This is a genomic window from Massilia sp. LjRoot122 (genome assembly GCF_964252725.1).
GTDB lineage: Bacteria > Pseudomonadota > Gammaproteobacteria > Burkholderiales > Burkholderiaceae_D > Telluria.
Genome location: NZ_CAXUPB020000001.1, coordinates 1,981,735 through 2,037,714, shown reverse-complemented (window position 1 = coordinate 2,037,714; position 55,980 = coordinate 1,981,735). Strand labels below are relative to the sequence as shown.

Here is a 55,980-nt window from a genome sequence, read left to right as displayed (position 1 = left end):
CCCCTGCGCCAACCGTGTCGACCACCTGCACGGGCACCGAGGGCAGCTCTGCGCTCGCCCCGTGCGCGCTGGCCGCCAGCACACCGTCGGCGCCGCGCGTGACCACCACCAGCTGCACACCGGCGTCGAGCGCATGACGCATGAACGCCTGCGGCGACCAGTGCGGATACAGGTGATGCAGGTCCTCGTCGCTGATCTTCAGGAGATCGGTACGCGGCAGCATCCATTCGAGCGCGTCACGCCACACGTCGATGCGCGCTTCGACTGCCAGCCGGATGTTGGGGTCGTAGGCGATCAGGCTGCGGCCCTGCTGGCGCTGTACCAGGGCGCGCAGCGTCCCGGCCACCGGCTCGGCAACCATGCAGTAGGAGCCCACGTGGATCAGGCTGGCGTCGTCGGGGACCAGGGCCAGGTCCGCCGGCAGCACGCTGCGTTCGGCCGTGGCCGAACCATAGAAGCTGTAGGCCGGTATGCCGCCGCCATCGACGCTGACCATGACCAGCGCGGTCTGCGCATCCGGCCGCGGCGCCGCGCCGACATCGACGCCTTCGGCAGTCAGCGCGGCAGCCAGCCGCTCGCCGAACAGGTCGCGCGCCAGGCCGCCGAAGAACAGCGGCGGCGCGCCCAGCCGGGCCAGCCCGACCGCGAGATTGAAAGGCGAACCGCCGATACGTGCCGACAGGTCGATCCCGCCCGCATGGGACGCGCCGGGAAAGACGTCGAACAGGGCTTCACCGCAGACGACGATCATGCTACCTCCTTGATACCGCCGGGCTCCGCGCTGTCGACGCGCAGGCCCTGTTCATCGAATACGTGGATCTGGCCGGCCGCCGGGCGCACGGCCCAGGCGCTGTCTTCGCGCGGAGGATCGCCGCGCAGCGCCACCACCAGCGGGGTTGCCAGGCCCGCTACGTTCAGGTGCACGTAGGATTCCGCGCCCAGGCGCTCGATCAGCGCGACCGTGCCGCGCAAGGGACCGTCCGGGTCGGGCGCCAGATGCTCGGGCCGCAGGCCGACCGTGACCCGGCTGCCGGAAGGGATGCCGCCGAACCACGGCAGGCGCGCCTGCTCGCCCAGCTGCAGCGCGCCTTCGGCCACGCTGGCCGGCAGCAGGTTCATCTTCGGGCTGCCGATGAAACCCGCCACGAACACATTGGCCGGACGCTCGTACAGCGTCATCGGACTGCCGATCTGCATCACGCCGTTGGGACTCAAGACCACGATGCGGTCGGCCAGGGTCATGGCTTCGACCTGGTCGTGGGTGACGTACACCATGGTCGCACCCAGCTGCTTGTGCAGGCGGGCGATCTCGACCCGCATGTCGGCGCGCAGGGCCGCGTCCAGGTTCGACAGGGGTTCGTCGAACAGGAAGGCACGCGGCTTGCGCACGATGGCGCGGCCGATCGCCACGCGCTGCCGCTGTCCGCCCGAGAGCTGGGGCGGGCGGCGCTCCAGCAGATGCTCGAGCTGCAGCATCTTCGCGACCGCGCGCACCGCCGTGTGGATCTCGGCCTTCGGCACCTTGGCCAGGCGCAGGCCGAAGGCGATGTTTTCGAACACGCTCATGTGCGCATACAGCGCATAGTTCTGGAACACCATCGACAAGCCGCGCCTGGCGGGCGGCGTCTCGTTGATCCGTTCGCCGTCGATGCGGATCTCGCCGCCGCTGATCTCCTCCAGCCCGGCGATCATGCGCAGCAGGGTCGACTTGCCGCAGCCTGACGGGCCGACCAGCACGACGAACTCGCCATCTTCGATGCTGAAGCTGATGCCCTTGAGGATATGGGCGCTTTCCTTTCCCGGATACGACTTGGCGACATCCGCGAGCACGATCGATGCCATGCTTTTCTCCTATTTCACCAGCCGCGCGACCGGCACGTTGATGCTGTCCAGGTTGAGGTGGCCGCCCTTCCGGGTGGCGCGATCGACGGCCTTCAGGTACAGCGTTTCTCCCTTGTACGCCGCCGCATCCCAGAATACGCGCTGGTACTGTTCGAAATCCAGCCCGGTGGCCTTCATCAGTTCCCGATTATCCGCCGCACGCACCAGCGCCAGGTACAGGCGCTCGCTGTCGCGGCCACCGGAGATCAGGAAGTTGATCTGGCCGTCGCCGCCCAGCACGAAGCGGCTCGACTCCATCACGCCGACGGCGCCGTCGCCGTCCGGCACCCCGGCGCCGGCGTAGTGGCAGGCGTCCGCCGGACGATGATTGCCGTAGTAGCCCACAGCGCCGTCGACCAGGGTCTTGCGGCTGATGCCCGCAGCCGAGAATGCCGTCCCTTCTTTCACGGTCCAGCCGGACAGGTCGCAGGCGGCGAAGTCGCCGTTGGCCAGGCCGGTCCTGAAGGCGGATGCCGGGTCGAAGCGGATGCCCGCCGGCGCCGCCGGCACCGGCGGCTTGCCGTCCTTGGCATTCAGCGGCCAGACCTTGAGCGAGAGCACGCGGTCTTCCGGCGCGGCGAGCAGGTCCAGGCCGAGCGAGTCCAGGCGTGCCGGGAACACGCGGCTAGTCAGGCTCTTGCGGTCGTTGACATAGGCTTCGACCATCGAGCGGTCCAGGTAGACGCGCAGGCGCAGCGGTTCACCGTTCAGGGCAAAGTCGCCGCCCTGCACCCCGTGCGAGCGCATGTCCGGATCCAGCGTGGTGCGGCTGCGGTCGATCTCGAAGCGGGCGCGCGCGGTGTCCACATACAGCGCGGTCTGCTCGCTGCCGTCGGGCGACTTGCGCAGCACCAGGCCGCGTTTGGCCGCCACGCCGGCCGCAGGCAGCAGTTCCAGCTCGACTTCGATCACGTCGCCGCCGGCCCTGGCCAGTGCGGCGCGGGCCTGGTCCACGCTGACGTTCTCCAGCGAGAGGGTGGGCGCCTGGCGCAGCGCCTTCAGTTCGTCGATGGGCTTGAGGCGCAGGTCGCCATCCGGGCCGATCTTCATCTCGACCGGCAGGCCGGCGTTGTGCGCCCAGCCGGCATCCCAGTCGATCTGCGCGGTGCGCTCGCCCTGGGCGATCGACATCACGATGCTACGGCCGGTCTTCGGGTCGACGAAACCGGACGGACCGGAAAAATGACCTTCGCCCAGGTCGAATACGCGTGGCGCTTCCGAGTCGGGTGTGAAACGCGCGCGGTCCGGATCGAACACGCCGGTCCAGTAGTAGCTCTGCGCACCGATATCGTTGAGGAAGACGTGGCGTTCGCGCCCATCGACACCCTTCCCGATCGGCAGCAATACCGGCAGTTCGAAGGTCTTCTCGAAGCCCGGGTACTTTTTCGCATCGATGGTGAACAGCGGGCCACGGTAGGTCCAGTTGATCAGGTCCCTGGACTCGTGGATCATCGCCATGCCGCTGCCGCCCGGGATGCGCGAACCGACCAGCTGGAACCAGCGCTTGCCTGCCTCGTCGCGGAACACGAAAGGATCGCGGAAGTCGCCCGTGTAGCCCGGACCGCTCTGCTGCAGCGTGACCGGCCTCGGATATTTTTCCCATTCGAGCAGGTAGGGATCCTGCAGGTTTTTCGGCGTGGCCAGCGCGCTGCGTTCACGGATGCGCTCACTGTCGTTCCCGGCAGTGAAGAACAGCACCGGGGTGCCGTCTTCCTTGAAGGCCGCACTGCCCGACCAGATCCCGTCCGGCGCCAGGCTATCGTCTTCCGGCGCGATGGCAATCGGCTGCTCGCGCCAGTGCACCATGTCCGGGCTGGTCCAGTGGCCCCAGTGGATCTGGTGCCAGAAGGGTCCGAACGGATTCTTCTGGAAGAACAGGTGGTACTGGCCCTGATAATAGAACGGCGCATGCGGCTCGTTCATCCAGCCCGAATCGGGCATCGCGTGGTACTGCGGCCGATGGCGGTCGCCGTCGAAGGTCGCGAGCGGCACCTTCACGTCGTCCGGATGCAGCGCGGGCGCCTTGCCGCCGCGCGCCCCCAGGTCGTCCGCGATCACTTTTGCCAGCAGCGCGGCATCGGCCGCGCCGGTGCCGATCCGCACCTCGTCCATCAGGCCCAGGTAGGTATTGAACCGGAACACGCCTGCCACCGACAGCGGCTGCGTATGCCGTCCGACCGTCAAGCCCGTTGCGGGCACGGTGAAGTCGCCCTGCGCGGGCGCGGCCCGGCTGGCAACCTGCACGCCGTTCAGGAACAGGCGCGCCATGCGGCTGACCGGATCGTAGGTGGCGGCGACGTGGGCCCACTGGTCGCGCGCCAGCTTGCGGTCGCGCACGCGCAGGTCGGTCACACTGGAACCGAAGCCGAGCTTGACGCCCCAGCTGCCGTGGCGGTGGATACCGAACGAAAAGCCCTGCTTGCTGGTCTCGTCGAACTGGCTGAGGACTGCGGAATAATGGTCGCCGTCACCCCATTCGAAGGCATGGGGCGCAACCCAGGCCGACAGGGTCAGGCCGCCGCGCACCTGGGCCGCGCTCAGGCCGGGTGCGGCGATATCGGTCGAATAGCCGTCGAACAGCAGGCAGCCGCCCTTGATGCACTTGGCCGGTGCGCGCCAGAGCGGATCGGAATCGGGCTTGAAGCGGGCGCGCTTGAACACGAACTGCACGCTGTCAGCGCGGCCGCTGAGACGCTCGCGCGCCGCGCCGCCAGCCGCATCGTCCAGCGCCCAATGCGCCAGGCCGTCCGGCACGGCCGGCATCGCCCTGGCCGCAACGGGCGCAGGCGCCGCGCCACCGGGCGCCGCGGTGGCGCCGCCGCATGCCGCCATCGCAAGCGTCGCCGCCATCGCAAGCGTCGCCACCAGCGCCACGCTCCCCTGCGCCACGAGCCGTGTGCGCAGTCCCCTGTCGTTCTTCATACCTGTCTCCTGTTGTTATTGTCCACCGTTGTCATTCCGGTGTCAAAAATCCGGCCAGCGAATAGCGTCCCTGCGCCAGGGTCAGCGGAATCGGATCGGTGATGCGGCCCACGAAAGCGCCATCGGGGCCGGTATCCTCGAATGCCATCAGGCAGTCCCCTCCGGTGACCGGATCGTGCAGGATCTTGCCGGCGTAACGGCGGCAGGGCACCGCGCCGTCGAGGAATTGCTCGGCCGGGCGCCATGGTCCGAGCGGATGGTCGGCCACCAGATAGGAAGTGCCTGACACGCCGCCGTCGTAGGCCTCGAGCATCGCCGCCGACCAGTGCTCGCGGATATTGCAGAACGTACAAAACCACTGGCCCTCACGCGCGAATACCTGCGGAACTTCCAGCTGGCCGTAGTGGCCGCCCTCGTACACGGGCGCGGTCGCCTCCCAGTGCACGAGGTCGGGCGACACCGCGTGGCCGATCACGCCGCGCGCGTATTTGTCGCCGTCCTTGCGGCGGGCGGTGAAGAACATGTGGTACATGCCGTCGATCTTCTCGGGCAGCACGTAGGGGTCGCGCAGGGCGCGGTCGTGCCAGCGGCCTTCCGCATGCTCTTCATAGAAGCGCTCGTCCAGGTCCAGCGCGAGGCCGGCGCCCAGGCCGCAGTCGACCCGGGTCCACGGGCCGTGGATCGCGGGCGCGGTGGCGTGGCCGATACGCTGGCGCATGCCGTTCTCGGCGCGGCACGTACCGGTATAGAACAGGTGGTAGCAGCCTTCGGCCTTGATCACCGAGCCGGTCCAGGTGGTGTAGTCGTCCCAGGCCGGCGCAGCGGATGGCTGGAACACGGTGCCCTTCACCTGCCAGTTGCGCAGGTCGTTCGACACCGCATGGCCCACCGAGACGTTCCAGTGGCGCAGGTCCGGGTTTCCGATGGCGCGGTCGGCCTGCAGGTAGAACAGGTGCTGGATCCCGTCTTCGGCATAGTGCCAGAAGTCCCAGATGAATTTGTCGTCGATTTTGAGGGTCATTGTCGTTTGGAGAAAGGTTAGCCTTTGATGCCCGTTCCCGCGACCGAGGCCACGAACTGCCGCTGGAAGGCCAGGAATACCGCCAGCACCGGGAAAGTGATGACCGTCGCATAGGCCATGATCTGGCCCCATGAGTTGCTGCGGCCGAAGAACTGCTGGATGCCCGGCTGGACCGGCCGGAAGCTCTCCGACTGGATCACCATGATCGGCCACAGGTACTGGTTCCACGCGCCGATGAACAGGATGATGGCGGCGGTAGCGATCACCGGGCCACTGTTGGGCATGATGACGCGCAGGTAGATGGTCCACGGCCCTGCCCCGTCCATCTTGGCCGCTTCGTCCAGCTCCTGCGGGATATCGCGGAAGAACTGATAGAACAGGAAAGTGCAGAAGGCGTTGGCGACGAAGGGAATGATCTGCACGTGCAGGCTGTTGAACCAGCCGGTGCGCAGGGCGAGCATGCCCTCTTCGAAGGACAGCCAGGGCAGCTGGGCCACCAGCGACAGCAGCGGGATCGAGATCACTTCGAAGGGCACGATCACCAGCGCCACCACGATGCCCAGTACCACGTGGCGTCCGCCCCAGCGCATGCGTGCCAGGGCATAGGCCAGCATGCTGTTGAGGATCACGCCGGCCACCACGGTGCACACGGCGACGATGGTGGAATTGAGCAGGAAGCCCGGCAGGTCGCTCTTTTCGAAAATCGCACGGTAGTTGTCCAGCGACCAGCCGGGACCGGGCACATAGCTCGACCAGTGCGCCAGATTATCGAACACCGCCGTGTCGCCCTTGAAGGACGCCGCGAACATGAAGGCGAGCGGCATGGCGAAGATCACGCCCAGCGCCGTCATCATGGCCAGCAGCAGGGTCTTCCTGATCATGGTCTGCGTGGGCTGGTTCATGTCTTGCCTCCGTTTCCGCCCAGGCGGCGCTGCAGCAGCGACACGCCGAGCACGATCGTGAAGAACACCAGCGTGATGGTGGAGCCGTAGCCGATGTCCTGTTCCTCGAAGCCCTTGCGCACCGCGTGGTAGACCACGGTCGAGGTCGAGTCGAGCGGCCCGCCCAGCGTCATCACGTCGACCTGGGTGAAGAGGCCGAACGCCAGCAAGGTGGTCGAGACCAGCACGAAGATGATGGTGTTGCGCAGGCCCGGCAGGGTCACGTGCACGAAGCGCTGCCAGGCATTCGCGCCCATCAGCGTGGCCGCCTCGTACTGTTCGTGGGGAATCGACTGCAGGCCGGCCAGGAACACCAGCATCTGGAAGCCTGCGCCCTGCCAGGCCGACATCAGCGCGATCGATGGCAAGGCCAGGCTGGGGCTGCCCAGCCAGTCAGGGCTCAGCTCGGGGTTGCCCAGCAGGACGCGCAGGATGGCGTTGATCAGGCCCCGGTCGGTGTTGAGCAGGAAGGACCAGACGATCGAGGCCACCACCATCGAGGTCACCACCGGCGCGAAGTAGACGGTGCGGAAGAAGATCCGGCCGCGCAGCTTCTGGTTGACCAGGATCGCCAGCCCCAGGGCGGCACCGCACTGCAGCGGCAGCACCAGGATGGCGAACAGGAAGGTGTTGATCAGCGAGCGGTAGAACAAGGGATCGCGCGCGGCCAGCACGTAGCGGGTGTCGCCCAGCTCGAGCTGGAAGGCCGGGCGGTAGCCCGCCAGTTCGGGACGCGCCTGCCGCGTCTCGCGCCAGGTCGGATAGCTGCCGGTTTCCTTCTCCACGCTGAGCGTCTGCACCGACAGCAGGCGCACGTAGTTGTCCAGGCCGATGAAACGGGTCGGCTCGGGCGACACCAGCCGGTGGTTGGTGAAGGTGGCGGTTGCCGCCAGCAGCAAGGGCAGCAGGATGAAGCTGGCGAACAGCAGCATGGCAGGCGCCGCGAACGACGCCACGTCCCATGCCCTGTCCTGCCCCAGTCGGGCTGTCGTGCGCAGTGTCATGGCTGTGCTCCGGCGGTGAGTTTGGACGAGAACCCGTAGCCGTTGTTGCGGGCGATATTATGTTCGATCGCTTCGACCGCTTCGTCGAGCGCTTCGGCCGGGTCCCTCCCTGCGCGCAGGTCGGACATGGTCTTTTCGAACACCGCCGAGATGGCCGGATAGGCCGGCGTGGCGGGACGCGGCACCGCGTAGCGCTGGGCGAATTCGAAGAAGATGCGGCGCGCACCGCCCTCGCGATAATGTTCGGTGCGCGCGGCCGCGGCGGCGCTGACCGGCACGTGGCCGGCGGCGCGCGACATCTCGGCCATTTCCTCGATCGAGATCATGTGGCTCAGGAAGGCCGCCGCGCCCTCGGGCTGGCGGCAGTCGCGCGAGATGGCCCACTGCCAGGAAGCGGCGCCGATGCGCGGCCCCTTGCCGAAGTCGGGCGGCGGCATCACCACCAGGTCGCGGCCGAAGATGCGGTCGTAGTCGTCGGCCTTCCACGAGCCGGTATAGTGGAACAGCGCGCGGCCCTGCTCGAAGGCGCGGTCGTCCGCCGGATTGCGTTCGGCCAGCCGCTCGCTGAACAGCTGTGCATAGTAGCGCGCCACGCCTTGCGCTTGGGGGCTGTTGAGGATGCCGTCAACGCGCAGGTAGCTGCCACGGTCGATCAGGTCGGCGCCGGCGCTCTGCAGCCAGGGCGAGAATGCATAGCTCAGCCACTCGGCGCGCGAGCGGCCGTTCATATCGAGCGGAAACCGGTAGGCTCCGCCCTGCTTGACCTTGACCAGGATGTCGTGGAATTCCTGCGCACTGTAAGGCTGTCCGATGGTGGCGATGCGCACGCCCAGCCGGGCCAGATCCGAACGGCGCGAGAACAGCGCCAGCACCACGTCGAACTGGCCCACGCTGTACAGCTTGCCGCGGTAGGTGCCGCGCCCGCCCGGCAGCAGGCGCTCCACCGCCGCGGCCGGCAGCAGATCGTCCAGCGCGCGTACATGGCCGGCCCAGGCAAAATTGGGGACGGTCGGCTGGTCGATCGCGATCACGCAGGGCAGCTGGCGCACCAGCGAGGCCGCCGTGATGGCGCCGGTGTAGGTAGCTTGCGGCATGCTCTGCATGACCACCTTCCACTTCGACTGGCTCGCATTGAAGCGGGCCACCGCGGCGCGCCCGGCCGCCATTTCGGCGTCGCCGGTGTCGTGGCGCCACATGCGGATTTCAATCGGCGCGGCGGCGCAAGTCAAGGCCGGCAGCAGCAGCGCGATGGCGGCGAGACAGGGTTTCATGCGCCTTGTCCTTTCGGCGGCCTGGTCACGGTGCCACGCTCGACCGGGCGGCATGGGAGCAGCATGGTGCCGGCGGAGGCGTCACCCGCGAACGCATGGCGTGCGGCCTGCTCGCCCATCTCCCGATACGGCAGCGCGACGGTGGTCAGGCCTGGATCGAGCGCTTCCGAGATCAGGCGGAAATCGTCGAAGCCGACCACCGACACATCGTCGGGCACGCGCAGGCCGCGGCGCTGCAGGATGAAGATGGTGCGCATGGCCATCTTGTCGTTACCGCACAGGATGGCGGTGGGCCGGTCGCCGGTGGCGAACAGGCGGTCGATGGCGTCCTGCAGGTGGCTGAACTCCGCATCGGGAATCGGCGCCGCGCCATGCTGCAGCCACTCGGCGCGCGGCGTCACCCCGTGCTCGGCCATCGCCCGCAGGAAGCCCTGGAAGCGCAGCTCGGTCGCCACCATGTACGGAATCAGCTGCAGCAGCGCGATCTTCTTGTGGCCGGCATTGAGCACCAGCTTCGCGGCCGCGTAGCCGCCGCCCTCGTCGTCCGGCACGATCTGCGGATAGCGGGCCGGCGTCTCGAAGCAGTTGGCAAGCACCGTCGGGGTCGCGCCCAGGATCGGCTCGAGCGTGACCTGCGCATGGAAAGGCGTGGCAAACATGATGGCTTCGACGCGGCGCTCGCGCAGGTCGTTCACCAGCCGGCTGGCGTTCTGCGCGCGGCCGCCCGTCTCGCCGATCAGCAGCATCTTGCCCAGCTGCTCGCAGACCGACTGGATGCCCTTGATGATTTCCGAGGAATCGGGCGAGGTGGTGAGCTGTTCGGCGATCACCGCGACCAGGTCGGTCGGACGGCCGCGCAACATGCGCGCCGCCGCCGAGGGCGCAAAGTCGAGCGCCTGCATGGCCTGCTCGATCTTCTTGCGGGTCTTTTCCGAGACCGAGCTGGCGTCGTTGAGCACGCGCGACACGGTCTTGATCGACACCCCGGCCTTCTCGGCCACATCGTGAATGGTTGACACTTCCCCTCCGTCTCCTGCACAAAACAGCCGGAGCGCCGTTTTGTCCATCGTTGTCATTTTTAGGTATGGTAGTTCGGAAGAATCCGCGGGTCAACAAGAAAATTTTGCTTGCGCGACAGTTCTGGCACCACCAGGCGGCAGTACAACTCGGACGGCTCACCGGTCCAGATGATCGCGTTCTCGTTCGCTAGAAAAAATGTGGAAAATTTTTCCTAGATGCGGGGGTCGATCCGGTTGCGGTCCATGTCGGGCTGGTCACCCGGTAGCGCCCCCGATGAAGATCGGGTGACGCAGCGCTTCGCCGGGGAAATGTGCGGCATTTCGAACAAGGGATTAAGTTCGATGCCGCACGAGCGCAAACACCATCCCCGCGCCCAGCATTGCCGCGATGACCCAGAATGCCATCCGGGTTCCACCAGCCGCTCCAAGCGCCCCTAGTGTCACCGGCAACAAGGTCTGGCTCGCATTGATCAGCATCGAGCGAATGCCGATCGCTTCGCCACTGCGCCCCGGCGGCGCCGTATGCGCGATGGCGCTCATGATCATGGGGAAGGCGCAGCCAAGGGCCAGGCCCAGTGTGAAGGCCAGGGCCAGCAATGGCATCAGGGTGGAAAAGAACGGAAACACCGCATACACCGCCGCGCTGAGCGCCAGCGCGCCGGCAAGCACCTGCCATTCAGCGAAGCTGCGCGCGAGCCGGGGGATGAAGAGCCGGACGACGAAGGTACCGACGCCGAAGGCACCCATGACCAGGCCGATCGTCGAGGCGGACAGGCCGATCCGGTCGCCATGCATCGGCATCATGAAGGTGAACAGGTCCCAGCCCATCGACAGCAGCGCACTGACGATCAGGACGGCGCGCAGCGGCGCATGGCGGACCAGGTCGGCGACCCGCGCCTTGCCCGCTGCCGGCGCCGACACAGGGACCGCGGCCAGCGCTGTCCGTAGCCTGCCGAGTACTGCCAGCGCCAGTACAGGCAGAATCGCCAGAACCAGGAAGGTCCATGCCGGTCCGGCCAGATCGAGCAGGAAACCGGCGATCACGGGGCCGGCGATCGTCGACGCCGAATTCCCGAGCGACAGCAAGGAAAAGCCGCGCACCCGCTCGTCGGAGGTGAAACCCTTGCCGACCGCGTTGTGGATCGCCAAGTGAAGCAGCATGAAGCCGCTGCCCAGCAGGATCGCGCTCAGGCCCAGGCTGGCCAGCGCCGGAAGCGAGGCCAGCAGCAGCCCGGCGCAGAGCATGGCCAACGCGGCCAGGGCGGGCCTGACGGCGCCGCTGCGGTCGGACCAGCGGCCGGCATGCACGGCCAGGCACATCGGCACCAGCGCCAGCAGGCTCACCACCAGCCCGACCTCGAGCGGGGTGCCGCCGAGCCGGATGGCGGCCAGCGTCAGCGCGACCCGGCCGCCGGCGAATGCCGTGTGCGCCAGCACCATCAGCGCGACGAGTGCGGGCAGGTTCACGCGCCGTCGAAACGCATGGAAAGATCGATGGCCCGGATATCCTTGATCAGGGCGCCCACAGAGATGCGGTCGACCCCGGTGGCGGCCAGCTCGGGCAAGCGCTCGAGGCTGACGCCGCCGGAAATCTCGAGACTGCAGCGGCCGGCCGCCATCCCGACGGCCAGGCGGATTTGCTCCAGCGGCATATTGTCGAGCAAGACCATCGTCACCCCGGCGCCCAGGGCCTCCTCGAGCTGCGCCAGGGTTTCGACTTCGACCTGGATGAAGCTGGCCCGCTCGGCGTATTGCAGGGCCGCCGCATAGGCCGCGGCCAGGCCGCCGGCCGCGCTGATGTGGTTTTCCTTGATCAGGATGGCGTCATGCAAGCCCATGCGATGGTTGTGCCCCCCGCCGCAGCGCACCGCATACTTCTGTGCGACGCGCAGTCCAGGGATCGTCTTGCGCGTATCGAGGATGCGCGCCGGGGTGCCGGCCACGGCCTGCACGTGCCGTGCCGTGCTGGTCGCCACCGCGCTCAGGGTTTGCAGGAAATTCAGGCAAGTGCGTTCGGCCGTCAGCAAGGCGCGCGCGCTGCCGCTGACCTCGGCGACCAGCCCGTTGGCGCGGCAGCGCCCGCCCTCGTCGACGTGCCAGTGCACCGTCGCGCCGGGAGCGGCCTGCCTGAGCGTCTCCATGACCCAGGGCCGGCCGCAGATGACGGCGTCTTCGCGGCAGACGATGGTCGCATGCGCCGTGCGCCCGGCCGGCACCAGGGCTGCCGTCAGGTCACCGCTGCCGACGTCTTCCTCGAGCGCGCGCCGGACGTCGGCCTCGACCTGTTGCAGGAAATGCTGGTCCATGGGTCTGCGTGGATCAGATAACCACGCCGCGCGGAATCGGCATGCCGTACAGTGAGCCGGCATACGCCGCGTAGACCGGATCGTCGACGTTGCAGGCGTGTCCCATGGCCACCGACAGGTCGCGCCAGGTGCGCTGGATCGGATTGGTGACGCGGCTGGCGTTGCCGCCCGCATGCTTGAACACTTCGGCGGCGGCCTCGGCGGCGCGGCGCACGGCCCGCACTTGGTTGACGCGCGCCTTGTACTTTATCTCCTTGGTCACCTTGCCGCCGGCCACGACGAACTTGTAGACCTCGCCGACCTCATTCAGCACGTGCTGGCAGGAAGCGTCGATGTCGGCCAGGGCGGCGCCGAGCGAGGCCATGTGGTAGGGATTCTGGGTCTGCTTGACGCCCATCCGGGTCACCCGGCCGCCGGTGTATTCGGCGAAGTGGTTCACCACGCCGGCGGCGATGCCCAGCGTGGCGGCCGAGATCGCGCCCGGGAAGAACAGGTCGAAGGGGATCTGGTACAGCGGGCTGTCCGGGCGATGGCGCCTGGCATACTCGCAGTCGTTCAGCGCCTGCACGTCATAGGTCCGGTACTCCGGCACGAAGACTTCCTTCACCAGCACGTCCTTGCTGCCGGTGCCCTGCAGGCCCATCACGTTCCAGGAATCCTGCAGGATCTCGTAGTCGGCGCGCGGCAGCACGAAATGGGTCAGGACGGTGAATTCGCCGGCCGGACCGTTCTCGCTTTCGGCAAGACCGCCGAGCACTGCCCACTTGCAATGGTCGGTGCCCGAGGAGAACGGCCACTGGCCGCTCAGGATATAACCGCCCTCGACGCGGCGCGCGCGGCCGATCGGGGCATAGGGCGAGGCGGTCCAGGTGTCGTGGTCCTGGCCCCAGACTTCTTCCTGCATGCGCGGGTCGCCCTGGCCAAACTGGAAGGGGTGCACGCCCACCACCGAACCGACCCAGCCCAGGGACGAGGCCTTCGAGGCCAGTTCGATGACGGCCTGGTAGAACTCGCGCGGGTCGGCTTCATAGCCGCCGTATTGCTTCGGCTGCAGCATGCGCACTAGGCCGCTGTCGCGGATCAGGCGCGCGCCGTCGTCCGTCACACGGCCCAGTTCGATGCTGGGGACTTCCTGCTGGATGAAGCTGTCGATGTTGCCAATGATGGTTTCTCGTACCGGATGCATGATGCACTCCTCAAAATCGGTGTATTGCGATGTAAGCGATGTGGTGTGAAGGACTGCGGCCTTAGCGCGGCGGCGCCTCGTCCAGCTTCAATGCGGTCAGTTCCGCGTGCTGGCGCCGGTGGCCCCAGCTGCTCGGCTTGTCGTAGGTGCGCGGCATCCACAGGTCGTGGTCGACGTCCAGCCCGCCCCAGCCGTATTCGAGGCGGAAGCCCGAGGGCGTGTACATGTAGAACGAGACCATGTGGTCGTTGCTGTGCTTGCCGAGCGTGGTGGTGATCGGGATCTCGCGCCGTTCGCAGAGGTCGTGCGCGGTGCCGACGTCGTCCAGCGCGTTCACCTCGATCATCAGGTGCAGGAAGGCCACTTCGCGGGTCGGCAGCGCGCTGATCGCCAGCGAGTGATGGCGCCCGTTGATATGGTAGAAGTGCGCCACCAGCGGGCCGTCGCGCACGATGTCCGACGGATGAAAACCCAGTACCTCGCGGTAGAAGCGGTCGCCCTCTTCCAGGTCGTTCACCGCCAGCACCACGTGGCCCAGACCCTGCTCCGCGGTGCGGAAGCCCGAGATGGCGCGGCCCGGGTGGAAGGCGGCCACCGTGTGGAACTGGCCCCAGCTCAGCTCGTGGCGGAAGCCCGACGGATCCTTGAACCAGTAAAAGCCCTCGACCTTGCGTTCGGCGCATTCCTCGGCGCCCGCACGGCTCACGTCGATGCCATAGGCAGTGACGCGCTCGGCGACCGCAGCGGCGCCGGCTTCGTCCTGCACGCTCCAGCCGATGTAGGCCACCGCATTGCGTTCGCCCGGGTGGATCGTGATGCGGTGGGCGGCTTCGTCCAGCCGCAGGCGCACCGCACCGTCCGGGCCGTGTCCTGCCAGTTGCAGGCCCAGCACTTCGGGGCCGAAGCGTTCCCATTCCAGGTAGTTGGGGGAACGCACGCCAAGATAAGCAAGCGACTTGATCATCCGCTGTCTCCTCGTTTTATTGATTCTAAGCTCTAGAATATTCGTTCAACCCAGGCGAATACCGGCCCGGGTCTCGTCTCATGGTTCAGGCAGCCTGTTTCACGGCGACCGGATTACCTTCGATGAAGGAATCGATCACGCGGTTGAACTCGTCGGTGTGCTCGAGCTGGACCCAGTGGCCGCAGCGGTTGACGATGTAGGCGCGCGAGTTCGGAATGGCGCGTGCCAGCACCAGCGCCGAATTGAAGTGCACGGTGCGGTCGTCGCGGCCGTGCATCAACAGGGTCGGGGCGCCGATGGTGGCCACGCGTTGCGGGTCGAGCCGCACCATCGGCTTGCCGTGCCCGCTCTTCCAGCCTTCGATGTGGTCCGGACGCGCCAGGGTGGCCTTGACGCGCTCGGCCAGCAATTCGTCGGTCACGTGGCGGGTGTCGAAGGCCATGCCCTCGACGAACTTGCGCATGGTCTCGATCGACGGATTGAAGTAGGCGGCTTCCAGCGCCTTGACGCCTTCGCTCAGGCCGGCCGGATCGAAGACGCCCGGCACGCCGGCCGAGGAACCCATCGTGATCAGGTGCGACACCAGTTCCGGGCGTTCGTAGGCGAGGCGGATGCACGAGGAACCGCCCATCGAGTTGCCGACGAAGGCAGCCTGGGTAATGCCGAGCGCCTCGAGGAACTCGGCCAGGGCGCCGCTATTGTCGCGCTGGTCGTAGGTGACGGCCTGCGACTTGCCCCATCCAGGCAGGTCGATGGCGAGCACGCGGTATTGGCGGGCCAGGGCCGCGATGTTGGGGTTGTAGTTGCTCCAGGCGGAGGCGCCCGGCCCGCCGCCGTGCACCAGCACCAGCGGATGGCCCTGCCCCGCCTCGTGATAGTGGATGTCCCAGTTCCTGGTCTTGATTCGCTTGCTAGTGTTTTCTTCGGTCACGATCGCCACGTCTTCCTCCATTGAGCATCAAATCGGTTGCCTGACCCATGCATCGCACGTCGATGACAGGGTGGTCAACGCATATTAGCTGAATACTCGTTCTAGAATCAACATATTATTTTTGCGCGATTCGAGGCCGGGATGGCACAGCGGGGGAAGGAAGAAGGGAGAGCGTCGGGGGCGGCACCGTGGCGGGCAATGCCATGGTGCCGGGTCGGAAAAGCGGGGATTCAGGACTTGGCGAGGTCGGCCCTGGCGGCGCGTGCGCCCTTGGCCGCCGGCTTGCGCGCGCCTGCAGGCAAGCCGGCGGCGGCTTGCTCCACCAGGTGCACGAGACTGGCCGCGAGCATCGGGCGGAAGGCCTTGATCGCTTCGCCGGCGGCGCCGGCGATCGCGTTTCCGTCTTGCAGGGCCAGGGCGAATCCGCTGAGGCGGTCCGGCAGCTCAGGGTCGTGCTCGCTCAGTGCCTGCGGCAGCGCCTTGCGCCACCAGGACGCGAATTCGGTCCGCTGCAACTGGCGGATCTTGAGGAAGCGCTCGCGCGCCACCTGTTCGCGCACCGACTTCTCCACGCTCAGGATGACCCCCAGGCGCCAGAAGTCGGCCGCATCGTACTGCCGCTCCGCATCGCCGGCGAAGACACGGGCGATGTGCTCGGCGAAGCTTTCGCCGGCCTTGGGCTCGTGCGTGGCCGCGACCTGGCTATGCCAGCGCGCATAGCTGGTGTCGATCAGCGCCGCCAGCAGCATGTCCTTGTTCTCGAAATGCCAGTAGACGCTCCCCACCGGCAGTTCCGCTTTCTTCGCCACCTTGGCCATGGTCGCGCCGCTGTAGCCCTCGTCGCGCAGCACCTCGAACGCGGCATCGAGGATGCGCTCGCGCGAAGCGGCGCTGGTGCGGTGTTCTCCGGAACGGCGGGGACGATCGATCATGGACATAAGCTGACTCAGGTAACAAGGAAGAAAAATGGTAACACGGGAGTTTGTGGATCAACCACCGCAGGGGAGGAGAAAACCGGCGGCGGCACGCACGGCGGAGCGCCTGGCGCCAGTGTCCATGCGGCCCGCGCCGTATTCATGCCGCGGCAGCATAGCTGAAATGAGGGTTTTCGCGTTGCTTCGCATGCCACGATCACAAAAAATGGGGCATGCCTCACACGTCAAGGAAACACATGAACAAACTGCAGCTCTCCGTGGCCATCGGGAACTATGACCGTTGCCGCCCCCTGATCGACGGCGCCGTCCAGATCGACGGCGTCGCGCCGGTCTTCATGACGCTGTCGCCGGAAGAAATTTTCTTCCGCGCCTTCCGCGCCGAGGAATTCGACATCTGCGAGCTGTCGCTCTCCAGCTCCACCGTCAAGGCCGCCGCCGGCACCCTGCCCTACGTCGGCGTGCCGGTGTTCCTGTCGCGCGCCTTCCGCCACACCGCCATTTACGTACGCAGCGACCGCATCAAGCGTCCCGAAGACCTGCGCGGCTGCCGGATCGGCCTGCCCGAGTACCAGCTCACGGCCAACGTCTGGGTGCGCTCGATCCTGCAGGACGACTTCGGCATCGCGCCATCCGATGTGACCTGGGTGCGCGGCGGAATTTCGCATGCGGGCCGCCCGGAGAAGATCAAGCTGGCGCTGCCGGCCGACGTGCGCCTGGAAGACGCGCCCGAGGGCGAAACCATCTCCAGCCTGCTGGCCAAGGGCGAGATCGATGCCTACGTCGCGCCGCGCGCGCCCGACGTGGCGCCGGGCACGCCCAACATCGGCTGGCTGTTCCCGGATCCGGTTGCCGCCGCCAAGGATTACTTCCGCCGCACCCGCATCTTCCCGATCATGCACATCCTCGGCGTGCGGCGCACCCTGGCCGAGCAGCATCCCTGGCTGCCGGGCGCCGTCTTCAAGGCCTTCAACCAGTCCAAGCAGGTGGCGTTGGAACACCTGAGCGAAACCTCCGCCACCAAGATCACCCTGCCGTTCGCCGAGGAGCGGCTGAAGGAAGCGCGCGATCTGATGGGCGAGGATTTCTGGTCCTACGGCATCGACGACAACCGCCACGTGCTGGAGAAGTTCTTCGACCACCATCACCGCCAGGGCCTGTCCTCGCGCCGCGTGACGCCCGAAGACCTGTTCCATCCGGGCACCTTCGAATCATTCAAACTGTAAGGCGCGCCATGAGCCGGTCCAATCCCGATCCCACCCCTCTCTGGCACGCCGCCCACCTGGCGCCGCTGTGGGACAGCCCGAACGCGCACAAGCCGCCCCCTCCGCCTGCCGGCGCCCACATCTGGCGCTGGGAAGACACCCGTCCGCTGGTCGACCTGGCCTTCCAGGAGACCTCGCCGGCCGCGGTGCAGCGGCGCGTGCTGCAGATGCTCAGCCCCCACGCAAGTTCGCTGGCCGACGAGTTCACCTGCGGCAGCGTGCTCGCCGCCCTGCAATGCCTGCTGCCCGGCGAGACCGCGCGCCCGCACCGCCACACCATGAACGCGCTGCGCTTCCTGCTCGAAGGCGCGGGCGCCGTGACCCTGGTCGACGGCAAGGAATGTCCCATGGCCTTCGGCGACCTGGTGCTCACGCCCGGGATGTGCTGGCACGAGCACCGTCACGACGGTGACGAGCCGGTGGTCTGGCTTGACGTGCTCGACGTGCCCCTGCACCAGCATCTCGGCACCATCGTGTTCCAGCCGGGGCCGATCGGCGAGCCCCCGCTCACCATGCCGGACGCCGCCTTCGCCTCGCCCGGCATCGTTCCGCACGTGATCGAGGGACGGCGCGACCATTCGCCGCTGTTCCGCTATCCGTACGCGGATGCCGTACGCGCCCTGCAGCATGCGCCACGCTCGCCGGACGGCGCGCGCCGGGTGCGCTACCTCAATCCGCTGAACGGCGCCGGCGCCATGCCCATGCTCGATACCGCCATGCTGCAGCTCGACGCCGGGGTGCGCACGCTGCCCGCCCGCACCAACGCCAACCTGGTCTGCACCGTGGTCGCGGGCCGCGGCGAAACCCGTGTCGGCGACCAGCTGATTGCCTGGGGCCCGCGCGATACCTTCACCCTGCCGCAGCACAACCTGGTGTCGCACCACAGCGACAGCGGGGCGCGCCTGTTCGTCGTCTCCGACGCGGACGTGCTGCGCCGCCTCGGCCTGCTGACCGAAGAAGTCCAGGCAGCCGCCTGACACGCATCACTCAAAGAGATCATCATGAAAATCTGCTGGTACAACCAACAACAGCTGGGCGTCGTCGACGGCGGTCGGGTATTCGACGTCAGCGCCGCCCTGGAAGCGCTGCCGCGCCCGTCCTACCCGGCCGCCGCCCCGGGCGACCTGCTGGTCGCCCACCTCGACGCCGTGCGCTCCGCCATCGCGCGCCTGCTGCCCTCCGCCACCTCGATTGCGGTGGAGGAGGCACGTTTCCTGAGCCCGGTGGCCAACCCGGGCAAGATCATCGGCGTCCCGGTCAACTATGCCGACCACGTGGCCGAAGCCAACGCCGACCAGGCCACCTTCACCGACCGCTACAAGGGCGAGGTGCGCCAGCAGGGCCTGTTCCTGAAAGCGTCCAGCGCGCTGGTCGGTCCGGCAGCCGGCGTGGCCCTGCGCTTCCCGGAACGCCTCTCGCACCACGAGATGGAACTCGGCGTGGTCATCGGCAAGACCGCCGCCAACGTGCGGCTCGAGGACGCGCTGGACTACGTCGCCGGCTATGCGATCGCGCTCGACATGACGGTGCGCGGGCCGGAAGACCGCTCGCTGCGCAAGTCGGTCGACAGCTACGCCGTGCTCGGCCCCTGGCTGGTGACGGCCGACGAGATCGGGGATGCACAGAAGCTCGACATTCGCCTGGACGTCAACGGCGAACCGCGCCAGCGCGCCAACACCGCCGAGATGCTCATCGGGATCGCCGAGCAGATCGCCTGGGCCTCGCGCTACTACACCCTGCATCCCGGCGACATCATCATGAGCGGCACCTGCGCCGGGGTCGGACAGGTACTGCCGGGCGACGTGATGGACTGCGAGATCGCGGGCATCGGCGCGATGCGGGTCGCCGTCAGGGCGGCGCAGGAGTAGGCCATGAACGCCCCGCTCCCTACCATGACCGCCGCCGGCCAGGCCCTGCTTCAGGTAAGGCTGCAGTCGGTCAGCCATGCCACGCGCGACATCCAGGTGTTCGAATTCGTGGCCCTGGACGGCGCCCCCTTGCCGGCCACCACCCCGGGCGCCCACGTCGACATCCACCTCGCCAACGGCATGACGCGCTCGTATTCGCTGCTGCATGCCGACGCATCGCCGCAACGCTACCTGGTCGGCGTCAAGCGCGATCCGAACAGCCGTGGCGGTTCACGCTACATGCACGAGGAACTCCGGGTCGGCACGACGCTGGCGCTGTCGCAGCCGCGCAACCATTTTCCCTTGCGCGAAGACGTCCAACACACGGTCCTGATCGCCGGCGGCATCGGCATCACCCCGATCCTGTGCATGGCCGAGCGCCTGGAACAGCTCGGGGCCTCGTTCGAGCTGTGGTACGCCAGCCGCTCGCGCACCGACCTGGCCTTCCTGCCCGAACTGGCGCGCTTCGGCGAGCGCGTGCGCCTGCACGTGGACGACGAGGCGAACGCGGTGCTGGACATGGCCGCCATCGTCGCGACGGCGCCTGCGGAGACCCACTTCTATTGCTGCGGACCGGGTCCGATGCTGGCGGCCTATGAAGCCGCGACCGCCGCGCGCGCACCCGAGACCGTCCACCTGGAACGCTTCGGCGCCTCGCAGCCCATCGTGAAGAGCGGCGACGGTTTCGTCGTGGCGCTGGCGCGCAGCGGCGTCGAGCTGCAGGTGCCGCCCGGCGCGACCGTGCTGCAGGTCCTGGCCGGAAACGGCATCGCCGTCGATTCGTCCTGCGAAGCCGGCATTTGCGGCTGCTGCGAGGTCGCCGTGCTGGAAGGCGAAGTCGATCACCGCGACGAAGTCCTGACACCAGCGCAGCGTGCCGCGAACAGGTCGATGATGGTGTGCTGCTCGCGTGCGAAAGGCGAGCGGCTGGTGCTGGACCTCTGAGCCGGCCACGACATTTCCGCTTCCTCCTTCAGCCGGGCATTGCCCGGCTTTTTTTGCGTGTCGTCATAGGAACTTCCAAATGCAAAAGGGCCCGCTGCGTACAGCGGGCCCTTTTTCACTTCCAACCTTCGACTACGCAGTTCAGCGCACCCCGACCTTGCCGGCATCCAGCGCCGCCAGCTTCTGCTCGTCAGCCTCGCGCGCCTCGTCGGTTCCGGCCGTGTAGACCGGCAGTTCCTGGTCGAAGCGCTCCGCACTGAAGTAGTAGGCGATGCCGCTGATGACGCACAGGCCGCCGAAGAAGGCCGCCACCAGTACCGGGTCGCCACCGCCGCGCAGGGCCAGCAGGCCGGAGGCGATCATCGGCGCCAGGCCGGAACCCAGGGTCGAGGCGAGCTGGAAGGTCACGGCGATGCCGCTGTAGCGCACGTCGGCCGCGAACTTCTCGCCCATCCAGGTATTCACCGGGCCACCCAGCATCGCCTGCACCACGGGCAGCGCCAGCACCAGGGCAAGGATCAGGGCGCCCAGGCTGCCCTGGTTCACCAGCAGGAAGATCGGCCAGGTCAGCACCGCGCCGAGGATGGCACCGGTGATCAGGAGCGGACGCCGGCCGAGGCGGTCGGACAGCGCGCCGAAACATGGCATCGTGAAGATATGCAGGAGGTTGGCCACCGTCATCGCCAGCAGGGAATCGGTCCGGCTATGCCCCACCGTGACGGCGTAGTTGAGCAGGAAGGCCGCGCCGAAGGTGGCGAAGGCCAGCGGGGCCAGGCCGCCGATCACGCCGGACAGCACCTGCAGCCGGTTGTGGCGGAACACGGTCACGACCGGCAGCACGCTCACCTTCTTGCCCGAGGCCAGGCGCTTCTTGCGCGCTTCCTCGAATTCGGGCGTCTCGTCGAGCTTCATGCGAATGACGATGCCCAGCACCAGCAGCAGCGCGCTGAGCAGGAAAGGCACGCGCCAGCCCCAGGCCAGGAAGTCTTCGTTCGGCAGCTTCGAGAACATCATCATCACCATCGTGCCCAGCAAGGCGCCGCTGGGGCCGCCCGATGCGACGATCGATACCGCCAGCCCCCTGCCCTTGGGCTTGGCGTGCTCCATCGACATCAGGGTCGCCCCGCCCCATTCGCCGCCGATGGCGAAGCCCTGGACCAGGCGCAGCACCACCAGCAGGACCGGCGCCATGACGCCGATCTGCTGGTAGCTCGGCAGCAGGCCGATCAGCACACTGGCGCCGCCCATCATCATCAGCGTGATCATCAGGATCTTCTTGCGCCCCAGGCGGTCGCCGTAGTGGCCGAACACGACCGCACCCAGGGGACGGGCGAAATAGCCGGCCGCAAGGGTCGCGAAGGCCGACATCGTTCCCAGCAGCGGGTCCATGCTGACGAAGAAGATGTGCGGGAATACCAGCGCCGCGGCGACGCCGTAGAGCAGGAAGTCGTAGTACTCGAGCGTGGTGCCGAGGTAGCTGGCGATGACGGCGCGGCGCCGGCTCTTCGCCATTTCGGTCGGATTGGAATGGTCAGCCATGTCAGTTCCGCAGTGAGTTGATCGAATATCGTGGGTTCAGCGGCGGCCCTGGCCATCGGCCTGGTCCGGGTCGCTGAAGATGGTGGGCAGCATCTTGAAATCCTCGAGCTTGCCCATCGGGGCGCGCATCCTGAGCATCGGCAGGTAGTAGCGGATGTGCGCCAGCAGCAGGATGATGTTCATGTACAGGCACCAGACCGCCATGTAGGTGCTGAAGATGCGCTCGTAGCGGAAGTTCAGCGCGATCGAGTTATGGAACACCATGTACGAGACCGGCAAGGCCACGGCCAGGGCGAGCGGCACGAACACGTTGAACACAAGGCACAGGCCGACGACCAGCTCGACCGTCTTGACGAGATCGAAGAGGCCGACTTCGAGCAGGGATACCAGCATCACGTTCGAGGGATGCATATTACCCAGCGGCTGAGGGAAGATCGGCTGGTAGCCGAACACCGAGAGCAGGTGGCTGGCGCCGCTGACGATCATCCAGGCGCCGAGCATGATGCGGAAGAAAATCAGGACGAGTTTGCCGATGAACCAGATATCGAGCTTGTTGGTGGTGCCGGTGACGACACGGGTTGTGACTGCCATGATGCTTGTCTCCATTACGATTGGTGTGGTTCAGCCCTGCGCGGGCTTCAACCCGAGGTCGACGGGCCGGGCGAGGCTGCTGTCGGCGCACGAGGCGCCGTCCGCCGGCTGGGCGATGGTCTTGCGCCAGGCGATGCGGCCGTTGGAGGTGCGGAACATGTCGATCACTTCCTGCGCCGGCGCGTTGCCGCCTTCGACACAGTGGTGCACCACCACGTTCAGGCCTTCGGCCACCACCTGGCGCACGGTGGACTTCAGCGGACCCGTGTCGCTGCGGTAGAGCGCACGCGGGGTCACGTCGATGGTTTTCTTCGTGTAGTACAGCCTGGCCGCCTCGGCCACCTGGCCGCGCCCGTAGGCGGTATCCATATAACCCGCCACGACTTCGCGCGGCATCAGGCCCACGCCAGGGCCCTTGTCGCCGTACCAGCGCGGGTTGAAGTGCAGGTCCTGCGCCACGTAGGCAGTCAGCAGAAGGCCGAGCGCCACCGAGATGCTGTTCAGTTTCTTGTCGCTGATCATTCCACGTACCTCCCGCATGTCTGCGCTGCCTGATTGGGTTGATGGTTCTTGCTCACAATGTCTCCTGGTTTAATGATTTTTATATGATGCGGGGGTGTGAAACGCAATGCCGGCGCGCCGTCAGCGGGCACCGTCCTGCTCCTGGTAGAGCCGCCACAGGTCGTCCCCATGCCGGCTGAAATAGCGGGTGCGCAGCGGCGCGGTCGACGCACGCAGCAGGTCCAGTTCCGCCGGCGCCGGCGCATGGATGGCCAGGCCGTGCCGGGCCAGCTGGGCTTGCGCCTGGCGGGCTTCTTCGCGCGCGGCGCTGCGCTGGAACCGGCCCGCCTCGCTGGCCGCCGCCCGGATGACGCGCTGCTGCGCCGGGCTCAGGCCCGTCCATGCGGCGGGATTCGCCACCAGCACGAGCGGACTGTAGGAATGCCCGGTGAGGCTCAGCGACGATTGGACTTCGTGCAGGCGGCCGGCCAGGATCTGGGATATGAAATTGTCTTGCGCGTCGACGCGACGCGTCTTCAATGCTTCGTATAAGGCGCCGAAGGGCAAAGGAATCGGATCCGCGCCCATGGCGCGCGCACCCTCGACGAAGACCGGTTCGCCGATCACGCGCAGCTTCAGGCCGCGCAGATCGGCTGCGCCCTTGACCGGGGCACCCGAGGTGGTGATCTGGCGGAAACCGTTCTCCCACCAGGCCAGCCCGACCAGGCCGCCCTTCCCGTTCTCCAGTCGCGCCAGGAGTGCGTCGCCGAAAGGCCCGTCGAGCAGCGCATCGGCATGCGCCTCGTCGCGCACCAGGAAGGGCAGATCCAGCAGAACGAAGTCCGGCGCCGCGGCGGCCAGGCCGGTGCCGGCCACCAGCATCAGGGCCGGCGCGCCCCGGGCGCCCGAATGCAGCGCTGCGAGCTGCTGCGCCGGCGTGCCGGGCAAGGCGTCGGTACGCACCCGCACCCGCATCCTGCCTTCGCTGCCGCTCTCGACCAGCTGCGCAAACCTGCGCATTCCCTGGCGCACCGGATGGTCGTCCGTCAGGTAAGCGCGGTAATCCGCGATGTCGAGCTCGCGCACGGCCGGCTGCTGCGCGGCTGCCAGAGCGGGCGCCAGCAAGCAGGCGCCGAGCAGTGGGAGAACGCGCCGGGCCAGGCCGGACACGCGGGCGAAGAGTGCGTCTTGCATTGTTCTACTCACTACACTATTTCCTGAGACTATCATCTAACCCATCCCGCATACAATGACAAACAAGAAAGCCCGGCCCTGCACTGCATTCCCGGCCTAGCCGATCGCCAGCGCGGCAACCAGGGACGCGACGTCGGGCTCGGCTTCCAACGCCATGAAGCGCGCCACCAGGCGCCCGGCCTGGGCGCGTGGCATGCGCGCCGCGTCGGTACAGGCGAAGGCCTTGGCCCGGTATTCCTCCGGGCTCATCGGGTTCTTCGGGTCGCCCTTGGCGAAGCGGACCAGTTTCTCGTGGGTCTTGCCGGCGCGGGTGCGCAGCTCCAGCCGCACGAAGCCGGGGCCGCCGTCCGGACGCACCAGGCCCTTGTCTTCCACCGTCGTCATGCGCGCCGCCAGGGCGCGCAGGTCGGCGCGTTTCAGCGCCGCTTCCGAGAAGTGGCGCAAGCCGACCTCGCGGTCCTGGATTGCGGCCGCCACCATCCAGGGATTGCTGAACTGGGCCTCGACGATGCTGCGGGGGTTGCGCTTCTTCTCGATCGGGGCGCCCAGCAGCATCATTTCGGCCGGCGGGCTATAGATGGTGACCGAGGCGACATCGTCCGGGCGGATGTCGTGTGCCTTGACCAGCTCCAGCGCGCCGTCGATCGCCACGTGCCCGCCGCGGCAGGACGGATAGGGCTTGGGTGCGATGTCCACGCCCAGGAACCGGGTGCCGAGGCCGCCCAGCAGGGCCTCCTGGTCGAACTTGCCGCCGTGGTACTGGCGGAACAGGCCCTTGACGCCCCCCAGCACGCGGTCCGAGCCGAGCACGCCATGCCGGGCCAGGCGCGCCGACAGGATGCCGCCATAGGCGGCGAAGCCGGAGCCGAGGCGCTTGGCATGGGTGCCATCGACGCTGGCCTGGGCATTGCCGGAGAGCTGGTGGTAGGCCAGGCCGACCGCGGAGACCGCCTGTTCGCGCGTCAATCCCATCAGGCGCGCCGCCACCATCGAGGACGCCAGGAAGCCGTACATCGGGGTCGGGTCCCAGCCCACGATGAAGGGCGAGATGCCGGGCGAGCCGGCGCGCGACAGCCGGCAGGCGGCGTCGGTGCCGGCGGCGACCGCGGCGATCAGCTCCTTGCCGTCCACCTTGCGGCCGCCGGCCGCGGCCTGCTCGGCCAGCGCCAGCGCCACCGGCACGATGGTGCAGGAAGCGTGCAGCAGCGAGGGCTCGTAGGTGTCGTCGAACTCGAGGGCGGCGGCCATCGCCGCGTTCAGGCGCGCCGCCTTTTCGGCCGGCAGGCGGGTGCGGGTGCCGAGGACCAGGCTTTCGCCCTTGCCGCCGGTCTCGCGGCTCCAGGCATGCAGCTGGCGGATGCCGTCGGCGTCGAGCGCCGGCAGCGCCACCGCCACCGTGTCCAGGATCTGGATCCGGGTGGCGGCCACCACCTCCGGCGGCAGCGCCTCGTAGCGGGTATTCAGGCAGTGGTCGACCAGGGCATAGACCGCGTCCGGTGCAGCGGCTGCGGGGCCCGGCTCGAGGAAGGCCCAGGCCGGCGTCGTGGCCCAGCTTGATGCCAGCAAGGCCGACAACCCGACAAATTTCCTGCGGCTCGTTTCCATCATCGTCTCCTTGTTATGGTTTGTGGAAGCGGCGCTTCAGTCCCTGGCCTTGCGGTCGCGCAGCAGCATCCAGACCAGCCCGGCCCAGGAAGTCGCGAAGGCCACCAGGTCGTAGTTGCGGATCGGGCGGAAGGTGGTATAGAACAGGCCGGTCGAGCCGATATAGGCGGCCGCCGTCAGGAACAGGCAGGCGACGACGGCGATCCATTTGGTGTTGTTCATCAGTGCACCTCGCTGGCGATGGAATTGGAACGGGACTGGAGGGGTTCGGCGATGCGTCCGCCGGCGATCGGGCGGTAGGCGCGGGCGCCGTCCCACAGCCACAGCGGCTCGAGCTTCGGTCGCAGCACCGCCGCCATCCAGCCGCTGTAGGCCAGCAGCAGCACGCCGTTCAGGAACAGTTCCTGCGGGCCGGTGAAGAGCTGGCGCGGGGTGGCCACGATGAAGGTGTTGAGCCAGAAGATGTTCACGGTCGCCGGGAATTCCAGGATCAGGCCGAGCAGCGTGAAGCGGTTGCTCAGGATCAGGGCGCCGGTGATGATCTCCAGGTACTTGATCATCTGGTAGAGATAGATGTTGGCATTGGCCTGCACCCATTCGCCACCGACGCCGGGAATCTCGGGGACGTAGCCGGTGGCGGCGTAGCGGATACCGGAAAACAGCAGGTGGGCGCCGAAATACAGGCGCAGCCAGTGGATGATGTAATACCAGGGCGATTGCTTGGACATGTGCGTTTCTCTTTTCAGGTCGATGGGCCGGGCCGGTAGCCCGGTGCTGCACTTGCAAACATCTGCTTCAGAAACGCCAGGTCAGGCCGGCCGTCACGGCGTCGACCGACTCTCCTGCCCTCGGGCGCGGGCTCTGGAACACCGGGTAGCGCGCCGCGCCCTCTTGCGACAGGTGGGTGACGGCCGCCATCAGCATCAGGCGGCGGCTGACGTCGTAGGTGTAGGCGACGCCGTAGTTCTTCGCATCGCTGTTGGCCGCGCCGCTGGAGTACAGGCCATAGGTCATGCGCACGGTGCCGCGCGCCGACACCGGGATCGCCACCCCGAACAGCCTGGCGGTCTCGCTGTTGTCGTTGAGGATGCCGCCGCCGGCGCGCCGGGTCGGGTCGGTCGACTCGCGCCGGATATAGCTGAAATACGGATGGACCGGCCCGGCCTGGTACTTGGCGCCGAAGGCGATCTCGGAGTTCGACTCGGTCGCCGGCAGCGCGCCGGCGCCGGAAATGGCGCCCGCCTTCACGTACAGCAGTCCCACCTGGAGGGGACCGGCGACGTAGTCGATCCCTGCTTCCAGCAGTTTCGCCTGGGTGGCCACGCCTTCGTTCGGGCTGTACGAGAGCCGGCCCTGCACGCCACGGATGCGCGGCGAGGTATAGCCGATGGTGTTCTCGGTGCGCCCGGTCGGGTTGATCAGGAATCCGGTCGGCGCACCGGTGCCGGAGGCCACGCCGGGCGCCGGCGAGCCGAGGGTGGTCACCACGCCCCAGGCATCCATCGCCGGCAGCAGCATCGGGTCATAGGTCGGGAAGAAATCGTAGGTCGGGCCCTGCTGGCGGCCCAGGCGCAGCGAGCCGAACGCGCGGTGTTCCAGCTCGACGTAGGCCTGGCGGCTGAACACGCGGCTGGGGTTGCCGTTGGTGGAACTCGAGGTGCCGGTATCCAGGTTGACGCCGGCCTCGAGGCGGGCGTTGACGTTCCAGCCATCGCCCAGGCTTTCGCTGGCCAGGAAGCCGAGGCGCGAGCCCGATCCGCCGGCGTGCATCGCGGTCTTCGACTCGCCCGAGGTACGGTAGCGGGCCAGCGCGATGTCGGCCACGCCGTAGATCTTCAGGCTGCTGCCTGGCGCCGGCGGCGCGGCGGGGGCTCCCTGGGCGAATGTCGCGGCGCTCGCGCACAGGGCGGTCATGCCGGCTACTAACTTCTTCATGCTGTCTCCAATCTGGTGGTGGGCAGGACCTTGCGGTGGTCCTGCTGCTGCGCGGCCCCTCTGGCGTGGGCTCGATGCGCAACGGTGCTGATCAATCGAACAAGTCCGCGTACGGGGCGCGGATATCAAGGCTTGGGTTCCTTCTCTTTATACCATCCAGAGTCTTGGCTCTGGAAGTTCCGTTCTAGAATTCTCTATCCGGACGGAAGCCTGTGCAACGCGAAAGCCTGCATCACTGCTATACGCTTTTTGCATTGGTCGCGCGGACGCCGGGCGCCTTGAGCATGTCGAGCGCCACGTCCACGATCATGTCTTCTTGGCCGCCGACCATGCGGCGCTTGCCCAGCTCCACCAGGATGTCGAAGGCCGGGATGCCGTATTTCGCCGATGCCGCCTCGGCGTGGCGCAGGAAGCTCGAATACACGCCGGCGTAACCCAGGGCCAGGGTCTCGCGGTCGACCCGCACCGGGCGCTCCTGCAGCGGGCGCACGATATCCTCGGCCGCGTCGATCAGCAGCTTGACGTCGCAGCCGTGCGCCAGGCCCATGCGGTCGGCGGCGGCGATGAACACTTCGAGCGGCGCGTTGCCCGCGCCGGCGCCCATGCCGGTCAGGCTGGCGTCGATCCGGTCGCAGCCGTGTTCCAGCGCGACCAATGAATTGGCCACGCCCAGGCCCAGGTTGTGGTGGGCATGCATGCCGGTTTGAGTCTCGGGCTTGAGCACGTCCTTGAAGGCCTTGAAGCGCGCGGCGATGTCGTACATGTTCATGGCGCCGCCTGAATCGACCACGTACACGCACTCGGCGCCGTAGCTTTCCATCAGCTTGGCCTGCTGGGCCAGGCCTTCCGGCGTGTTCATGTGGCTCATCATCAGGAAGCCCACCGTGTCCATGCCCAGCTCGCGGGCATACTCGATGTGCTGGCGCGACACGTCCGCTTCGGTGCAATGGGTGGCCACGCGCACGATGCGTGCGCCGGCATCAAAGGCGTTCTTCAGGTCGTGGATGGTGCCGATGCCCGGCAGCAGCAGGGTCGCCACCTTCGCGTGGTTGACGGCGCCGGCCACCGCCTCGATCCATTCGAGGTCGCTGTGCGCGCCGAAGCCGTAGTTGAAGCTGGAGCCGCGCAGGCCGTCGCCGTGCGCCACCTCGATCGAATCGACCCTGGCAGCATCGAGGGCGCGCGCGATGCGCACCACGTCCTCGAGCGAATACTGGTGGCGCACCGCGTGCATGCCGTCACGCAGGGTAACGTCCGAAACATAGATCTTCTTGTCGTGATTGAACATGTGCTCTCCGTGCGCGCTTATGCCGCCAGCGTGGCCGACGTGCCGGCGGCGATGCGCTCGGCCGTCGCCATCGCGGCGCTGGTCATGATGTCGAGGTTGCCGGCATAGGCCGGCAGGTAGTGGGCGGCGCCTTCGACCTCGAGGAAGATCGATACCTTCAGGCCGGCCTGGCGGCCGATGCCTGGTACGTTCGGCGCATTGTCCGGGCCGAGGCGCTCGAACTGCACTTCCTGCTTGAGGCGGTAGCCCGGCACATAGGAAGCGACGTCGGCCGCCATCGCGCGCACCGAGGCGCGGATCGCGTCCTGGTCGGCATCGAGCGCCGCCAGGCAGTACACGGTGTCGCGCATGATCAGCGGCGGCTCGGCCGGGTTCATGATGATGATCGCCTTGCCCTGGCGCGCGCCGCCGACCTCGACGATCGCGCGCGAGGTGGTTTCGGTGAATTCGTCGATGTTGGCGCGCGTGCCCGGTCCCGCCGACTTGCTGGCGATCGAGGCGACGATCTCGGCGTAGTACACCGGGGCCACCCGCGACACCGCCGCCACCATCGGGATCGTGGCCTGGCCGCCGCAGGTGACCATGTTGACGTTCGGCGCATCGACGTGATCGGCGCCGTTCACCACCGGGATGCAATAGGGGCCGATCGCCGCCGGGGTCAGGTCGACCATGCGCAGCGAAGGACGCAGGCCGCGCAGGAAGGCATCGTTCCTCACGTGGGCCGAGGCCGAGGTGGCGTCGAACACGATGTCGATCTCGCCGAACACCGGCAGCCGCGCCAGGCCTTCCACGCCCTCGTGGGTCACGGCCACGCCCATGCGGGCGGCGCGCGCCAGGCCGTCCGAGGCCGGATCGATGCCGACCATGGCGCCCATCTCGATGTGTTTCCCGTGACGCAGGATCTTGATCATCAGGTCGGTGCCGATGTTGCCGGGGCCGATGATGGCGACCCGTTTCTTCTGTTGTGTCATGCTCGCTTCCTTTGTCAATGTCCGAAAACCGCGCGCACCTCGCCCAGGCCGCCGATGTGGGCGACGAAGTGGTCGCCCGGCGCCACCGCCGCCATCGGGCCCAGCGCCCCGGTCAGCAGCACCTCGCCGGCACGCAGCGGGGTACCGACGCGCACCATCATGTCGGCCAGCCAGACCGCCGCGTTGAGCGGGTTGGCCAGGCAGGCAGCGCCACTGCCGCTCGACACGGATTCGCCGCGCCGTTCCATCGTCATCGCGCAGTTCACCAGGTCGAGCTGGCCCAGTTTCACCGGGCGCGAGCCGAGCACGAACAGGCTGGACGAGGCGTTGTCGGCCACCGTGTCGAGCAGCTTGATGTTCCAGTTCTCGATGCGGCTGCCCACCACCTCGATTGCCGGCAAGGCGTAGGCGGTGGCGGAGACCAGGTCGGCGAAGGTATGCCGTTCGAACGTGAGGTCGCGCTCCAGCACCAGGGCGATCTCGGCTTCGACCTTCGGCTGCAGGGTGCGCGAAAGCGGAATCTCCTCGCCGTCGCCGAAGGCCATGTCGGCGAACAGCACACCGAAGTCGGGCGAGTCGACGCCGAGCTGCTTCTGAACGGCGGCCGAAGTCAGGCCGATCTTGCGGCCGACCACGCGCGCGCCGGACGCGATGCGGCGCTGCGCGTTGTACTGCTGGATGGCGTAGGCGCAGGCCACCGGGTCGACCTCGCCGGCGGCCTCCAGGATGCGCTCGCGCAGCGGTGCGCAGGGAATGCTTTGTTCTTCCGCCGCCCGGAGCAGGGCCGCGATCTCGCTGATCTGTTGCTGGTTCATGGTGTGCTCTCTTGAGGTAGATGGGCTGGCGTCAGCCGAGCCCGAATTCAGCGCGGATCGCCGCGTCGTGCTCGCCGAGGACCGGCGCCGGCCGCGTGGTCGGCCCGCGGGCGCCGTCGATGGTCACCGGGCGGTGGATGGCCACCATGGGGCCGTGCTCCGGGTGGGCGCTCTCATAGAAGGTGCCGGCCTGGCGCACCTGCGGGTCATCCATCACTTCCGGGATCGTGTTCACGGGCGAGAACGGGACGTCGCTGGCGCCCAGCCGCTCGCACCATTGTTCGCGCGTACGGGTGCGGAAAGTCCGGCTCACCTCCGCGTTCAGCGCGCCGTAGTTGCGGGTGCGCAGCTCCGGAGCGAGGAAGCGGCTGTCCTCCAGCAGGTCGGGGCGCTCGATGACGGCAACGAAGGCCTGCCAGAATTTCTCCACCGAGGACAGGTGCACCGCTACCAGGCGCCCATCGGCGCAGGGGAAGGCGTGCGATTGCGAAATCGCGACCCGGGTCTGCGGTCCGGGCACCGTGCCCAGGCGCGTGTACTGGGCGAAGCCTTCCGGCGAAAAGGCGATCGAGGCCTCCAGCATGTTGACTTCGACCCGCGCCCCCTGCCCGCTGCGCTGGCGCGCAATGAGCGCGCCGAGGATGCCGTAGCTGGCGTACATGCCGGTGACGTTGTCGGAGATGGTCGGGCCGCTCATGGCCGGCTGCTCCGGATCGAGCATCTGGCTCGCCAGGCCGGACAGTCCGAGCGCCACCGCGTCGTAGCAGGGCCGGTCGCGGTAGGGCCCATCGGTGCCGAAGCCCGTGATCGAGCACCAGACCAGGCCCGGGTTGATCTCCGCCAGCGCGGCCTCGGTCAGGCCGAGGCGCGCCATGACGCCCGGGCGGTAGTTCTCGAGCAGGACGTCGGCGCGCGCCAGCAGCATCAGGAGGTCGGCCTTGCCCGCCTCGGTCTGCAGGTCGAGCTGGATGCTCTCCTTGTTGCGGTTGTACGAGGCAAAGTGCGGGCTGTACAGCTTGCCCGCATGGCGGCGAAACGGGTCGCCGCCGTTCGGGTGCTCGACCTTGATGACGCGCGCGCCGAGGTCGGCCAGCATCATGCCGGCCAGGGGCGCGGTCAGGACCGTGCCCAGTTCGATGACCAGGATGCCATCCAAAGCGTGGTTCATAGTGGCTCCCGGTGTCAGGCGTAATGTTTCAGGATCTGGCGCGCGAGCGTGGTGCGCAGCACCTCGGTCGGGCCCTCGGTGATGCGGTAGCTGCGCAGGTCGCGCCAGAAGCGCTCGATCGGCGTGTCTTCGGTCAGCCCCATGCCGCCGTGCAGCTGCATGCAGTCGTCGATGATGCGCCAGGCCGCCTCCACGCCGAAAGTCTTGATCATGAAGGTTTCCATGCGCGCTTCCAGGCCGGCATCGGTCTTGCGCGCCGCGTCGTACACCAGCAGGCGGGTGCAATACAGCTCGGTGAAGCCGTCGGCGATCATCCACTGCACGCCCTGGCGCTCGGCCAGTACCGCACCGAAGGTCTTGCGCTGGTGCGCATATTCCGCCGTCAGCGCCAGGCAGCGCTCGGCCGCGCCGCAGGCGTGCGCGCCCTGGCGCACCCGGCCGTAATTGATGTAGCCCTGGGCCAGCGCGAAGCCGCGTCCCTCCTCGCCCACCAGGTTCTCGAACGGAATCAGGGCATCCTCGAAGCTGATCTCGCTCGGGGCGTCGCCCATCATGGTCTTTTCCGAACTGGCCAGCTTCACGCCCGGCGTGTCGAGGTCGACGATGAAGCAGGAGATGCCGCCGCGCGCGCCCTTCTCCGGGTCGGTGACCGCCATCACGATGGCGAAGTCGGCCACCGCGGCGCGCGTGATATAGCGCTTGACGCCGTTCAGGCGCCAGCCGTTGTCGACACGCACGGCGCGGGTGCGCATCATCGACGGGTCGGAACCGGCATCGGGTTCGGTCTGGGCGAAGCAGGAGCGCTTGCTGCCGTCCAGCACCGGGTGGAGGTAGCGCGCGCGCTGGGCTTCGTCCAGGCCGAGCAGGATCGGGCCGACCATCGGGCCGAAGATGCCGTGGTCGCGCACCCAGGAAGCGGCGGTGCTGCGCCCGACCTCTTCCCAGAACACGGCCAGCGCCAGCAGCGGCAAGCCTTGGCCGCCGAATTCCTCGGGCACGTCCATCAGCCAGAAGCCGGCCTGTCGTGCGCGCTGGCGCAGGGCGTCCGCCTGTTCCGGCGGCAGCATGCCGTTGGCGCCGACGGCGTGTTCGAGGGGGATCAGTTCGCGGTCGACAAAGCGCCGGATCGAGTCGCGGAACTGCAGCAGTTCCTCGGGAAGCGAGTCATAAGGGGTCAAATCGAGCATAGTGGGAATCTGGGCGGGATGATTGAGGAGGAGCGGCAGGATGCCTCAGACGGCGTCCTGGCCCGGCTGGCTGGGCAGCGCTTCGGCGTCGTGCAGCGAACGCCATTCCTTGGTCGGCTGCCCTGCTTCGACCAGCTCGAGCTCGCGGAAGAACAGCTTGCGCAGGGTGACGATGCCGAGGTCCGAGCGGCCCAGGATCTCGTCCTCGCGCGCCGTGATGCGCGCCTGGCCGCGGATCGACAGGTAATCCTGGGCCGCGGTCAGGCCGACGAAGATGTCATCCGGGTTGTTCCACTCGCGCGAGGAGAACAGCTCGTCATGGTGCTCGGCCGGATCGTACTTGCCGTACTTGGCGAAGTAATCCGTGAAGCGCTGGCGCGCTTCCTCGCTGGCGCCCGGGGCCTGGCCGTAGATCATGAAGCGCGTGGTGTTCATCTCGTCGTTCGGGATCATCCACACGAACACGTCGATCCACGGGTCGTCCGGGGTCAGGCCGGGCACCGTGACGTGGTTATTGTTCGGGAAGGTCCAGTCGCTCACGCGCACATTGGTCTCGGAGCGCCTGGCGGTCTGGCGGATTCCCGCCGTGGTCTCTTCATAGGACAGTTCGGGAATCGCGCCGGTCACCGCCTTGCCGAACGGGCCGACGGTGAGCGCCATGTGCACGAAGCTCACGTGGACCGCATCGAGCGAGTTCTCAACCTGTTGGAACCAGTTGTTGTCCCAGCGTTCGCGGCCATTGGCGACCAGGGTGCCTTCGCGCTCCAGGCGCAGCTTGCGCGGCAGGTCGAATGCCGGCGCCTCGCCCTCGCCCATGTAGGCGAACACCAGTCCCATGTACTCGCGCACCGGATAGGCCGGGATCTGCGTGCGCGGCATGCCGGTATTGGCTTCGGCCGGGCGCTTGACGCAGGCGCCCTTGCCGTCGAACTGCCAGCCGTGATAGATGCAGCGGATCTCTTCGCCCACCACCCAGCCGGTATGCAGCAGCGTGCGGCGGTGCGCGCAGCGTCCGCCCACCAGGTGCAGGGCCCCGCTCTCGCCGCGGTACAGGGTCAGTTCCTCGCCCATGATCACGAGCGGGATGGCGGCGCCGGCCGCTACGTCCTCGGCCAGCGCGACCGGCTGCCAGAACTTGCGCAGCAGGCGGCCCATCGGCTTGCAGCGGCTGCACTCGGTGAGTTGCTTGAATTGTCGGGCGCGCTCTTCGCGCCGCTGGTCCTGGATGGTGTCCATGTGGGTCTCCATGATGTTGTCAGTGTCGTTCGATCGGCTCGCCGAGCAACTCGGTGAGGAGCTCCTGCTCCTCGCCGTAGCGCGTCACGCGGGTGGCGCGCGCGTAATCCCTGATGTCGCGCGGGTCGTGCTTGCCGGGGGTCCAGGTCGGGTACTTGTGGCGCAGGCCGGCATCGACCGCCATGTCGGATCCGGTCATGCAGGACGATTCGTCCGAGGCCAGGAACACGGTGGCCCAGGCCAGGTCGGCCGCGCGCGGGAAGCGCCGCAGCGGCAGCTGGTCCAGGTATTCCTGGCGCGAATAGAAGCCGCGCCGCGCGGGCTGCACCCAGTCGGGGTCGAACATCTCGTCGCGCATGGTGGACCACAGCTGGTGTTCCATCGAACAGGGCGTGACGGTGTTCACCCGGATGCCGTGGTGGGCCAGGTCCATGGCCGCCGAGCGGGCGAAGTTCAGCAGCGCCGCCTTGGCCGCGCAGTAGGAAGCGCCGTCCGCCTCGCCGAAGTGGGCGGCGGTCGACATCACGTGGATGATGCTGCCCTCGGCGCCGCAGGCGAGCATGGCGCGGGCGCCGTGGCGGGTGGCGTGCAGGCCGGCGGTGGCGAAGCTGGCGACCGAATCGTTCCAGTCGTCGAGCTGCATGTTCAGTACGTCGTCCCAGTGGACGCGGCCCGCCATGTTCACCACGATGTCGAGGCGGCCGTAGCGTTCGACGGTGGCGGCGACGGCGCGCGCCACGTCGGCGTCGTCGCGGGCGTCGCAGGTCATGCCGATGGCTTCCCAGCCGCGTCCGCGGATGAAATCGGCCGCGGCGGCCGCCGCCTCTTCCCTGATGTCGGTGACGCACACGCTGGCCCCTTCGCGGGCCAGGAAGTGGGCGATGGTGCCGCCGATGTTCGGGCCAGCGCCGAACACGATGGCGACTTTGTTCTTCAATCTGTCCATGTTTTTACTTGTCTCCAGGTTGCGAGACCGGCGTGTCCCGGCGGTCAACGTAGAGCATTGTTAGCCCTGCGCCGTGGCGATACAAGGCGAATACCTTCAAGGCTACTATGCGCAAAACGCATGGGTCGATGGGAAGGCGCCGGCGCTGCCGGGGTGAAAGGTCGCCGAAATTTCTTGAATTTTGGTTCTAGAACGATATAATCATTCGCATGCTCCCCGCCCTGCCGTGGGCGCCGGCCACATCATCCACAACGAGACAGCGAGACATTCATGCACACCCCCACTTCAGCAAGGCAGATCGATGGCGCCCGCTTCCGCGCGGTGCTCGGCAGCTATCCGACCGGCGTCGCCATCGTCACCTGCATCGACGAACATGGCCTGCCGGCCGGCATGGTGATCGGCACCTTCACCTCGGTGTCGCTCGACCCGCCGCTGATCGGCTACCTGCCGATGAAGACCTCGCGCACTTTCGCGCGCATGGGCGGCTCGCCCAGCTTCTGCGTGAACATCCTGGCCGCCGACCAGGAATCGGTCTGCCAGCACTTCGCGTCTGCGGCCGAGGACAAGTTCGCCGGCCTGGCCTGGCACCCCAGCCCAGCCGGCAATCCCGTGCTGGACGGCGTGGTGGCCTGGATCGACTGCGACTACGCGAGCGTGACCGAGGTCGGCGACCATTACATCGTGCTGGGCGGCGTTCTGGACATGGCGCTGGAGCGGGACACGTCGCCGCTGCTGTTCTTCCAGCGCGGCTACGGACGCTTCACGCCGGGCCCATTGGTGGCCGCGGCCGAGCGCGAAACCATCGAGGCGGTGCAGCTGGCCGAGATCGGCCGCGACGAGATGGAGGCCGTGGCGGTCGAGCTGGAAGCGGAATGCAGCCTGGTGGCCGCGGTCGGCGGGGACGTGGTCTACGTGGCGACCGAGAACCGCTCGCCGGACTTCCGCCTGCGCAGCCGGCTCGGCTTGCGGGTGCCGTGCGCCCCGCCGCTCGGCCCCCTGTTCGTCGGCGGCCCGGGTGCGCCCGGCGATGCCGAGTGGATCGGGCGCCTGGGCCGCGCCGACCAGGACACCATCGATGCGTCGCTGGCGCAGCTCGAGCGGGTGCGCACGCGCGGCTGGTCGATCGCGCTGCAGGGACCGGACGAAGGAGAGAACCTGGAAGAGATGGTGGCGCTGTATTCGGACCGGCATCGCACGCCGGGACAGGAGCGGCGCCTGCTCGAGGCGGCCAAGGAGCGCGCCGGCCTGCACGAGCCGGCCGACCTGCCGGACGACGGGCGCTATGACCTGCGCCACCTGTCGGTGCCGGTACGCGACGGCGCCGGGCGGGTCGTGCTGGTGCTGCGCCTCAGCGCCCTGCCGCCCGGCGCCAGCCTGCTCCAGGTGCGGCAATGGCTGGCGCGCCTGCAGCAGTCGGCGGCGCGCCTGGAGCACACCATCACGGCGCGCCGCGCCCGCTCCCCGGCGCCGCGGCTGCGCGCCTGAGCCGGCGCATCACGCCGCGGGCGTGCGCTGTACACTATGAGCTTGACGTAATACCAACCAGGATGGCCGAGCCAGTATGGAGATTTCCCAGATCCGCCACTTCGTGCGCATCGCCGAGACCGGCAGCTATATCAAGGCGGCCGACCTGCTCGATATCGGCCAGTCGACGCTGAGCCGCCAGGTGCGCGCCCTCGAGGTCGAGCTGCGCGCCAGCCTGTTCTACCGCCATGGACGGGGCGTGCTGCTGACCGAGGCCGGCAAGAAGTTCCTCGAGTATGCGCGCGGGGTGCTGCACCTGATGGACGCGGCCGCGCTTGCGGTACGCGACTCGGAGTCGGCCTTTTCGGGCCAGCTGGTGATCGGCATGACGCCGAGCATCGGGCGCGCCTGCATCCCGTCGGTGCTGCCGACACTGGTGTCGCTGTACCCGCGCGCGGCGATCAGCGTCGTCGAGGGCTTGTCCGGCGCCTTGTACGACGCGGTGCTCCTGGGCCAGCTCGACTTCGCCCTGCTCTACAACCCGGCGGCTTCGCCGAATATCAAGATCACGCCGATCGTGTCGGAACCGCTGTACCTGATCGGCGCCGTACCGGTCGGCGAGGACCCGGAAAGCGTCAGCCTGGCGGCCGTGGCCGAACTGCCGCTGATCCTCCCGCATGGGAACCACTCGATCCGGGTTGCCGTCGAATCCGCCGCCGCGCGCCTGGGCCTCGGGGTGAACCTCAGGCTGCAGGTCGATTCGACCTACTCCACCATGGAACTGGTGGCCCAGGGCATGGGCCACTCGATCATGCCGCGCCTGGTGGGCCGCGGCGCCGGCCTGCCCGCGCTGTCCTGGCAGAAGATCGAGCAACCGGCACTGGAAACCACCTTGTGCATGGTGCTGCCGGCCCAGCAGCCCAGCAATCCCCTGGTCGCTGCCGCCGCCGAGGAAGTGCGCGCCCGCCTGACGCAACTGCTGGGCTAGCCCCCAGCGCCGTCCAGGAACAGGGCCGCGACGGTCTGGCGCAGCCAGCGGTTCGACACATCGGCATGATAGCGCTCGTGCCAGTGCTGTTTGACCTGGAAGCGGGGCAGTTCGACCGGCACGGGCAGCGCGCGCACCGCTTCGCTCGCCGCCACCTCGGCGGCATAGCGAAAGGGGACGATCGCCAGCAGCTCGGTCTGCGCCACGATGCGCGCCACGCCCAGGAAACTGGGCAGCCTGAGCGCGAACTTGCGCTCGATCCCCTCCACCGCCAGAACCTTGTCGACGATGGCATGCCCCGTCCCTGAGGTCAGCACCCGGATGTGCGATTCCTTGCGCAAGGCCTCCAGGCCGAGCGTCTCCCCCACCCGCGGGTGGCCGGCCGCAGCCAGGCACACGAAGTGCTGGTCGAACAGAACCTGCTGGTAGAAGCCCGCCTCCAGATGCGGCATGAAGCCGACCGCCAGGTCGACGCTGCCGTCGGCCAGCTCGGCCGGGCTGTCCGGCGAGATCTTCGAGATCGCCACGCGGATGCCGGGGCCGACCTCGCGCAGGTGGTTCAGCAGCCGGGGCAACAGCACGATCTCGCTGATGTCGGTCATGCAGATCTTGAATTCGCGTTCGCTGGCGGACGGGTCGAACGCCGGCTGGTCGGCCAGCGCGTGCTGCAGCGCCTGCAGCGAGAGGCGCACGTCGGCGATCGCGTTCTGCGCGCGCGGGGTCGGCAGCATGCCCTTGGCCGTCCGGCTGAACAGGCGGTCGTTGAAGTGTTCGCGCAAGCGGGCCAGCCCGACGCTCACGGTCGATTGGGGCAGGCCGAGGTTGGCGGCCGCCCGGGTCACGTTGCCGGTCTTGTAGATCTCGTCGAAGATCGACAGCAGTTCCAGGTCGAAGCCCATCCCACCTCCTTTATTGAGAATCCTGATCATCATAATCAAGCTTCATCGGTTTTCCAAATAAAGATCACAGGGCACACTGGCGTCATCCATTAGAAAACAGGAGACCGCCATGCATCAACCCGCCTCCACGCCTTCCGTCATCATCGCCGGCGCCGGCATCGGCGGCATCGCCGCGGCGCTGTCGCTGTCGCAGCTCGGCCTGCAGGTGACCGTGCTCGAGCAGGCCCCCGAGCTGGGCGAAATCGGCGCCGGACTGCAGCTCGGCCCGAACGCCTTTGCCGCGCTCGACGCCCTCGGCGCCGGCGAGCGGGTACGCGAACACGCGGTGTTCACCGAGCGCCTGGTCATGATGGACGCGGTCGATTGCGGCACCGTCGCCAGCTTCGACGTGGGCGAGGCCTTCCGCGCGCGCTTCGGCAACCCGTATGCGGTGATCCACCGCGCCGACATCCACACCGCCATCCTGGAACAGGTGCGCGGCATTCCGAACATCGAGTTGGTGACCTCCTGCCGGATCGAGACGATCGAGCAGGACGCAGACGGGGTGACCGTCACCGCCGCCGACGGCCGCCGCTTCCAGGCCGGCTACCTGGTCGGCTGCGACGGCGTGAAGTCGGTGGCGCGCGAGGCGGTGGTCGGCGACGGCGTGCGTGTCTCCGGCCATGTGGTCTACCGCGCCGTGGTGCCGGTGGCCGACATGCCCGAGGAGCTGCGCATGAACGCCCCGGTGGTCTGGGCCGGACCGAACTGCCACCTGGTGCACTACCCGCTGCGCGGCGGCCAGCAGTACAACCTGGTCGTCACCTTCCACAGCCGGGAACAGGAAAGCTGGGGCGTGACCGAAGGCAGCGAGGAGGAAGTGCTGTCCTATTTCACCGGCATCGCCGCGCTGCCGCGCCAGCTGCTACACCTGCCGTCGAGCTGGCGCCGCTGGAGCACGGCCGACCGCGATCCGGTCGACAACTGGACTCGCGGCCGCGTCACGCTGCTCGGCGACGCCGCCCACCCGATGATGCAGTACCTGGCCCAGGGCGCCTGCATGGCGCTCGAGGATGCCGTCACCCTCGGCGCGGCCGTGCGCCACTGCGGCTACGACATGGAAGCCGCGTTCGCGCTGTACCAGCGCTCGCGCATTACCCGGACCGCCCGCGTGGTGCTGTCGGTGCGCGAAATGGGCCGCCTGTACCACGCCGCCGGCGTCGAGCGCCTGGTGCGCAACGACATGTGGAAAGGCCGCAGCGCCGCCGGCTTCTACGAGGCCCTGGCCTGGCTGTACGACTGGCATGCCGCCGACTGCCTGGCCCTCGATACCGACGCCCACTGACACTCAGGAGACCCGAACATGAACAACGATCTGCAGCAAGCGCGCCGCGCCCTTTACCAGGACATGCAGGCCCTGCACCTGTCGCCGCTGTGGGAGTCGCTGCACACGCTGGTGCCGCGCCAGCCCACGCCCGGCTACGATGCCATGCTGTGGCGCTACCGGGATATCTTGCCGCACCTGAAGCGCGCCGGCGAAGTGATCTCGGCCGAGGAAGCCGTGCGCCGCGTGCTGATCCTGGAAAACCCGGCGCTCAAGGGCAGCGCTTCGATCACGCGTTCGCTGTACGCCGGACTGCAGCTGATCCTGCCGGGCGAAATCGCACCGGCCCACCGCCACACCCAGTCGGCGCTGCGCTTCATCGTCGAGGGCAAGGGCGCCTACACGGCGGTCGATGGCGAGCGCACCATGATGCATCCCGGCGACTTCATCCTCACGCCGGCCTGGGCCTGGCACGACCACGGCAACCCGGGCATCGACGGCGTCAGCGAGCCGGTGGTCTGGCTGGACGGGCTCGATATCCCGACGATCCGCTTCTTCAGCAGCGGCTTCGCGGAAAACGGCGACAGCGCCAGCCAGCCGATCGCGCGCCCCGAGGGCCGCAGTTTCGCGGCCTACGGCCATAACATGGTGCCGGTACGCCAACTGCACGCAGGCAGCAGCTCGCCGATCTTCAACTATCCCTATGAGCGCTCGCGCGAGGCGCTCGAGACCCTGCGCCGCCAGGAAGAGATCGACGCCTGGCTCGGCGTCAAGCTGCGCTACGTGAACCCGCTGACGGGCGGCGCGCCGATGCCGACCATCGGCGCCTGTATGCAGCTGGTGCCGGCGGGTTTCCGCGGCCTGCCCCACCGCAGCACCGACGGCAGCGTCTACAGCGTGGTCGAAGGCCATGGCGTGGCCATCATCGGCGGGCGCCGTTTCGAGTTCGCGCCGCGCGACACCTTCGTCGTTCCGTCCTGGTCCACCCTGGCCTTCGAGACCAGCGAAGACGCCGTGCTGTTCAGTTTTTCCGACCGCCCGGTACTGCAGGCGATCGGCCAGCTGCGCGAAGAATTCCTCCCTGAATGAACAAATTTTGCAGAAAGCGACCATGAACGACAACTTCATCATCCCGGCCCAGGCCATCGTCGGCCTTCCCGTCAACGGCAGCGATGCGCTGTTCCCGGTGCGCCGCATCTACTGCGTCGGCCGCAACTATGCCGCGCACGCGCGCGAAATGGGTTTCGATCCGGACCGTGAACCGCCCTTCTTCTTCTGCAAGCCCAACGACGCCGAATCGGTGGTGCCGGTGCCGGCAGGGACCAGCGTCGCCCTGCCCTATCCTCCGCGCACCGAGAACTACCATTACGAGATCGAACTGGTGGTCGCGATCGGCAAGGGCGGGCGCGACATCGCGGTCGAGGACGCCGCCGCCCACATCTTCGGCTATGCGGTCGGCCTGGACATGACCCGGCGCGACCTGCAGATGCGCATGCGCGAACAGGGCCGCCCTTGGGAGATCGGCAAGGCCTTCGATTATTCCGCGCCGATCGGGCCCATCACCCGGATCGCCGACAGCGGTCCGCTCGATGCCGGCGCGATTGCCCTGAGCGTCGACGGCAAGACCGTGCAGAGCAGCGACCTGTCGAAACTCATCTGGAGCGTGAGCGAAACCATCGCCCAGCTCTCGACCCTGTTCGAGCTGCGTCCGGGCGACCTGATCATGACCGGTACGCCGGAAGGCGTGGGCGCGGTGCTGCCCGGCCAGCGCATGGTCGGCACGGTAGCGGGCCTGACGCCGATCGACATCGACATCATCTGATCCCCACCATGAAGCTGCATACTTTTTTTCGTAGTTCCGCGTCCTACCGGGTGCGCATTGCCCTGAACCTGAAGGGCCTGCGGGCCGACCACGCCCATGTGCACCTGTCGAAGAACGGGGGCGAACAGTTCGGTCCGGCCTTCGATGCGCTTAATCCCCAGCACCTGCTCCCCGTGCTCGAGGACGACGGCCTGGTGCTGCCCCAGTCCCTGGCCATCATCGAATACCTCGACGAGACGCAGCCGGCCGTTCCGCTGCTGCCGGCCGATGCGCCCGGCCGCGCCCGCGTGCGGGCGCTCTCGCAAGCGATCGCCTGCGATCTCCACCCGCTGAACAACCTGCGCGTGCTGAAGTACCTGAGCGGGGAGCTGGGCCTCTCGGACGAGCAGAAGAACGCCTGGTATCGGCACTGGGTCGCCGTGGGCCTGGGCGCACTGGAACGGCAGCTGACGCACAGCCCGGACACGGGCCTGTTCTGCCATGGCGATACACCCACCATGGCCGACTGCTGCCTGGTGCCGCAGCTCTACAACGCACGCCGATTCGATTGCGACCTGTCGCCCTACCCGACCATCCTCGCCATCGGCGCGCGCTGCGAAGCGCTGGCGGAGTTTGCGAACGCGCAGCCGGAAGCACAGCCCGATGCGCACTGACCAGATGGCCAGCACCTCGCTGCTGGAACAATACGGACCGCGTGAATCAATGGAATACGACGTGGTCATCGTCGGCGGCGGCCCTGCCGGCCTGTCGGCCGCGATCCGCCTGAAGCAGCTGGCGGCCGAGCAAGGTCGGGAGGTGTCTGTCTGCGTGCTCGAAAAAGGCGGCGAGCTGGGCGCCCACATCCTGTCCGGCGCGGTCATGGACCCGATCGCCCTGAACGAGCTGATCCCGGACTGGAAGGAAAAAGGCGCGCCGCTGAATACCGCGGTCACCGAAGACCAGGTGCTGTTCCTCACCGAGACGAAGGCGATCCGCACGCCGAACTTCATGGTCCCGAAGATGCTGACCAACCACGGCAACTACGTGATCTCGCTGGCCAACGTCACGCGCTGGCTCGGCCAGCAGGCCGAAGCGCTGGGCGTCGAGATCTTCCCGGGCTTCCCGGCGGCCGAAGTGCTGTACAACGAGGACGGCTCGGTCAAGGGTGTCGCCACCGGCAACATGGGTGTCAAGCGCGACGGCGAGCCGGGTTCGGACTTCCAGCTCGGCATGGAGCTGCACGCCAAGTACACGCTGTTCGCGGAAGGCTCGCGCGGCCACCTCGGCAAGCAGCTGATGGCCAAGTACGACCTGAACAAGGGCAAGGACCCGCAGACCTACGGCATCGGCATCAAGGAACTGTGGGAAATCGATCCAGCCAAGCACAAGCCCGGCCTGGTGATCCACACCGCCGGCTGGCCGCTGGATAACAGCACCTATGGCGGCTCCTTCCTGTACCACCTGGAGAACAACCAGGTGGCGGTCGGCTTCGTGGTGGGCCTGGCTTACCAGAACCCCTACCTGTCGCCCTACGAGGAATTCCAGCGCTACAAGACGCACCCGGCGATCCGCCACTTCTTCGAAGGCGGCAAGCGCATCTCCTATGGTGCGCGCGCCATCACCGCAGGGGGTCTGCAATCCCTGCCGAAGACCGTGTTCCCGGGCGGCGCGCTGATCGGCTGCGATGCCGGCTTCCTGAACACCAGCCGCATCAAGGGCAGCCACGCCGCGATCAAGACCGGCATGCTGGCCGCGGAAAGCGCCTTCGCGGCGCTCGGCGAAGGCCGCCAGCACGACGAGCTGGCGTCCTACCCGGCCGCTTTCGAGAAGTCCTGGCTGCACGAAGAGCTGCACGTGGCGCGCAACTTCAAGCCCTGGATGTCGAAGGGCCTGTACCTCGGGACCATCATGACCGGCATCGACCAGATGGTCTTCCGCGGCAAGGCGCCGTGGACCCTGCGTCATAAGCACGCCGACCACGAGTGCCTCAAACCCGCCTCGCAGTTCCAGCCGATCGCCTACCCGAAGCCGGACGGCAAGCTGACCTTCGACCGCCTGTCCTCGGTGTTCATCTCGAACACCAACCACAGCGAAGACCAGCCGGTGCACCTGACCCTCAAGAACCCTGGCATCCCGGTGGACGTCAACCTGGCCAAGTACGCGGGTCCGGAGCAGCGCTACTGCCCGGCCGGCGTCTACGAGTTCGTGAAGCTAGATGATGGCAAGGACCGCCTGCAGATCAACGCGCAGAACTGCGTGCACTGCAAGACCTGCGACATCAAGGATCCGACCCAGAACATCGTGTGGGTGACGCCGGAAGGCGGCGGCGGCCCGAACTACCCGAACATGTAGGGACCCTCAACGTACGCTTTCTTATTCCAATACGTGAGCGATTTGCCAGGAGACGGCATGCGGGAGGATGCCTTGCATGGTGCTGCCGTCGTTGGCGGCATCGCTGCGGCATACGCCGGATAGCGCGCTTGCCTGCTGGAGCTCCTGGACAAGCGCGGTCACAGTGGCGACGGCTTGGTCGGAGCTTCCTTTCCCAGGCATCGTCGTCCAGGTCGCGCCGAGGCGTGGCGGGGACGGGACATGCAGTCCCAGCACCTCGCCGCGCCGCCTCGTGAAGCCGGCAAGATGGTCGACGTCGGAAGCCGAGCTACAGGTGACCAGGATCGCGCCTGGCTTGACGACCTGATCCAGCCGGCCAAACAATTTTTCCTTAACACCGATGTCTGTGGACACGGCCTCGATCACCAGATCACAGTCCTTGAGGTGGTGGAAGTTGATCGTGCCGGCCAGGAGCGCCATGCGCCTGTCGCCACAGGCCACGTCAGGTGCGCCGTGCCGCAAGACCGCGAGCCCCTCGTCGAGTGAGCTGCGTTCGACATCGAAGATCGTTACCGGAATGTCCGCCTCCAGCAACTGCATGGCGATGCCGACCCCGATCGTGCTTGCGCCGAGGATGCCGACCCGCTTGATCGCTGGCGGCGCGAGACCCACTTGAACTTCATGATTGACTATACTCATCCGCTTTCCTTCGATACTTGATTTCGTAGCTGAGCCTGCATCGTCGAAATCGCATCCGGCGAGCAGGCCCCAGGATGAGCAATCCGTCAGAACTGGTTCATGGTGTTGTGTTTGCCGGAAGCCTTCAAGGCTGCTTCGCCGCTGAAGTATTCCTTGTGGTCGTCACCCAGATCCGAACCCGACATGTTCTGGTGCTTGACGCAGGCGATGCCCTGGCGGATCTCCTTGCGCTGGACACCGGCCACATAGCCCAGCATGCCCTGCTCGCCGAAATAGTCCTTGGCCAGGTTGTCGGTCGACAGCGCGGCGGTGTGGTAGGTCGGCAGCGTGATCAGGTGGTGAAAGATGCCCGCTTCGCGCGCGGCGTCGGCCTGGAAGGTGCGGATCCGCTCGTCGGCCTCGCGTGCCAGTTCCGAATCATCGTACTCGGCACTCATCAGCTGGGAGCGCTCGTAGGCGGACATATCGGCGCCTTCGGCCTTCATGCTGTCGAAGACCTGTTGGCGGAAGTTCAGGGTCCAGTTGAACGAAGGGCTGTTGTTGTACACCAGCTTGGCGTCGGGGATGACCTTGCGGATTTCCTTCACCATGCCGCCAATCTGGGCGATATGCGGCTTCTCGGTTTCGATCCACAGCAGGTCGGCGCCGTTTTGCAGGGAAGTGATGCAATCGAGTACGCAGCGCGCTTCGCCGCTGCCTTCCCGGAACTGGAACAGGTTGCTGGGCAGGCGCTTGGGGCGCAGCAGCTTGCCGTCGCGCTTGATGACCACGTCGCCGTTGGCCATCGCATCAGGTGTAATCTCTTCCGCGTCCAGGAAACTGTTGTATTGGTCGCCCAGGTCGCCCGGCTCACGGGTGTAGGCGATCTGCTTGGTCAGGCCGGCGCCCAGCGAGTCGGTGCGTGCCACGATGAGTCCGTCGTCCACGCCCAGTTCGAGGAAGGCGTAGCGCACCGCCCGGATCTTTGCCAGGAAATCTTCATGCGGCACCGTGACCTTGCCGTCCTGGTGGCCGCACTGCTTCTCGTCCGACACCTGATTCTCGATCTGGATGCAGCAGGCACCGGCTTCGATCATCTGCTTGGCCATCAGGTAGGTAGCCTCGGCATTGCCGAAGCCGGCATCGATGTCGGCGATGATCGGCACGACATGGGTGACGAAATTGTCGATCTTGTCCTGGATCGCCGCGCGCGCCGCGCCTTCGGCGCTATCGAGCTGGCGGTACAGCCCGCCCAGCTCACGCGCGTCCGCCTGGCGCAGGAAGGTGTACAGCTCCTTGATCAGGGCGGCCACGGCGGTCTTCTCGTGCATCGACTGGTCCGGCAGCGGGCCGAACTCCGAACGCAGGGCGGCGATCATCCAGCCCGACAGGTAAAGGTAGCGGCGCTCGGTACTGTTGAAGTGCTTTTTAATCGAGATCATCTTTTGCTGGCCGATGAAGCCATGCCAGCATCCCAGCGACTGCGTGTATTTGGAAGGATCAGCGTCATAGGCCGCCATGTCGCGGCGCATGATGCCGGCGGTATAACGGGCGATGTCGAGACCGGTCCGGAACCGGTTTTGCGCGCGCATGCGGGCTGCGGATTCGGCATTGATGGCATCCCAGCCCTTGCCGTGCTGCTGTTTGAGGCTGTCGATGGACTGGATATCGTTCTGGTACTGGGACATGCTGACTCTCCGTAGTAGGTAATCGAAACCTGTTGCGTCCGGCGCGGTGTGCGTCGGACTGCAATCACATGAGAACATCATAAGCCCGGCACGACGCAAGTCTTCTGTCTTATATAAGACATTGAAGAAAAATATTTAGCTTCCAGATCAATAACTTACGGAGTTCGTTTCGCTATGAGAAATGACGTCCTGCGCAACGGGATTGCGGCATGATGAGTCGCCGCACGAAATTCCACGATGCGAAATCGCATGCGGACGGGTGAAATCAGCGGTGCGTACGTGCATCTGTCGCACCGGGCGATGCAAGCACTTGATGAACCAGCCCAGTGCCGGCTAGATGCCAAAGCAAACGGGCCCTGAAAGGGCCCGTGCTTGAAGGATACTGAGGCGAGGACAGGAATCGAACCTGTCTCGACGGCTTTGCAGGCCGCTGCATGACCTCTTTGCTACCTCGCCAGAACCTATGTTGCACCAAGGGCTGCGTTCGTTTGTGTGCTGGCGCAAGGAACAGTGCGGCGAGGGCGCTTTACTCCGCGGTGAGCTGGCGCGACCCGGGCCGGAAAAGCAAACGGGCCCCGACAGGGCCCGTGCTTGAAGGATTCTGGAGGCGAGGACGGGAGTCGAACCCGTCTAGACGGCTTTGCAGGCCGCTGCATAACCGCTTTGCTACCTCGCCAGATTTTATCTTAGCTGAGCTGACCCGGCCGGTTATGTGCCGTATCAACCGAGAAGACAATATCTTCTCTGAATTTGGAGCGGGAGAAGAGTCTCGAACTCTCGACCTCAACCTTGGCAAGGTTGCGCTCTACCAACTGAGCTACTCCCGCTTAGGAGTGTTACCTGTGTAAAACCTTTGGAGCGGGAGAAGAGTCTCGAACTCTCGACCTCAACCTTGGCAAGGTTGCGCTCTACCAACTGAGCTACTCCCGCTTAGGAGTCTTACTATCTTTACTGCATGCTGCCCCAGTTAAACTGGAGCGGGAGAAGAGTCTCGAACTCTCGACCTCAACCTTGGCAAGGTTGCGCTCTACCAACTGAGCTACTCCCGCATTCAGAACAACGATTATCGCAGAACTTTGACATTTTTTCAAGATTGCTCAATCGTGCAATCTGGAAAAACTGGAGCGGGAGAAGAGTCTCGAACTCTCGACCTCAACCTTGGCAAGGTTGCGCTCTACCAACTGAGCTACTCCCGCTTTGTCTTTCATTCTGCTGCGTTGTCGTCGCAACAGGCAGGCATTATAGAGATTCTATTCCGTACGTCAAGGATGACACCGAACATTTCTTACAAGCTTCCGGCTTTCTCTTTAATCAGCGGCCAGGCGCGGCGCAGGTAGTAGAACATCGACCAGACCGTCAGCACGCCGGCCAGCCACAGGAAGTACTCGCCCCAGTAGTGGGTGTCGATGCCGAGGATCACGTCATGGAACAGCAGCATCGGGATGGCCGTCATCTGGGCGGCGGTCTTGATCTTGCCGAGCGAGCTCACGGCGACTGACTTGGTGGCGCCGATCTGGGCCATCCATTCGCGCAGCGCGGAGATGGTGATCTCGCGGCCGATGATGATGAAGGCGATGATGGCGTTCACGCGGTCCAGCTGCACCAGCACCAGCAGCGCGCCGGCCACCATCAGCTTGTCGGCGACCGGATCGAGGAAGGCGCCGAAGGCCGAGGTCTCGTTCCAGCGCCGCGCCAGGTAGCCGTCCAGCCAGTCGGTGATGGCGGCGACGATGAACACCAGGGTCGCCGCCAGGTTGCGGTCGGCCAGCGGGAGCCAGTGGGTGGGGAGATAGAAGACGCCTACAACCAGGGGAATCAGTGCTACACGTAACCAGGTCAGGAGAATCGGGATGTTGAAAGGCATAGGGAAAACGCTGATTACGGGAATGAAAAGTTTGGGCGACAGTCTACATGGGTATTGCGAAATGGACTAGGTAACTCGTCTGTATGCGCGGCGCAGCCCAAAAGAAAACCGGGGCACGCAGCCCCGGTCCAATTACTCAGTGCAGCTGCCGGTAAATCTCCTCCGCCAGCGTACTCGAGATGCCCTCCACCGACATCAGGTCTTCCACGCTGGCGTCGATCACCCCGCGCAGGCCGCCGAAGCGCGCCAGCAGGCGCTGGCGGCGCTTGGCGCCGATGCCCTCGATCTCCTCCAGCCTGGACGCCTGGCGGGCCTTGGCGCGCTTGGCGCGCATGCCGGTGATGGCGAAGCGGTGCGCCTCGTCGCGGATCATGGCCACCAGCATCAGCGCGGCCGATTCCTTGCCCAGTTCCTGGGGTGCGCGGCCGTCGGCGAAGATCAGGGTCTCGAGGCCCACGCGGCGCCCCTCCCCCTTGGCCACGCCGACGATCATCGAGATGGAAAGGCCCAGCTCCTCGAACACCTGGCGCGCCATCTCGACCTGGCCCTTGCCGCCGTCGACCAGCACGATGTCCGGCATGATGCCGTCGCCGTTGGCCACCTTTTCGTAGCGGCGCTGCAGCACCTGGCGCATCGCGGCGTAGTCGTCGCCCGGCGTGATGCCGTTGATGTTGAAGCGGCGGTACTCGCCGTTCTGCATCTGGTGGTGATGGAACACCACGCAGGAGGCCTGGGTCGCCTCGCCGCCCGTGTGGCTGATGTCGAAGCATTCGATGCGCAGCTCGTCCAGCGTTTCGGCATCGAGGGCGAGGACCTCGGCCAGCGCACGCGTGCGGGCCTGCTGCGAGCCCTGCTCCGACAGCAGGCGCGCCAGCGAGATCTCGGCGTTCTTGCAGGCCAGCTCCAGCCACTGGCGGCGCTGCCCCTGCGGCTGGAAGATCAGGTTGATGCGGTGGCCGCACTGCTCGGACAGCGCCACGATCAGGTCCGGCTGGTCGAACTCGATGTTCAGGATCAGCGTGCCCGGAATGAACTGGCCGGCGTAGTGCTGGGCCAGGAAGGCGCACAGCACCTCGACCTCGATCGGGCATTCGCCCAGCGACTCACCGACGTGGGTCGGGAAGTAGGCGCGGTCCCCCAGGTGGCGGCCGCCGCGCACCATCGCCAGGTTGACGCAGGCGCGGCCGCCCTGCACCACCACAGCGATCACGTCGACGTCGGCGTCGCCCGTGGTTTCCATGCTCTGCGCGTGCAGCACCTTCGACAGGGCCTGGATCTGGTTGCGCACCGCGGCGGCCTGCTCGAATTTCAGCTCCATCGCATACGACTGCATCTTTTGCTCGAGGTCTTCCAGCACCTCGCTCTGGCGTCCGCGCAGGAAGCGCGCGGCATTGTCGACGTCGCGCTGGTAGTCCTCGGGCGTGATCAGGTCGACGCAGGGCGCGCTGCAGCGGCCGATCTGGTGCAGCAGGCAGGGACGCGTGCGATTGCTGTACACGCTATCCTCGCAGGTACGCAGCAGGAAGACCCGCTGCAGCAGCTGGATCGATTCCTTGGCCGCCCAGGCGCTCGGGAAAGGACCGAAGTACTGGTTCTTCTTGTCCAGCGCGCCGCGATAGTAGCCCAGGCGCGGCGCCTCGCCGCCCGAGATCTTGATGTAGGGGTAGGACTTGTCGTCGCGGAACAGGATGTTGTAGCGGGGCTTGAGCGACTTGATCAGGTTGTTTTCCAGGATCAGTGCTTCGGCCTCGCTGTTGGTCACCGTCGTTTCCAGTTTCGCGATCTGCCCCACCATCATCGCGATGCGCGGGCTCGACAGGGTCTTCTGGAAGTAGCTGGAGACGCGGTTCTTGAGGTTGCGCGCCTTGCCGACGTAGAGCACGTTGCCGTTGGCGTCGAAATAGCGGTACACGCCCGGCAGCAGGGGCAGCTTCGCGACCGTGGCCAGCACCTGCTCGCGCGCCGCGTTGTCCGGCTTGACCGGTTCGCGCGCATCGCCCTCCAGGGTCGCCTTGAGTTCTTCCTTCATGGCCTGCCAGCCGTCCGGACGCGGACGCGGGGCCGCCGGTGTCTCGGCCTTGGCCTTGGGCTTGCGGGTGCGCGCGGGCTTGTCGGCGACGGGCGCCGGCGCCGGCATGGCCGCACCGGCCGTCGCGACGTATGCCACGGGGGCCTCCGCTGCTTCGGGGGGCTGCTTGTCTTCGGGTTTTGCTTCGGACATCACTCTGCCATGGTGTCGCCCAGCGCCTGGGTCACGATGACGAAGGCGACCCCGTAGTCGGCTTCATCGCTGATCGTCACCTGGGCGCTGAGCCGGTAATCTTGCATGAATTGTTCGAGGGCGCCGCTGCAGACGACGATCGGCTTGCCGGTCGACGCGTTCAGCACCTGCATCGAGCGCCAGGTCATGGGCATGCGCATGCCCAGCCCGATCGCCTTCGAGAACGCCTCCTTGGCCGAGAACCGGGTGGCCAGGAAGCGCAGGCCGCGCACCGGGTTCTTCGCGCTGCGGGCATGGTATTTTTCCAGTTCCTGCGGGCCGAGGATCTTCTCGGCGAAACGCGGGCCGCTGCGTGCGAGGGCGGCCTCGACGCGGGAAATCTGGACGATGTCGGTGCCGATGCCGTAGATCATGCCTGCCCCCTGTTTTTCAAGTGCGGTAAGTGGTACCCAGGCGCGCCGCCACCATGATGGCCTTCATCTCGCGCACCGCGTTCTCCCAGCCGACGAACAGGGCATGGGCGACGATCGCATGGCCGATGTTCAGCTCGTGGATGTCGGCGATCGCCGCGATTGGCTGCACGTTGGTGTAATGCAGGCCGTGGCCCGCGTTGACGCGCAGGCCGCGCGTGGCGCCCGCATGCACGCCGAGCTTGATGCGCTCGATCTCGCGCAGGGCCTCATCGCCTTCGGCTTCGGCATAGCGGCCGGTGTGTAGCTCGATCACGGTGGCGCCGACCGCCGCCGCGGCTTCGATCTGGCGCTCGTCGGCGTCGATGAACAGCGAGACGCGGATGCCCTCGCGTTTGAGCTGCTGCACCGCCGCTTCCACCTCATTGTAGTAGCGGATCACGTCGAGGCCGCCTTCGGTGGTGACTTCCTCGCGCCGTTCCGGCACCAGGCACACGTCCTGCGGTTTCACCCGGCAGGCGAAGTCGATCATCTCGCGCGTGACGGCCGCTTCCAGGTTCATGCGGGTGGCCAGCTGCGGGCGCAGGGCGACCACGTCGGCGTCCTTGATGTGGCGGCGGTCTTCGCGCAGGTGCAGGGTGATCAGGTCGGCGCCGGCCTGCTCGGCCAGCAGCGCGGCGCGGATCGGGTCCGGATAGGTGGTGCCGCGGGCATTGCGCACGGTGGCGACGTGGTCGATGTTGACGCCCAGGTCTAGACCCAAGCCGGTTGGTTGCAAAAAGCTCATCTGTATTCTCTTTATAGCTGCATCAGGTCGATCAGAATCTGGCGCGTGTTCAGCGGCGCGCCGCCCAGGTGGTGCGCCAGCAGGAAGCGCATCAGCTGCTTGCTCTGGGCCTGCGTGACGGGGTCGCTGTAATCCTCGCGCTCCATGTCGAGCAGGGTCTTGCCGAGGACGACCGGCCAGACGTCGGCCGGCACGGCTTCGCGTGCGCCCTTTTCCGGGTCCACCACGTAGTCGCGCGCCGGGTCGACCGGACCGCGCGTCGTCGTGCTGCGGCCCAGGTCGGCCGCGACCCCTGTTTCCTTAAGTAAGGCCCGTTCGAACTTTCGCAAGACGATCGGCGGCGGTTCGCCATGGGCCAGCTGGTTCAGGGTGGAGACGTAGTGGTCGAACAGGGCTGGATGCTTGTCGTCGCGCGCGATCAGCTTCACCAGCAACTCGTTCAGGTAGAAGCCGCACAGCAGTGCCGTGCGCTCCAGCGGCAGCATGCCGCCGACCCACTCGGCGTCGATCAGGGTGCGCAGCTCGGACTTGCCGCTGAAGGACACCGACAACGGCTGGAAGGTCTGCAGCACCCCGCGCAGCTTCGACAGCGGACGCTTGGCGCCCTTCGCGACCACGCCCACGCGGCCGTAGTCGCGCGTGAACATGTCCACGATCAGGCTGGTTTCCTTGTAGGGATAGCTGTGCAGGACGAAGCCGGGCTGGCCCGTCACGCGGGTGTCGCGCAGCGGCGGACGGCTGCGCTTGGCCGCTACCGGCGCAGTCTTGTCGGACTGCTGCTCCGGCGTATCGATGAGGTCGTCGTGGGCGGGCATGTGCTGGGGACGGCCTCCGCTGATTTACTCGTAGCCGTAGGCGCGCAGGCCCGCTTCGTTGTCGGCCCAGCCGGACTTGACCTTGACCCAGATTTCCAGGTACACGGGGCCGCCGAACAGCTTTTCCATGTCCAGGCGCGACTGGGTCGAAATCTCTTTCAGGCGCGCGCCCTTGTTACCGATGATCATGGACTTGTGCGTATCGCGCTCGACCAGGATGGCGCAGAAGATGCGGCGCAGATTGCCTTCCTGCTGGAACTGCTCGATGATCACGGTGCTGGTATAGGGCAGCTCGTCGCCCAGCAGGCGGAACACCTTTTCGCGCACGATCTCGGCAGCCAGGAATTTCTCGCTGCGGTCGGTGATGTCGTCCGGTCCAAAGATCGGTGCGTTTTCCGGCAGGTGGCGCTTGATCTCGTTTTCCAGGGCGTCGACCTGGAAGCGCATCTTGGCCGACACCGGCACGATGGCGGTGAAGTCGCGCAGCGCGGCGATCTTCTGGGCGAAAGGCATCAGGACCGCCTTGTCCTTGACGCGGTCCGATTTATTGATGACCAGCACCACCGGGACGTTCTTCGGCAACAGGTCGAGCACCTGCTGGTCGGCCGGGCCGAAAGTGCCGGCCTCGACCAGGAACAGGATCACGTCCGAGGACGTCAGGGTGTTCGAGACGGTCTTGTTCAGCGTCTTGTTGAGCGCGTTCGCATGGCGGGTCTGGAAGCCCGGGGTGTCGACGTAGATGAACTGGGCGTCGTCGCGGGTCTGGATGCCGGTGATGCGGTGGCGCGTGGTCTGGGCCTTGCGCGAGGTGATCGACACTTTCGCGCCGATCAGCACGTTCATCAGGGTCGACTTGCCGACGTTCGGACGGCCGACGATGGCGATGTAGCCGCAGCGGAAATCGCTGGGGGTGTTGCTCTCTGGGGTGGTGCTTTCGGCGCCGTTATGTTCAGTATTCATGCTAACTTCGTTCCTGGTTGTTCAGCCTGCGCCACGGGCGCATCCGACTGGATGGTGGCGATGCCCAGCTTGAGCTGGGCGGCGCGCGGCTTGCTCTTGCGGGCCGACGGCGATTTGGTCAGCGCGGCCTGGGCCGCTTCCAGCGCCAGGCGGGCGGCGGCCTGTTCGCCGGCGCGGCGGCTGCCGCCGCGGCCGAACACCTGCACGTTCAGCTTCGGCACCAGGCACTCGACCTCGAATTCCTGGCTGTGGGCGGCGCCGTGCGTGGCCACCACGTTATAGGTCGGCAGCGGGATCTTCTTGCTTTGCAGGAATTCCTGCAGCAGGGTCTTGGCATCCTTGCCCAGGGTAGCAGGATCGACCGTATCGAGCAGTGGAATGTAAAAGGCGCGAATCGCGTCGCGCGCGGCGTCGAAGCCGGTGTCGAGGAAAATCGCGCCCAGCAGGGCCTCGAGGGTGTCGGCCAGGATCGAGGGACGGCGGAAGCCGCCCGACTTCAGCTCGCCCTCGCCCAGGCGCAGGAACTGCGACAGCTCGAGCTTCTGGGCGATCTCGAACAGCGACTGCTGCTTGACCAGGTTGGCGCGCAGGCGCGACAGGTCGCCTTCGTCGAGGTTGTTGAAGCGCTCGTACAGGATCGAGGCCACCACGCAGTTCAGGATCGAGTCGCCGAGGAATTCCAGGCGTTCGTTATGCAGCGCGCTATGGCTACGGTGGGTCAGGGCTTGCTGGAGCAGGCCGGTGTCCCGGAACGTATAACCCAAGCGTGTTTGCAATAACTGTAGATTCATTGTGCTGTCAATTACTTGGCTGGCGCCGGATCCTCTTTTGCCGCCACCACACCGCTCGGGTCGGTGGTACCCGCATAGTCGATCACCAGGCTGACGTTGCCCATCAGGGGCACCCGCTTCTCGTAGGCGAAGCTGACTTCCACGCCGCCGTCTTCACGGGTGATGGTCAGGTCGCGGCCGCTGATCGCGGTGACGTTGTTCATGTCGGCGTTCTTGTCGAAGGCTACCTGTATTTCGCGCGGCGTGCCGCCAGCTTCCTTGGCGCGCACGATCGCATCCTTGACCGCGCCGTACTCGAAGTAAGTCGGCAGCAGCTTGAGCGCGAACACGGCGATTACACCGAGCACGGCCAGGATGAGGATCAGACCGGTCAGGGAAATACCGGTTTGGAAGGTATTGACTTGCTTTTGACGCATCGTGGATCTCCGGTTACTGGATGCCGCCAATCCGTTTCGGATTGCCGAAGTTCATCCAGACGACGATCGCCTTGCCAACAATGTTCTTGTCCGGCACGAAGCCCCAGTAGCGGCTGTCGGCACTGTTGTCGCGGTTATCGCCCATCATGAAATAGTTGCCTGGAGGTACGATACAGGTAAATTTATCGTAGGAATAGTCACAGGCTTCACGATTCGGGAAATTCTCCACAGCGCCGAGGTCGAGCGTCCGCTTGCCCTCGGTGTTCAGGATGCGGTGCGACACGCCCGTCAGACCTTCGGTGAACTGCTTGTGGTAGACCGGGTGCTGGTCGTCCAGGTAGTCGTCCATCGGAGTGTAGGCGACCGGCTTGCCGTTCACGCTGAGGCGCTTGTTCTCGTAGGTGATGGTATCGCCGGGCACGCCGATGACGCGCTTGATGTAATCCTGGCTCATGTCCTTCGGATACTTAAACACCATCACGTCGCCGCGCTGGGGGTCGGCGATCTCGATCACCTTCTTGTTGATGATCGGCAGGCGGATGCCGTAGGCGTACTTGTTCACGAGGATGAAGTCACCCACCAGCAGGGTCGGCACCATCGACGAGGACGGGATCTTGAACGGCTCCCACAGGAAGGAGCGCAGGACGAAGACCAGCGCGATCACCGGGAAGAAGCTGCCCGAGTACTCGATCCAGGTCGGCTGGCGCAGGTGGGCCTGCTCGATCGCCGCGCGCTGATTGCCGCTGTCGACCTTGATGCCGTCCGCGGTCAGCTTGCCGGTGCGCTTGTCGTACTCGGCCAGCGCCGCATCGGCGGCGCGGCGGCGCTGTTTGGCAAAGACGAACACGTCCAGGCACCAGATGACGCCGGTCACCACCATCAGGACGAACAGGATCAGAGCAAAATTGCTCAGGATGGGTTGCATATCCATTTATTTTTCTTCCACCTGGAGGATGGCCAGGAAGGCCTCCTGCGGGATCTCCACCGAACCGACCTGCTTCATGCGCTTCTTGCCGGCCTTTTGCTTTTCCAACAGTTTCTTCTTACGCGAAATGTCGCCGCCATAGCACTTGGCCAGGACGTTCTTGCGCAG

Annotated in this window: 53 protein-coding genes and 6 tRNA genes (2 of these 59 cut by a window edge); 11 read left to right on the top strand and 48 right to left on the bottom strand. The window is 66.6% G+C overall.

Annotated elements, in window-relative coordinates:
- The 14 genes from ACSQ25_RS09085 to ACSQ25_RS09020 form a co-directional block, all read right to left on the bottom strand.
- A protein-coding gene (locus ACSQ25_RS09085; RefSeq protein WP_436105365.1) for a carbohydrate kinase family protein crosses the window boundary here: on the bottom strand, positions 1-751 show its 5' portion. Its footprint begins 185 nt before the window's first position; only the first 751 of its 936 coding nucleotides appear in the window; it begins with the start codon at positions 749-751; its stop codon lies beyond the left edge, outside the window.
- On the bottom strand, positions 748-1,842 hold the full coding sequence (locus ACSQ25_RS09080) for an ABC transporter ATP-binding protein (protein ID WP_436105364.1): 1,095 nt from the start codon (positions 1,840-1,842) through the stop codon (positions 748-750). The genes ACSQ25_RS09085 and ACSQ25_RS09080 overlap by 4 nt, the downstream gene beginning before the upstream one ends.
- Positions 1,843-1,851: 9 nt before the next feature.
- A complete protein-coding gene (locus tag ACSQ25_RS09075; RefSeq protein WP_436105363.1) occupies positions 1,852-4,803 on the bottom strand; it encodes a GH32 C-terminal domain-containing protein in 2,952 nt (983 codons plus the stop codon).
- Positions 4,804-4,834: 31 nt separating this feature from the next.
- Complete coding sequence (locus ACSQ25_RS09070) at positions 4,835-5,824, bottom strand: hypothetical protein (RefSeq protein WP_436105362.1); 990 nt, start codon at positions 5,822-5,824, stop codon at positions 4,835-4,837.
- Positions 5,825-5,841: 17 nt separating this feature from the next.
- Positions 5,842-6,726, bottom strand: a complete 885-nt coding sequence (locus tag ACSQ25_RS09065) for a carbohydrate ABC transporter permease (protein ID WP_436105361.1) — start codon at positions 6,724-6,726, stop codon at positions 5,842-5,844.
- On the bottom strand, positions 6,723-7,769 hold the full coding sequence (locus tag ACSQ25_RS09060; RefSeq protein WP_436105360.1) for a carbohydrate ABC transporter permease: 1,047 nt from the start codon (positions 7,767-7,769) through the stop codon (positions 6,723-6,725). Before ACSQ25_RS09060 ends, ACSQ25_RS09065 begins: the two co-directional genes overlap by 4 nt.
- Positions 7,766-9,040, bottom strand: a complete 1,275-nt coding sequence (locus tag ACSQ25_RS09055; protein ID WP_436105359.1) for an extracellular solute-binding protein — start codon at positions 9,038-9,040, stop codon at positions 7,766-7,768. The genes ACSQ25_RS09060 and ACSQ25_RS09055 overlap by 4 nt, the downstream gene beginning before the upstream one ends.
- Positions 9,037-10,059: a LacI family DNA-binding transcriptional regulator gene (locus ACSQ25_RS09050; protein ID WP_436105358.1), complete on the bottom strand. Its 1,023-nt coding sequence runs from the start codon at positions 10,057-10,059 to the stop codon at positions 9,037-9,039. The genes ACSQ25_RS09055 and ACSQ25_RS09050 overlap by 4 nt, the downstream gene beginning before the upstream one ends.
- A gap of 333 nt (positions 10,060-10,392) precedes the next feature.
- Positions 10,393-11,526, bottom strand: coding sequence for an MFS transporter (locus tag ACSQ25_RS09045; protein ID WP_436105357.1), 1,134 nt, complete (start codon positions 11,524-11,526; stop codon positions 10,393-10,395).
- Positions 11,523-12,365, bottom strand: a complete 843-nt coding sequence (gene nadC, locus ACSQ25_RS09040) for a carboxylating nicotinate-nucleotide diphosphorylase (protein WP_436105356.1) — start codon at positions 12,363-12,365, stop codon at positions 11,523-11,525. Before nadC ends, ACSQ25_RS09045 begins: the two co-directional genes overlap by 4 nt.
- A gap of 13 nt (positions 12,366-12,378) precedes the next feature.
- On the bottom strand, positions 12,379-13,551 hold the full coding sequence (locus tag ACSQ25_RS09035; protein WP_436105355.1) for a hydroxylase: 1,173 nt from the start codon (positions 13,549-13,551) through the stop codon (positions 12,379-12,381).
- A gap of 61 nt (positions 13,552-13,612) precedes the next feature.
- Positions 13,613-14,515, bottom strand: coding sequence for a VOC family protein (locus tag ACSQ25_RS09030; protein ID WP_436105354.1), 903 nt, complete (start codon positions 14,513-14,515; stop codon positions 13,613-13,615).
- Positions 14,516-14,600: 85 nt separating this feature from the next.
- The gene (locus ACSQ25_RS09025) at positions 14,601-15,455 is read right to left on the bottom strand and encodes an alpha/beta fold hydrolase (RefSeq protein WP_436105353.1); all 855 of its coding nucleotides are present in this window, start codon (positions 15,453-15,455) and stop codon (positions 14,601-14,603) included.
- 221 nt (positions 15,456-15,676) lie between these two features.
- Entirely contained in the window at positions 15,677-16,378 is a 702-nt protein-coding gene (locus ACSQ25_RS09020) for a TetR/AcrR family transcriptional regulator (protein ID WP_436105352.1), read from the bottom strand.
- Positions 16,379-16,617: 239 nt separating this feature from the next.
- Between ACSQ25_RS09020 and ACSQ25_RS09015 the strand changes: the two genes are divergently transcribed.
- Genes ACSQ25_RS09015 through ACSQ25_RS09000 form a run of 4 tightly spaced genes read left to right on the top strand, consistent with a single transcriptional unit; the run spans position 16,618 to position 20,495 of the window.
- Complete coding sequence (locus ACSQ25_RS09015; protein WP_436105351.1) at positions 16,618-17,604, top strand: ABC transporter substrate-binding protein; 987 nt, start codon at positions 16,618-16,620, stop codon at positions 17,602-17,604.
- An 8-nt stretch (positions 17,605-17,612) separates the two neighbouring features.
- Positions 17,613-18,620, top strand: coding sequence for a cupin domain-containing protein (locus ACSQ25_RS09010; RefSeq protein ID WP_436105350.1), 1,008 nt, complete (start codon positions 17,613-17,615; stop codon positions 18,618-18,620).
- Positions 18,621-18,644: 24 nt separating this feature from the next.
- On the top strand, positions 18,645-19,511 hold the full coding sequence (locus ACSQ25_RS09005) for a fumarylacetoacetate hydrolase family protein (protein ID WP_436105349.1): 867 nt from the start codon (positions 18,645-18,647) through the stop codon (positions 19,509-19,511).
- Between the two features lie 3 nt (positions 19,512-19,514).
- A complete protein-coding gene (locus ACSQ25_RS09000; RefSeq protein ID WP_436105348.1) occupies positions 19,515-20,495 on the top strand; it encodes a PDR/VanB family oxidoreductase in 981 nt (326 codons plus the stop codon).
- Positions 20,496-20,636: 141 nt separating this feature from the next.
- Here ACSQ25_RS09000 and ACSQ25_RS08995 read toward each other — a convergent pair whose 3' ends face one another.
- The 15 genes from ACSQ25_RS08995 to ACSQ25_RS08925 all read right to left on the bottom strand — a co-directional run bounded on the left by ACSQ25_RS08995 (position 20,637) and on the right by ACSQ25_RS08925 (position 35,471).
- Positions 20,637-22,034, bottom strand: coding sequence for an MFS transporter (locus tag ACSQ25_RS08995; RefSeq protein ID WP_436105347.1), 1,398 nt, complete (start codon positions 22,032-22,034; stop codon positions 20,637-20,639).
- Between the two features lie 36 nt (positions 22,035-22,070).
- Positions 22,071-22,625 carry a DoxX family protein gene (locus ACSQ25_RS08990; protein ID WP_436105346.1) on the bottom strand — a complete coding sequence of 185 codons (555 nt, stop codon included), beginning with the start codon at positions 22,623-22,625 and terminating at the stop codon, positions 22,071-22,073.
- 30 nt (positions 22,626-22,655) lie between these two features.
- Positions 22,656-23,147: a hypothetical protein gene (locus ACSQ25_RS08985; RefSeq protein WP_436105345.1), complete on the bottom strand. Its 492-nt coding sequence runs from the start codon at positions 23,145-23,147 to the stop codon at positions 22,656-22,658.
- A 120-nt stretch (positions 23,148-23,267) separates the two neighbouring features.
- A complete protein-coding gene (locus ACSQ25_RS08980) occupies positions 23,268-24,320 on the bottom strand; it encodes a DctP family TRAP transporter solute-binding subunit (RefSeq protein ID WP_436105344.1) in 1,053 nt (350 codons plus the stop codon).
- A gap of 96 nt (positions 24,321-24,416) precedes the next feature.
- A complete protein-coding gene (locus tag ACSQ25_RS08975) occupies positions 24,417-25,928 on the bottom strand; it encodes an MmgE/PrpD family protein (protein ID WP_436105343.1) in 1,512 nt (503 codons plus the stop codon).
- Positions 25,929-25,961: 33 nt separating this feature from the next.
- Complete coding sequence (locus ACSQ25_RS08970) at positions 25,962-26,147, bottom strand: hypothetical protein (protein ID WP_436105342.1); 186 nt, start codon at positions 26,145-26,147, stop codon at positions 25,962-25,964.
- On the bottom strand, positions 26,147-26,653 hold the full coding sequence (locus ACSQ25_RS08965) for a hypothetical protein (RefSeq protein ID WP_436105341.1): 507 nt from the start codon (positions 26,651-26,653) through the stop codon (positions 26,147-26,149). The genes ACSQ25_RS08970 and ACSQ25_RS08965 overlap by 1 nt, the downstream gene beginning before the upstream one ends.
- A 67-nt stretch (positions 26,654-26,720) precedes the next feature.
- Positions 26,721-27,860, bottom strand: coding sequence for a porin (locus tag ACSQ25_RS08960; RefSeq protein ID WP_436105340.1), 1,140 nt, complete (start codon positions 27,858-27,860; stop codon positions 26,721-26,723).
- Positions 27,861-28,098: 238 nt separating this feature from the next.
- Positions 28,099-29,148, bottom strand: coding sequence for a 4-hydroxy-2-oxovalerate aldolase (gene dmpG / locus ACSQ25_RS08955; RefSeq protein WP_436105339.1), 1,050 nt, complete (start codon positions 29,146-29,148; stop codon positions 28,099-28,101).
- A 17-nt stretch (positions 29,149-29,165) separates the two neighbouring features.
- Positions 29,166-30,119, bottom strand: coding sequence for an acetaldehyde dehydrogenase (acetylating) (locus ACSQ25_RS08950; RefSeq protein ID WP_436105338.1), 954 nt, complete (start codon positions 30,117-30,119; stop codon positions 29,166-29,168).
- A gap of 14 nt (positions 30,120-30,133) precedes the next feature.
- Positions 30,134-30,934: a 2-keto-4-pentenoate hydratase gene (gene mhpD / locus ACSQ25_RS08945; protein WP_436105337.1), complete on the bottom strand. Its 801-nt coding sequence runs from the start codon at positions 30,932-30,934 to the stop codon at positions 30,134-30,136.
- A 31-nt stretch (positions 30,935-30,965) separates the two neighbouring features.
- Positions 30,966-32,102, bottom strand: coding sequence for a CaiB/BaiF CoA transferase family protein (locus ACSQ25_RS08940; RefSeq protein WP_436105336.1), 1,137 nt, complete (start codon positions 32,100-32,102; stop codon positions 30,966-30,968).
- Between the two features lie 14 nt (positions 32,103-32,116).
- Positions 32,117-33,289: an acyl-CoA dehydrogenase family protein gene (locus tag ACSQ25_RS08935; protein WP_436105335.1), complete on the bottom strand. Its 1,173-nt coding sequence runs from the start codon at positions 33,287-33,289 to the stop codon at positions 32,117-32,119.
- Between the two features lie 45 nt (positions 33,290-33,334).
- A complete protein-coding gene (locus ACSQ25_RS08930; RefSeq protein WP_436105334.1) occupies positions 33,335-34,525 on the bottom strand; it encodes a Rieske 2Fe-2S domain-containing protein in 1,191 nt (396 codons plus the stop codon).
- A 19-nt stretch (positions 34,526-34,544) separates the two neighbouring features.
- On the bottom strand, positions 34,545-35,471 hold the full coding sequence (locus tag ACSQ25_RS08925) for an SDR family NAD(P)-dependent oxidoreductase (RefSeq protein WP_436105333.1): 927 nt from the start codon (positions 35,469-35,471) through the stop codon (positions 34,545-34,547).
- A 270-nt stretch (positions 35,472-35,741) separates the two neighbouring features.
- Between ACSQ25_RS08925 and ACSQ25_RS08920 the strand changes: the two genes are divergently transcribed.
- A complete protein-coding gene (locus ACSQ25_RS08920; protein ID WP_436105332.1) occupies positions 35,742-36,956 on the top strand; it encodes a flavin reductase in 1,215 nt (404 codons plus the stop codon).
- A gap of 76 nt (positions 36,957-37,032) precedes the next feature.
- A complete protein-coding gene (locus ACSQ25_RS08915) occupies positions 37,033-37,923 on the top strand; it encodes a LysR family transcriptional regulator (protein WP_436105331.1) in 891 nt (296 codons plus the stop codon).
- On the opposite strand, the gene ACSQ25_RS08910 is transcribed toward ACSQ25_RS08915, so the two are convergent.
- Positions 37,920-38,822, bottom strand: a complete 903-nt coding sequence (locus tag ACSQ25_RS08910) for a LysR family transcriptional regulator (protein WP_436105330.1) — start codon at positions 38,820-38,822, stop codon at positions 37,920-37,922. The two genes, ACSQ25_RS08915 and ACSQ25_RS08910, sit on opposite strands and share 4 nt — an antisense overlap.
- A 109-nt stretch (positions 38,823-38,931) precedes the next feature.
- Between ACSQ25_RS08910 and ACSQ25_RS08905 the strand changes: the two genes are divergently transcribed.
- Genes ACSQ25_RS08905 through ACSQ25_RS08885 form a run of 5 tightly spaced genes read left to right on the top strand, consistent with a single transcriptional unit; the run spans position 38,932 to position 44,278 of the window.
- Complete coding sequence (locus tag ACSQ25_RS08905) at positions 38,932-40,146, top strand: 3-hydroxybenzoate 6-monooxygenase (RefSeq protein WP_436105329.1); 1,215 nt, start codon at positions 38,932-38,934, stop codon at positions 40,144-40,146.
- Positions 40,147-40,164: 18 nt separating this feature from the next.
- A complete protein-coding gene (gene gtdA / locus ACSQ25_RS08900; protein ID WP_436105328.1) occupies positions 40,165-41,214 on the top strand; it encodes a gentisate 1,2-dioxygenase in 1,050 nt (349 codons plus the stop codon).
- Between the two features lie 22 nt (positions 41,215-41,236).
- Positions 41,237-41,947, top strand: a complete 711-nt coding sequence (locus tag ACSQ25_RS08895) for a fumarylacetoacetate hydrolase family protein (protein ID WP_436105327.1) — start codon at positions 41,237-41,239, stop codon at positions 41,945-41,947.
- A gap of 8 nt (positions 41,948-41,955) precedes the next feature.
- Positions 41,956-42,600: a maleylacetoacetate isomerase gene (maiA, locus tag ACSQ25_RS08890; RefSeq protein WP_436105326.1), complete on the top strand. Its 645-nt coding sequence runs from the start codon at positions 41,956-41,958 to the stop codon at positions 42,598-42,600.
- Between the two features lie 49 nt (positions 42,601-42,649).
- Positions 42,650-44,278, top strand: coding sequence for an electron transfer flavoprotein-ubiquinone oxidoreductase (locus tag ACSQ25_RS08885; protein WP_436108042.1), 1,629 nt, complete (start codon positions 42,650-42,652; stop codon positions 44,276-44,278).
- A gap of 21 nt (positions 44,279-44,299) precedes the next feature.
- Here the strand turns inward: ACSQ25_RS08885 and ACSQ25_RS08880 are convergent, their stop codons facing one another.
- The 18 genes from ACSQ25_RS08880 to lepA form a co-directional block, all read right to left on the bottom strand.
- Entirely contained in the window at positions 44,300-44,956 is a 657-nt protein-coding gene (locus ACSQ25_RS08880) for a 3-hydroxyacyl-CoA dehydrogenase family protein (protein WP_436105325.1), read from the bottom strand.
- 86 nt (positions 44,957-45,042) lie between these two features.
- Positions 45,043-46,623 (bottom strand): isocitrate lyase, encoded by a 1,581-nt coding sequence (locus ACSQ25_RS08875; RefSeq protein ID WP_436105324.1) that lies wholly within the window; start codon positions 46,621-46,623, stop codon positions 45,043-45,045.
- Between the two features lie 385 nt (positions 46,624-47,008).
- A tRNA-Cys gene (locus ACSQ25_RS08870) sits at positions 47,009-47,079 on the bottom strand.
- A 146-nt stretch (positions 47,080-47,225) separates the two neighbouring features.
- Positions 47,226-47,299 (bottom strand) — tRNA-Cys (locus ACSQ25_RS08865).
- Positions 47,300-47,374: 75 nt separating this feature from the next.
- A tRNA-Gly gene (locus ACSQ25_RS08860) sits at positions 47,375-47,450 on the bottom strand.
- A gap of 27 nt (positions 47,451-47,477) precedes the next feature.
- A tRNA-Gly gene (locus ACSQ25_RS08855) sits at positions 47,478-47,553 on the bottom strand.
- A gap of 43 nt (positions 47,554-47,596) precedes the next feature.
- A tRNA-Gly gene (locus ACSQ25_RS08850) sits at positions 47,597-47,672 on the bottom strand.
- Positions 47,673-47,743: 71 nt separating this feature from the next.
- Positions 47,744-47,819 (bottom strand) — tRNA-Gly (locus ACSQ25_RS08845).
- Between the two features lie 89 nt (positions 47,820-47,908).
- On the bottom strand, positions 47,909-48,487 hold the full coding sequence (gene pgsA / locus ACSQ25_RS08840) for a CDP-diacylglycerol--glycerol-3-phosphate 3-phosphatidyltransferase (RefSeq protein ID WP_436105323.1): 579 nt from the start codon (positions 48,485-48,487) through the stop codon (positions 47,909-47,911).
- A 136-nt stretch (positions 48,488-48,623) separates the two neighbouring features.
- Positions 48,624-50,624 (bottom strand): excinuclease ABC subunit UvrC, encoded by a 2,001-nt coding sequence (uvrC, locus tag ACSQ25_RS08835; protein WP_436108041.1) that lies wholly within the window; start codon positions 50,622-50,624, stop codon positions 48,624-48,626.
- Positions 50,625-50,707: 83 nt separating this feature from the next.
- Positions 50,708-51,121 (bottom strand): holo-ACP synthase, encoded by a 414-nt coding sequence (gene acpS, locus ACSQ25_RS08830; protein WP_436105322.1) that lies wholly within the window; start codon positions 51,119-51,121, stop codon positions 50,708-50,710.
- A 16-nt stretch (positions 51,122-51,137) separates the two neighbouring features.
- Complete coding sequence (locus ACSQ25_RS08825; RefSeq protein ID WP_436105321.1) at positions 51,138-51,905, bottom strand: pyridoxine 5'-phosphate synthase; 768 nt, start codon at positions 51,903-51,905, stop codon at positions 51,138-51,140.
- An 11-nt stretch (positions 51,906-51,916) separates the two neighbouring features.
- The gene (recO, locus tag ACSQ25_RS08820) at positions 51,917-52,720 is read right to left on the bottom strand and encodes a DNA repair protein RecO (RefSeq protein WP_436105320.1); all 804 of its coding nucleotides are present in this window, start codon (positions 52,718-52,720) and stop codon (positions 51,917-51,919) included.
- A gap of 24 nt (positions 52,721-52,744) precedes the next feature.
- Positions 52,745-53,680 (bottom strand): GTPase Era, encoded by a 936-nt coding sequence (era, locus tag ACSQ25_RS08815; protein ID WP_436105319.1) that lies wholly within the window; start codon positions 53,678-53,680, stop codon positions 52,745-52,747.
- Positions 53,677-54,444 (bottom strand): ribonuclease III, encoded by a 768-nt coding sequence (gene rnc, locus ACSQ25_RS08810; protein ID WP_436105318.1) that lies wholly within the window; start codon positions 54,442-54,444, stop codon positions 53,677-53,679. Before rnc ends, era begins: the two co-directional genes overlap by 4 nt.
- Before the next feature lie 38 nt (positions 54,445-54,482).
- Positions 54,483-54,887 (bottom strand): DUF4845 domain-containing protein, encoded by a 405-nt coding sequence (locus ACSQ25_RS08805; RefSeq protein WP_436105317.1) that lies wholly within the window; start codon positions 54,885-54,887, stop codon positions 54,483-54,485.
- Between the two features lie 13 nt (positions 54,888-54,900).
- Positions 54,901-55,818 carry a signal peptidase I gene (gene lepB, locus ACSQ25_RS08800; protein WP_436105316.1) on the bottom strand — a complete coding sequence of 306 codons (918 nt, stop codon included), beginning with the start codon at positions 55,816-55,818 and terminating at the stop codon, positions 54,901-54,903.
- On the bottom strand, positions 55,819-55,980 hold the end of the coding sequence (gene lepA, locus ACSQ25_RS08795) for a translation elongation factor 4 (RefSeq protein ID WP_436105315.1). 1,632 nt of this gene lie beyond the right edge of the window; 162 of the gene's 1,794 nt are visible here — the last part of the coding sequence; its start codon lies beyond the right edge, outside the window; the stop codon is at positions 55,819-55,821.

Excerpts from the sequence above, each read along its gene's own strand:
- ACSQ25_RS09080 (WP_436105364.1), bottom strand. The coding sequence starts at position 1,842 with ATGGCATCGATCGTGCTCGCGGATGTCGCCAAGTCGTATCCGGGAAAG.
- ACSQ25_RS09075 (WP_436105363.1), bottom strand. The coding sequence starts at position 4,803 with ATGAAGAACGACAGGGGACTGCGCACACGGCTCGTGGCGCAGGGGAGC.
- ACSQ25_RS09070 (WP_436105362.1), bottom strand. The coding sequence starts at position 5,824 with ATGACCCTCAAAATCGACGACAAATTCATCTGGGACTTCTGGCACTAT.
- ACSQ25_RS09065 (WP_436105361.1), bottom strand. The coding sequence starts at position 6,726 with ATGAACCAGCCCACGCAGACCATGATCAGGAAGACCCTGCTGCTGGCC.
- ACSQ25_RS09060 (WP_436105360.1), bottom strand. The coding sequence starts at position 7,769 with ATGACACTGCGCACGACAGCCCGACTGGGGCAGGACAGGGCATGGGAC.
- ACSQ25_RS09055 (WP_436105359.1), bottom strand. The coding sequence starts at position 9,040 with ATGAAACCCTGTCTCGCCGCCATCGCGCTGCTGCTGCCGGCCTTGACT.
- nadC (WP_436105356.1), bottom strand. The coding sequence starts at position 12,365 with ATGGACCAGCATTTCCTGCAACAGGTCGAGGCCGACGTCCGGCGCGCG.
- ACSQ25_RS09035 (WP_436105355.1), bottom strand. The coding sequence starts at position 13,551 with ATGCATCCGGTACGAGAAACCATCATTGGCAACATCGACAGCTTCATC.
- ACSQ25_RS09030 (WP_436105354.1), bottom strand. The coding sequence starts at position 14,515 with ATGATCAAGTCGCTTGCTTATCTTGGCGTGCGTTCCCCCAACTACCTG.
- ACSQ25_RS09020 (WP_436105352.1), bottom strand. The coding sequence starts at position 16,378 with ATGATCGATCGTCCCCGCCGTTCCGGAGAACACCGCACCAGCGCCGCT.
- ACSQ25_RS09015 (WP_436105351.1), top strand. The coding sequence starts at position 16,618 with ATGAACAAACTGCAGCTCTCCGTGGCCATCGGGAACTATGACCGTTGC.
- ACSQ25_RS09010 (WP_436105350.1), top strand. The coding sequence starts at position 17,613 with ATGAGCCGGTCCAATCCCGATCCCACCCCTCTCTGGCACGCCGCCCAC.
- ACSQ25_RS09005 (WP_436105349.1), top strand. The coding sequence starts at position 18,645 with ATGAAAATCTGCTGGTACAACCAACAACAGCTGGGCGTCGTCGACGGC.
- ACSQ25_RS09000 (WP_436105348.1), top strand. The coding sequence starts at position 19,515 with ATGAACGCCCCGCTCCCTACCATGACCGCCGCCGGCCAGGCCCTGCTT.
- ACSQ25_RS08995 (WP_436105347.1), bottom strand. The coding sequence starts at position 22,034 with ATGGCTGACCATTCCAATCCGACCGAAATGGCGAAGAGCCGGCGCCGC.
- ACSQ25_RS08990 (WP_436105346.1), bottom strand. The coding sequence starts at position 22,625 with ATGGCAGTCACAACCCGTGTCGTCACCGGCACCACCAACAAGCTCGAT.
- ACSQ25_RS08985 (WP_436105345.1), bottom strand. The coding sequence starts at position 23,147 with ATGATCAGCGACAAGAAACTGAACAGCATCTCGGTGGCGCTCGGCCTT.
- ACSQ25_RS08980 (WP_436105344.1), bottom strand. The coding sequence starts at position 24,320 with ATGCAAGACGCACTCTTCGCCCGCGTGTCCGGCCTGGCCCGGCGCGTT.
- ACSQ25_RS08975 (WP_436105343.1), bottom strand. The coding sequence starts at position 25,928 with ATGATGGAAACGAGCCGCAGGAAATTTGTCGGGTTGTCGGCCTTGCTG.
- ACSQ25_RS08970 (WP_436105342.1), bottom strand. The coding sequence starts at position 26,147 with ATGAACAACACCAAATGGATCGCCGTCGTCGCCTGCCTGTTCCTGACG.
- ACSQ25_RS08965 (WP_436105341.1), bottom strand. The coding sequence starts at position 26,653 with ATGTCCAAGCAATCGCCCTGGTATTACATCATCCACTGGCTGCGCCTG.
- ACSQ25_RS08960 (WP_436105340.1), bottom strand. The coding sequence starts at position 27,860 with ATGAAGAAGTTAGTAGCCGGCATGACCGCCCTGTGCGCGAGCGCCGCG.
- dmpG (WP_436105339.1), bottom strand. The coding sequence starts at position 29,148 with ATGTTCAATCACGACAAGAAGATCTATGTTTCGGACGTTACCCTGCGT.
- ACSQ25_RS08950 (WP_436105338.1), bottom strand. The coding sequence starts at position 30,119 with ATGACACAACAGAAGAAACGGGTCGCCATCATCGGCCCCGGCAACATC.
- mhpD (WP_436105337.1), bottom strand. The coding sequence starts at position 30,934 with ATGAACCAGCAACAGATCAGCGAGATCGCGGCCCTGCTCCGGGCGGCG.
- ACSQ25_RS08940 (WP_436105336.1), bottom strand. The coding sequence starts at position 32,102 with ATGAACCACGCTTTGGATGGCATCCTGGTCATCGAACTGGGCACGGTC.
- ACSQ25_RS08935 (WP_436105335.1), bottom strand. The coding sequence starts at position 33,289 with ATGCTCGATTTGACCCCTTATGACTCGCTTCCCGAGGAACTGCTGCAG.
- ACSQ25_RS08930 (WP_436105334.1), bottom strand. The coding sequence starts at position 34,525 with ATGGACACCATCCAGGACCAGCGGCGCGAAGAGCGCGCCCGACAATTC.
- ACSQ25_RS08925 (WP_436105333.1), bottom strand. The coding sequence starts at position 35,471 with ATGGACAGATTGAAGAACAAAGTCGCCATCGTGTTCGGCGCTGGCCCG.
- ACSQ25_RS08920 (WP_436105332.1), top strand. The coding sequence starts at position 35,742 with ATGCACACCCCCACTTCAGCAAGGCAGATCGATGGCGCCCGCTTCCGC.
- ACSQ25_RS08915 (WP_436105331.1), top strand. The coding sequence starts at position 37,033 with ATGGAGATTTCCCAGATCCGCCACTTCGTGCGCATCGCCGAGACCGGC.
- ACSQ25_RS08910 (WP_436105330.1), bottom strand. The coding sequence starts at position 38,822 with ATGGGCTTCGACCTGGAACTGCTGTCGATCTTCGACGAGATCTACAAG.
- ACSQ25_RS08905 (WP_436105329.1), top strand. The coding sequence starts at position 38,932 with ATGCATCAACCCGCCTCCACGCCTTCCGTCATCATCGCCGGCGCCGGC.
- gtdA (WP_436105328.1), top strand. The coding sequence starts at position 40,165 with ATGAACAACGATCTGCAGCAAGCGCGCCGCGCCCTTTACCAGGACATG.
- ACSQ25_RS08895 (WP_436105327.1), top strand. The coding sequence starts at position 41,237 with ATGAACGACAACTTCATCATCCCGGCCCAGGCCATCGTCGGCCTTCCC.
- maiA (WP_436105326.1), top strand. The coding sequence starts at position 41,956 with ATGAAGCTGCATACTTTTTTTCGTAGTTCCGCGTCCTACCGGGTGCGC.
- ACSQ25_RS08885 (WP_436108042.1), top strand. The coding sequence starts at position 42,650 with ATGGAATACGACGTGGTCATCGTCGGCGGCGGCCCTGCCGGCCTGTCG.
- ACSQ25_RS08880 (WP_436105325.1), bottom strand. The coding sequence starts at position 44,956 with ATGAGTATAGTCAATCATGAAGTTCAAGTGGGTCTCGCGCCGCCAGCG.
- ACSQ25_RS08875 (WP_436105324.1), bottom strand. The coding sequence starts at position 46,623 with ATGTCCCAGTACCAGAACGATATCCAGTCCATCGACAGCCTCAAACAG.
- pgsA (WP_436105323.1), bottom strand. The coding sequence starts at position 48,487 with ATGCCTTTCAACATCCCGATTCTCCTGACCTGGTTACGTGTAGCACTG.
- uvrC (WP_436108041.1), bottom strand. The coding sequence starts at position 50,624 with ATGCCGGCGCCGGCGCCCGTCGCCGACAAGCCCGCGCGCACCCGCAAG.
- acpS (WP_436105322.1), bottom strand. The coding sequence starts at position 51,121 with ATGATCTACGGCATCGGCACCGACATCGTCCAGATTTCCCGCGTCGAG.
- ACSQ25_RS08825 (WP_436105321.1), bottom strand. The coding sequence starts at position 51,905 with ATGAGCTTTTTGCAACCAACCGGCTTGGGTCTAGACCTGGGCGTCAAC.
- recO (WP_436105320.1), bottom strand. The coding sequence starts at position 52,720 with ATGCCCGCCCACGACGACCTCATCGATACGCCGGAGCAGCAGTCCGAC.
- era (WP_436105319.1), bottom strand. The coding sequence starts at position 53,680 with ATGAATACTGAACATAACGGCGCCGAAAGCACCACCCCAGAGAGCAAC.
- ACSQ25_RS08805 (WP_436105317.1), bottom strand. The coding sequence starts at position 54,887 with ATGCGTCAAAAGCAAGTCAATACCTTCCAAACCGGTATTTCCCTGACC.
- lepB (WP_436105316.1), bottom strand. The coding sequence starts at position 55,818 with ATGGATATGCAACCCATCCTGAGCAATTTTGCTCTGATCCTGTTCGTC.